Consider the following 57,671-nt stretch of genomic DNA (forward strand, 5'->3'; position numbering starts at 1 on the left):
ATATAGAACGTGCGCTAAACGCCAGACCTAGAAAGTGCCTAGGTTACAAACAGCCTGTCGTTGTGTTTAACGAATTACGCAATGCGGCCTAATTTAGCGAGTGGTGCACTTCGGGGTTGAATTCGCGGTCAATCAAGGCCGAAGAGTCATTGATCCCGAACTTGCTTTACTTGCATTATCTGACACTGATCCATTGACTAATAAAGAACGCAAAGCATTAAAATTAGCCGCTGATGGCTTAAAAACTCAAGATATTGCAAAAACATTGTTTTTATCAGAAGGGACGGTTAGAAATTATCTTTCAGAAGCAATGAGTAAACTAAATGCGGTAAACCGAGTAGATGCTGCTCGCATAGCAAGACAAAAAGGGTGGTTATAAGGTCCTTAATTTTGCTATTAAATTATTGAGCAATTTGAGTGCGAAAACAGGTTTAATCAATTTCTTAAAAGTTTCATAGCTTTTGCCTGTCTCATTGTTAGGTTATGGGTTAAAATAACAACATAACCAACTAACAAGATAGTGAATGTCAAAACAGGATCCCAATCTCAGTCGAGAACAAGAAAAGTACGAAAACCCCGTCCCTAGCCGTGAGTTTATACTTACTCACTTAGAATCTCGCGCCAAACCAGCAAACTTCACACAACTTTGTGACGAATTACATGTGAATGATACAGAGCGTCAAATTGCGTTCAAACGTCGTTTACGTGCTATGGAGCGCGATGGTCAATTGTATTTCAATAAGTTTAAATGCTACGCATTGATTGATGAATCTGGCCTGGTTAAAGGCAAGGTCATTGGTCATCGTGACGGATTCGGCTTTTTAGAAGTTGAAGGTGAGAGTAAAGATTGGTTTATCGCAAAGCACCAAATGAATATGGTGTTGCACGGTGACATTGTGCTTGCTAAAGGCAATCGCAAAGGCTCAAGTGGCAAATGCGATGCACGGATCATTAAGGTCTTAACCAATGAACGTGCACCGATAGTTGGCCGCTATTTTGTTGAGCATGGTATTGCAGTTGTTGTGGCTGAAGACCCACGCATAACGCAAGATATTATGATACTACCGGGTAGTGAAAATGGCGCGCGCCACAACCAAATGGTGCAGGTGCAAATTACCCAAAACCCAAGCCGACATATGAATGCGGTAGGTAAAGTCACTGAGGTACTTGGTGAGCACTTAGCACCGGGTATGGAAATTGAAGTTGCACTACGCAATCACGATATTCCCCACGTTTGGCCAGAAGCGGTTGAAAAGCAAGTTGCTCATTTAGGTGAGTTTGTAGATGAACAAGCAAAGCAAGGCCGCGTTGATTTACGTGACTTACCGCTAGTTACAATCGACGGTGAAGATGCCCGTGACTTTGATGATGCCGTTTATTGTGAGCGCAAACCATCAGGTGGTTGGCGTTTATGGGTGGCCATTGCCGATGTGTCGCACTACGTAGGAATGAACACGCCTCTGAATAAAGAAGCGATTGAACGTGGTAACTCAGTTTACTTCCCTGAGCAAGTTATTCCGATGCTGCCAAAAGTGCTATCGAATGGCTTGTGCTCATTGAACCCAAAAGTTGACCGTTTATGTATGGTTGCTGAGATGACGGTGTCAGAAGCGGGTAAGTTGTCTGGGTATAAATTTTACGAAGCGGTGATGAATTCACACGCTCGTTTTACTTACACTAAAGTGAATGCGATTTTACAAGGCGATGAAAAGCTGCGTGAAGAGTACGCCAAGATGGTGCCACATTTAACAGACTTACAGCAAATGTACATGGCACTTAAAGCTGCTCGCCAAGACCGTGGTGCGATTGAGTTTGAAACCTTAGAAACGCGCTTTGTATTTAATGCACATCGTAAGATTGAATCAATCGTACCTGTGGTTCGCAATGATGCACACAAACTTATCGAAGAGTGCATGATTTTAGCGAACGTATCGGCAGCCCGATTATTAGAAAAGCACGAGGCGAGTGCGCTTTATCGTGTGCATGATGAGCCTGATGCTGAAAAGCTTGGTTTCTTCAGAAACTTTTTATCAGAGCTTGGTATCGAAACCGCGATTTCTGATGAGCCAACACCAAAAGAAATAACCCAAGTGTTAGCTAAATTAGGCGACCGTCCAGAAGCTGAGCTTATTCAAACCATGTTGCTCCGTTCAATGAAGCAAGCGGTTTATCAGCCAGATAACATTGGCCACTTTGGTTTAGCTTTACCAGCCTATGCCCACTTTACATCGCCAATTCGTCGTTACCCTGATTTAGTGGTGCACCGTGCAATTAAAGCGGTACTTAAAGCGCAAGGTCAGCAAACATCGGGTGAGTATGCATACACTGATGACGAAGTTGATATTTTAGGTGAGCAGTGTTCAACCACTGAACGCCGTGCTGATGATGCGACTCGCGAAGTAGCAGATTGGCTGAAATGTGAATTTATGCAAGACCATGTTGGTGACGAATTTGGTGGGGTGATCTCATCGGTAACTAACTTTGGTTTATTTGTACGCTTAGATGATTTACAAATCGACGGCATGATCCATGTAACTAACCTAGGCAATGAGTATTTCCATTATGATGGTGCTAAGCATTGCTTGATCGGTGAACAAACTCACACCGTTTATCGTTTAGGCGATAAACTAACGGTTCAGGTGTCATCTGTCAGTCTTGATGAGCGACGCATAAACTTAGTGTTAGCAGGTGAAGCGCAACAAGACCGTTATGCGCGTCGTCGTGGCCGTAGTGCCCCTGCAAAACCAAGTGTTCGTGCCCAGCTCAAAGCAGGTAAAATTCCTGGTAAAAAAGCGCAGTCAGGCAGCTTTGAGGCAAAATCAGGTGACAAAGAGAATGAAAAACGTGGCAAGTCTTCACCTTCTAAAGGGCGTAAAAAGCCTAATAGTAAACAAGCTGATGCTGTAAAAGCCGGTAAAAAGAAGAGTAAGAAAAAAGCCACCAAAAAGGCAAAAAGACCGGGTAAGAATGCCCGTAAACGTAATGGCCGAGGAGCAAATAATACGTGAGTAATGAATTAATTTTTGGTTTTCACTCAGTTGAAGCAATATTAGCAAAAGAGCCTGAGCGCTTTTTAGAAATATACGCTTTAAAAGGGCGTGAAGATAAACGTTTAAACCCGGTTATTGACCAAGCACGTAAATTCGGTATTTCTGTACAATTTATGCAGCGTAAAGCGCTTGATAATAAAGCAAATGGTGAGCAGCACCAAGGCATTATCGCTAATGTAAAAGCGGCGCGCATATATAACGAAAAAGATCTTGATGAGATCATTGCCCGTGAAGAAACGCCTTTCTTACTGGTACTTGATGGTATTACTGATCCACATAACTTAGGTGCCTGTTTACGTAGTGCAGATGCTGCGGGCGTGCACGCGATTATCGTTCCTAAAGATAAATCTGCAAAACTAAACGGCACAGCGCGCAAGGTAGCGTGTGGTGCAGCAGAAACAGTGCCATTGGTACAAGTAACCAATCTTGCACGTACGCTACGTGAAATTAAAGATGCAGGCGTTTGGGTTGTTGGTACTGCCGGTGAAACAGATACTGAGTTATTTGATGCAAACCTAACAGGGCCAATGGCTGTTGTTATGGGTGCCGAAGGGGATGGTATGCGCCGCCTTACTCGTGAGCATTGTGATTTATTAGTTAAAATCCCAATGGCTGGTTCGGTATCTAGTTTAAATGTGTCAGTTGCGACCGGTATTTGTTTATTTGAAGTGTTACGCCAGCGTAATGCAACGCAAATCTAACTACCGCAAAATTCCAGACACAAAAAAGCCGATGTAACATCGGCTTTTTTTGTATCTATTTTGTAAGATTAGATCTTTGCGAAAGCGTCTTGTAGTGGTGGTACTACTTGCTTCTTACGGCTTAATACGCCATCTAACCATACGCGACCGTCTTCTGATTTAACATCATAGGCAGCTTCGATTACTGATACGTCATCAGACGCAATCAGCATTTCAGAGCCTTCTTTCATGATATCTGTTAACAGGAGTAATACTGAGTGGCGACCGCCTTCTTCTTTAAGCTTTGCGATGTCCGCTTCAAGGTCTGCTTTGATCTCATCAAATACAGCAAGGTCGATAACTTCTAGCTGGCCAATACCTACTAGCTTACCGTTCATGTTGAAGTCTTTGAAATCACGCATTACTAAATCGCGTGCAGGCGTGCCTTCAACTGCTGATTTAACCTTGAACATTTCCATGCCCAGTTCTTTGAAATCTTCGATGCCAGCGATTTCAGCCAGTGCTTCAACACATTTGATATCAGCTGTTGTACACGTTGGTGATTTAAAGATTACAGTGTCGCTTAAGATAGCGCATAACATGATGCCTGCGATATCTTTTGGAATCTCTACGTTGTAGAAGTCATACATCATTTTGATGATAGTGTTTGAACAACCCACTGGGCGGATCCAACACTCAAGTGGTGTTGATGATGTTAAATCGCCTAATTTGTGGTGATCAACAACACCTACAACACGTGCTTCATCGATGTCATCAGGTGCTTGTGTTTTTTCTGTGTGGTCAACGATATAAACGTCTTCGCCTGCGTAGCTAAGTTTTAGCTCAGGTGCTTCGAAACCGAATTTATCTAGGATAAATTGTGTTTCAGGTGATACTTCACCTAAACGCGCCGGGATCGCAGGTTCATTGATCTGGTTTTTTAAGTAAGCAAGCGCAATTGCACCGCAAATTGAATCTGAATCAGGGATCTTATGACCCACTACATACATTGACATTGACGGAACTCCTTTAAATTTGGCGGATATTTTAGCAAAGTATCGACAGATTGATACATAACAGACATGAAATTTTGTTGATCAATTACAACTGCCAATTAATGTCCTTTTTGGTTACACTTTAAGATATTGAAAACTGAGGAAGATACTGATGCGCTTGAGCCGAAAAGCATGGAATAATGTGGTGATTATTTCGATGCTATTGATGATTTTTTTCTTCAATGGCCTACATAAAAAGCTCAATACACAGCCCGTTGAAGAAGGAGTACAAGCATTACTCCCTGAGCAAAGCTTTATTTTGGCGATGGCATTTCCAGAATTAAAAATCGAGCGTATCGGCACCTCTTGGCGTAGCCAATCACTGCAAGAAACCACATGGCAAGGCGATGAGCAGCAGCTCGAACAACTTGTTGAACTTTGGCAACATCAAAAACTGACTATTGCCAGTCTCCCTGTGAGTAAAATTTCACAGACATCGGCTGATTATGTTGCCTCCGTGTGGCTAGCCGGGGAGCAGTTGCCAGCGGTGTATCAGTTGTACAACATAGATCAGCAATACTATTTATTAGATAAGCGGTTACAACGAGTATTTGAGCTTGAACAAGCTGATGCTGCTAAGTTATTTCCGTTATACCCGTTTTAAGAGAGTCACAGATGCCTGAATTACCAGAAGTTGAAGTTAGCCGTTTGGGAATAACGCCGCATGTGCTTAACCAAACAGTGACCAAAGTAAATATTCATAACGCCAGTATGCGTTGGCCTGTGCCTGATGATGTATATCAATTACAAGGACTTAAAGTTACTTCAGTGGAGCGTAGAGCAAAATATTTATTACTCGGTTGTGAGCTGGGTAGTGTTATTTTGCACTTAGGAATGTCGGGCAACTTACGAGTTGTGAGCGCAGATGAGCCATTAAAAAAGCACGACCATATCGAATTTATTTTAGCCTCAGGTAAAGCGTTAAGACTCAACGACGCGCGTCGCTTTGGTGCCTGCTTATGGCAAGCTCCAGGCGAATGTCATACCTTGCTAACCAAGCTTGGGCCGGAGCCACTTACCGATGAGTTTGCTGCAAAGCGTGTTTACGAACAGTCTAGAAATAAAAAAGTACCAATTAAACAGTTTATTATGGATAACGCTGTGGTAGTTGGTGTAGGTAATATCTATGCCAATGAGTCGTTATTTAAGGCCGGAATTCACCCGAAACGAGAAGCCGGCAAGGTGTCTTTAAAGCGTTATCAGCAATTAGTGCCTATTATTAAAGAAACACTCGCTGCGGCTATCACGCAAGGCGGCACAACATTAAAAGATTTTGCTCAAAGTGATGGTAAGCCCGGTTATTTTGCCCAGCAATTACTAGTTTATGGTCGCAAAGGTGAGCCATGTGTAACGTGTAAAGAGCCATTAAAAGAAATTAGATTAGGGCAAAGAAGCACTGTGTACTGCTCTAATTGTCAAAAATAACAATGAAGAAGCACGCCAAGGCGTGCTTTTTCATTACAGTTCAAATGGTGCTACACCAACGGCTTTCATCTTGTAGCCTACTTGAGCAATTTCACCAGACCAGGTTTCGGTGCTGATAACGCCTGTCACGACAATCGCATCGTAGAGGCTTTCGATTGGCACGCCATCTTTAATCGTGACATGCACAATTTGATTTGGTGGCGGTGGTGGCACGTGGATACATGCACCAAAATAAGGAACCAATAAAAACTCGGTGATCACTTCGCTGTCGCCTTCAAGCGGAACAACAAAACCAGGCAAACTTACTGATTGACCATTAAGTTCTTTTACCACGGGAGCATCAAGGTCTGGTTGCACCCAGTTTTGCTCAGAGCCTTCATGGTTTGCTTGCGCTTGGGTATCGATTTGCACATGACCTTTTGGAATTAAATCTTCCCAGAAGATTTCTTTAGGTGCGCCAGCATTAGCTCCAGCACACACAACTAATGCGACTAAAGCGATGAACTTTCGAAAAAACGGCATAACATTCCTTAAATTTTAATACTCATACCATCAGCAAGAGAGTAGAAATACGCGCGAGTTGCGGGAATTAACCCAACAATAAAGCCTGCGACCATTATCGCAGCTAAAAGCATGAGTTCATAGGATGACAATAAGGCTATATTTAGGCTTATTCCGGCATGGCTTTGCAAGTAATCTGCGCCGAGTAGCATTAAAGCATAGAATAATGCGATGCCAACAATGCAGCCTAGCCCTGTAATGAGTAATGATTCGACACTGACCAAGGTGAAAATATGCCAAGGTCTTGCGCCAACAGAGCGTAAAATAGCAAGCTCTCTGCGGCGTTGATTTAAGCTTGAAAGCAGGCTCGTTAACATGCCAAGTAAACTGATCAGCACCACGACGATAGAAAATAACAGTAAGATTTTTTCAACGATAGAGAGCATTTCCCAGAGTTCACGCAAAGTAACACCCGGCATGATGGCAAGCAGTGCCTCATCTTTGTATTGGTTAATATTACGACGCACTTGTAAGGTATAAAGTGGTGAATCGAAACCAAGTAAAAAAGCGGTTATTTGCTTTGGTGTGCCAACTAAATCAACATCATCATGCTGGTCGTGGTCGTGGTCGTGGTCGTGGTCGTGGTCATTTGCATCAGCCTGAGCGGGTTCATGCTGATGGGCATGACTGCCATGAATCGCGTCTATTGCTGCAAGTGGAATATGCAGGGTTTTATCAACAGGCGTGCCCGTTGGATTTAAAATACCGACCACTTTAAATGGGTTATCGTCATGATTATGAAAGCTGGTATTGCCCATGCCGTGCGCAATCACCACTTCATCACCAAGTTGATAGCCAAGGGTATTGGCAACCTCTGCACCTAAAACAACCTCAAATAAGTGATTAAATTCATGGCCTTGTGAAAAGCTCAACGACTGCTTTTTAGCAAAACGATAGTGCTCAAAATAGTCTTTATTTGTACCAAGTACAGCTAAACCTTTATGGCTGTCGCCAAGTGACATAGGAATAGCCCATTTCACACCCCGTTGCCCAGAGATGTATTGGTAACTTTTCCAACTCACACCATTATTAGCATGACCAATGCGAAATACCGAAGACAGCAGTAATTGGATATCGCCCGTTCGTGCACCGACAATTAAATCAGTGCCAGAAATTGTATTGCTAAAGCTACTTTTAGCATCAACTCGAACCCGCTCAATCGACATCAATAACATTACGCTGATAGCAATGGTAAACAGGGTGAGTAGGGCGCTGGCCTTTCGGTTTAATAAACTTTTTGCGGCGAGTTTAATGAGTAGCATCTGTGCCTCCTTGTAACTCAACAAGGCTGATACTGCGGGTAAATAGCGTTTGTAATGTTTCATCATGGCTAACAAAAATTAGCGTGCTATTTGCTGCGCTTGCCTGCTCAAATAACAATTTTACGAATGCTTGGCGATTTTGTGTGTCGAGTGCTGAGGTAGGTTCATCTGCAATAATAATTTCAGGGCTGCCAATAAAGGCTCGCGCTGCGGCAACTCTTTGTTGCTGACCTATACTCAGCTGTGCAACGGCTTGATGTTGCAAGGCGTCGTTTAATCCTAAAGCAGTGAGTAGGCGGCTTGCCTCCGCGGCTATTGTTGCACTATTTTTTAATGCGTTTTTTTGCCTTTGCTTTGAAAATTGGCAACCCAAAGTCACGTTTTCAATGGGCGATAAATAGGGCAGTAAATTAAAGTTTTGAAAAATATAGCCAATATGGTCGGCACGAAAACGGTCACGTTTACTATTACTCAGTTGGTTAATCGCTTTACCAAGAAGCTGGATATTGCCTTGTGTTGGCACTGTGACGCCAGCAAGCAGGGATAATAACGTTGATTTACCACAACCACTCGGACCGTGAAGAAAAACATGTTCGCCTTGATCAATATCTAGCTTAGTAATATTGATCGTCGGCTCAGGTTGTTTTGCGTGCCATTTAAAAAGCACATTTTCAAGCGTGATCATAACGACCTATGAATTGTTACCATCGCCAGTAATTTAACTCTTTGCGCATTTTAAAATTACGGATAAAATTACGTGGTTTCGGCTTAAGTGCAGGATTGCTCAATAGTAATTCATTGCTAGCAGCAAGTACACGTTGACTCGATAAGCCGTCTTGGTAAGGATGCAGTTGCTGGCAGAAGTGTTCGATTTTTGCCATTAATTCCGCAGGCTTACTCAATGCATAGTCAATTGCCTCGGCAACTTTATCTGCATCTGTAATATCAACTAAATGCTCACCAGCACCATGATTACAAAAAGTCACCACAGGTTTTCTTTGTAAGATAAACATAAGCAAAATAGACGAGGTATCACACAGCATAACATCCGCTGCTTGTAATAGTGGTAATACGTTATCAGTCTCGACAAAGGTTAGACTGTCGTTTTGTAGAGCCTTGTATTGTTCAACAATCTCGCTTGGCATTTTTGGGTGAAATTGCACCAAAATTCGCCACTTGCCTTGTTCACTGTATGCTTTTATTTGTTCGTATAATTTAGGTGCAAGAGAAAGGCGCCTTGAGAAAGTCGAGCAAATCAATAAGGTTTTTCTGTTGTCATCATGATTTTTGTATGGATTGTTTTCAATCTCACTAAAGTAAGGATCGAGCGTCGGCCAGCCCGTTTCTTTTACTTTAAAGAATCCATGTTGCTGGGCAAGCTCTAAAAAAGTAGTCGTGGTTGTTGGACCTTGAGTGCAATATAAGTCGAAGCACCCTCGAATATTAAAGTGATTATCAACACCTTTATTCATGCGCTTTCCTGAATTGAAACCATGGAAAACAGCCACTTTTTTACCAGGGATGAAATCCGGCACCACATTCCCTGGTACATACACGATATCTGGACGCCAGTCTTTGAGCTCATCTACTGATAATAATCGAATCTCATCTTGGTGAAGGAAGTTTGGATTTACTTCATCGCCGTACAAAAACCAGCGAACTTCGCCACCTCGGGCTAAAATCTCCCGTTGTAATGGGCGTAAGATCGCGTACGAATAGTTCTGCGAAATAAACATTAAGTATTTTTTGTTTGCGGTAGCTGCTAAGTAATCCAAGAAAACCTCCTATTGCGAGGTCGCTATTATAGCGAAATAATGTTTATGACAGCAAAATTACTGGAAGTTTAAATTTTTATGTTTTTTATCACGTCCGCAGGCTGCTGATGATAGTGCAATGATTGAGCTTTCAAGGCGTCTAGATTATTATAGGCGGCCATAACCCCAATCCCATACATGTGCTCACATGAGCATGCCAAATACTATCGGAGATAGCATGACTAGCTATAAAGTTTTAGACGTAAACGATGATTTACCGATCCGTACCAAAGGTGCGGTACACAGTGGTAAAGTGCGTTCAGTTTATTGGTTAACGGATGAAGACAGTGCTCGTTTAATTAATGAAAAAGGTTATCAAGTTCCAAAAGGAACTGAGCTAGCTATTATGGTTATTTCTGACCGTATTTCTGCGTTTGATTGTATTTGGCAAGGTGAAAACGGTTTAAATGGGGTGCCTGGTAAAGGCATCGCGCTAAACTCTGTTGCGTCTCATTGGTTTAAGTTATTTGATAAAGCAGGTCTTGCTGGTAACCATATTGTTGATATTCCACATCCATATGTATGGATTGTGCGTAAAGCAAGTACAGTAAAAGTTGAAGCCATTGCGCGCCAATATATTACTGGCAGTATGTGGCGTGACTACGCCAAAGGTACACGTAGTTTCTGTGGTATTGATTTACCAGAAGGCTTAGCTGCGAACCAAAAGTTAGATGAAGTGTTAATTACGCCATCAACGAAAGGCATTATTACCGGTGTTGCTGAGATCCCTGAAGTAGATGATGTAAATATTACCCGTGAAAATATTACGAATAACTTAGCTGTTTTTAACTTCAAATCTGAAGATGATGTCGCTAAATATGAGCAATTACTTGTTGAAGGCTTTAAGCTGATCAGTGATGAACTTGCACAGCTTGATCAAATCTTTGTCGATACTAAATTTGAATTTGGTTATGTTGAAGACATTGATGGTTCAGATAAGCTTATCTATATCGATGAAGTAGGCACACCAGACTCATCACGTATCTGGGATGGTCCAGCTTACCGTGACGGTAAAATCATTGAAAACTCAAAAGAGGGTTTCCGCCAGTTATTAATTAATAACGTGCCAGACAGCGACGTGTTATTAAATAAAGACCGTATGGGCGAGCGTGAGCAGCTTGCTAAAGACTACACCTTGCCAGAATCAGTGATGCTTGAAGTGTCTGATACCTACGTTGGCATTGCGAGTAAAATTATTGGTCAAGAAATCACTATTCCTAGTGACCCAAGAAATGAAGTAATCGCAATTTTAGATAGTGATTATGGCTTAATTAAGCACGATTAATAGGCATTTACTAATTTTATTCATAGCTAAAATGCTATTTTTAAAGCCAAGCTGTCACAAATAACATTGCTTGGCTTTTTATTACCTTCTGTACTCATTTCTGAATGATGTATAAGGTAATTAAACGGGATAAACATGATCCCAATAGTCTCCACCTTTCTGACATTACAGATTAATTGATAACGAAAGTAACACTAAGCAAAGTTATTACTGTAACTAATTCACTAAGTTTTAAGTTTTTCGTCAATACTTTCTTGCCTAAAACCGGTCTCTATCAATGAAATGATTAGGTATAACTTAACAATAGATTAATCTATACTGAATTGTGAACTAAGAGCGGAACTAATTAATTATGTTGATGTTTGCGAATTTTTTTAGCCGGGTATGTTACGTTGCTTTGTTATTAGGCTCAATGAATGTACTTTCAGCGGACTTTTCCTTTGTTGTACGCGATCAATTTGGAGAGCCATTAAAAGATGCTGTTATTGAGTTTAAGGATCAGCAGTTAAATCACCAAGATAACTTATCAGTTGCCGTCATGGACCAGGTTGATAAGCACTTTACTCCTAAAGTACTTGTTATTCAAAACGGGCAATTAGTTGACTTCCCAAATAGTGATAATATTCGCCATCATGTGTACTCATTCTCGACTGTAAAGCAATTTGACATCAAACTTTACTCTGGTCGGCCTGAAAAACCCGAAAAATTTGAATCACCCGGGATTGTTGTTCTCGGTTGTAATATCCATGATTCAATGGTCGGATACATTTATGTTGCAGATAGTTCAGAAGTGCTAAAAACGAGCGTAGATGGGAAGGTTCAATTAAATGTGAGTACATTTCCTGTTAGCTTTACGGTATGGCAACCAAACCAACAGAGTGATATCGATCAGAAAAAAACAATTACATTTGCTGATTCTTCGCAGGTTGCAGATATTGTCATTACTATAATAGAGCCGAAACCACGAAATACATTTGGAGAAATGTTTAAGGGTACTAATGATTAATAGTTTAAGAGGGCGAGTTATTGCCTTATGTGTTGGTCTTGTTCTGTTAACAAGCTTAGTCAGCCTAGTTAGTTCTTGGTGGTCTGCGAATCGTTTTAATGACCAAAAGCTTCTAGAAGATATTAATGTTGCTGAGAATGTTTTTAACCAGTATTTAAGTGCGAAAGAGAGCCTTCTTCTAACTGCTGCAAAAGTGTTAACAGCAGATTTCGGTTTTAAACAAGCTGTCGCAACTCAAGACGCCGATACTATCAGCAGTGTCTTAAATAATCATAGTAGGCGGATTAATGCTGATTTAATGATGCTCATAAACTTATCTGGGGAGCTTGTTTCTGCTAATACGGATTTCGCTCACATGCCAAATGAGTTTACGGCATTAATGAAGCAGTTATTAGATAACCCTGAGCAGTCAAATTTCATTGTTATCGAGCAGACTCTTTATCAAGTTATTATATTGCCAGTTCGAGCACCGAGAACAGTTGCATATAGTTTGGTTGGTTTTGAAATCACAGATCTAGTTGCCGAAGAGTTAAAAAAACTTACAACTATGGATGTAAGTTTTATCGGAGAGGATGATGATGTCGTTGAAACCTCTCTTGTTGATAAGCCAGAAGATAATGCAGTACTTAGGCATTTTGAAAATAAATCTACACAGCGAATTTTTGGGGAAAAGCCAGTTTATCGTAATCGCCTTGTTGAGCTACCTTCGGTTTCTGGGCATAAAGTATCAGTGCTACTAAGTGCCGATTTAACTCGAAGTTATCTTGAATTTGAGCAGCTCTTTTTTACTATTATTTCATTAGCAGCTATTACAGTTGTGATTGGTGTTTTAGCTAGTGGGATTTTGGCTAAAAACCTTACCACACCGCTTTCTAAACTTACTTTACTTGCTCAGCAATTCGCGCGGGGTAACTACAAAGCTGAATTTATAGGAAAAAAGCAAAGTACTGAAATTACGACGTTAGTTGATGCATTCAATAATATGGGTAATGACATTAAAGAACGTGAACGACAAATCAACTTTCAAGCAAGTCATGATACGTTAACAGGGTTTTTAACACGCAGTGCCATGTTGGAAATTATGGAATCGCTATTAGGGCAAGGCACTGAATATACTTTAGTTGCTATTGATATAAGAGGTTTGCGGCATATCAATGACAAACTTGGCCCTCGTATTGGAGATGATTGTTTAAGAGAAGTTGCTGAACGTATTAGTGAGTATTCTGAGCCGCTTGGTGGAGTTAATGCACGCATAGGTGGAGATGAGTTTTTAACCTTATTTCCAAGTGGAAAAGCAGAGCAATTAAAAAGTGGAGTCATGGATTTAATGGCTCAGCTACAAGTCGGTTACACTATTCAAGGCTTGAATATTACCTTGCGATTTAGCGCTGGTGTAGTTCATTGTACCTTTGAGGGAGTTAAGCCCGATGATCTAATGCGCCGAGTTTTAATCGCAATTGATACAGCTTCGTCAAAAAAGAAGAATGTTCATTATTATCAAAACGGCGAAGATGAAGAGTATCTGGAACGGTTGGCAATTATTGATGAATTAAAACATGCATTACAAGCAGACGATGGCCAATTGTTTATGACTTATCAACCAAAGCTAAATTTAAACACCTCTAAGATCGATAAAGTGGAAGCGCTGATCCGTTGGCAAAGAAAGGATGGGCAGTGGGTATCACCGGAGCTATTCATTGATTTAGCTGAGCAGTCAGGTGTTATTGTTGATTTGACTGCTTGGGTAGTTAAAACAGTTGTCACTCAAGTCGCAAGGTGGCAAGAACAAGGCATTATTATGCAAGCCGCTATCAATGTTTCGGCTCAAGATATTGCCTTCCCAAGCTTTTTCTCTCATTTGGCAAAACAATTAAAAGAGAATGATGTTAATGGACAGCTTATTACAATAGAGCTGACAGAACGCGACATGATAGAAAATGAAGAACAAGGTATTAAAGCATTAGAAAACCTAAAATCACTTGGGGTAAAAATATCGCTAGATGATTATGGTGTTGGGCAAACTTCATTGGGTCGCTTGAAATTACTACCTATCGATGAACTTAAGTTAGATAAATGCTTTATTCTTCAATTGGAGCAATCTAAACAAGATCAGTATATTGTTGAATCAACAATAAACTTAGGTCATCAGCTAGGTTTCTCTGTCGTTGCAGAAGGTGTTGAAAATAAAGCTTCTTTAGACTTTTTGAAACTAATGAAGTGCGATTATGCGCAAGGGTATTACTTGAGCAGGCCACTAAAATCAGAGCAGTTTTTACAATGGCTAGAGGTCTATAATGAAGCATCTTAATTGGCTATTTGGACTAACTTTCATTGTTTTTACAAGTTCAGGGTTTGCAGCTTCAGGTAAATTATTAGCAACGCCCGGAGTCTCTCAGGTTGAAGGCAGTGCGGGTGGTGGGATTGTTCCATGGGCTCAGCTCGCAGGCTATGCAAGTGATGATGAAATCGCTTTGAATGGCTTTTGCAGTCGTGCAAATGTAAGTGATTACCGCTTAGATGTTTGTGGTGCGCAGCTAAATGTTTATGATCGCGTGGAATTTAGTTATGCGGAGCAACGTTTCGAAGTTCCCGCATTAAATACCGATATTGAGCAATCAATTACCGGGGCAAAAGTACGCTTATATGGTGACATTGTTTACAGTAAATGGCCGCAATTAAGTTTAGGTGTGCAGCATAAGTCTTTAGATGATGGCAGTATTGCTAGTTTATTAGGTGCAAAAGATACCAGCGGTACCGATATTTACCTTGCTGCTAGTAAATTACATTTAGGGGCGCTTGCAGGGTATAATTGGTTTTGGAACACCACCTTTCGTTATAGCGATGCCAATCAGCTAGGTTTGTTAGGTTTTGGCGGTCCTGATAGTGATAAAAAATTGTTGTTTGAAGCATCTACAGCGGTGTTTTTAACCCATGAAATAGCTTTGGGCGTTGAGTATCGGGTAAAGTCCAATAACCTTGGTTTAGGAGAGCAAGATTGGCAGGATGTATTTGTGGCTTGGTTTCCTAATAAGTATGTTAGCATCACCGCTGCTTGGTTAGACTTAGGAAGTATTGCTGGTGCTGAAGACCAAACTGGTTGGTACTTATCAGTAACAGGGTATTGGTGATGATAAAAACACTTTTTACATTTGTATTTACCGTTATGCTTGTGGGTTGCGTAAGTAGCAATAATGGCACCTTGTACCAGCAACTTAATGGTAAACAAGGGGTTGAAAAATTGGTTGAAAGTTTTATCAATCAAATAGGCCATGACGAACAGATTTTAGCTTATTTTAAACAAAGCAATGTTGCGCATTTTCGCCAAGGCTTTATCACTCATTTGTGTAGTGTCACCGACGGTCCTTGTGAATACAAAGGCGATAACATGGTTGATATACACACTGGAATGAATATCTCAAAAAAAGACTTTAACCGTGTGGTAGAGCTTTTGATTAATGCTATGGACGAACAACAGATTCCACAAACAGTACAAAATAAAATTCTTAGTCGCTTAGCACCCCTTCGCCCTGAGATAATTGATATTTAGCTTGTACAAACTTCAATTGTGGGCTGAAACAAAAATGTAATTTATGTACAATGGCTATTGATTTAAGTTATTAAGTTGTAAATGATGCAGTTATATTTTGATGTTCAACATCTATATTATATTCCACAATACCTGCCTGTTTTAAAGGAGTTAAAAGAAAAAGGCCACAAAGTTTCGATGGTTTTCTATAAAGAACAAGATGAGTGTAGTCGTGCTGTATGTTGTGACTTTATAGATAAAAACGCAATAGTTGCAAAATGGTTAACGAGTGCGAGTGAAACCTTTGACTTTTATCAGAACTCAGATGCAGATTGGGTTGTATTTGGAAATACGTTCGTAGGTGCTGAGAATTTAAATAAAAAGACTGTACTGATGCAGCATGGAATCGGCCCAAAGCAATGCTATTACGACGTATCAAACAACAAGATGACAGTGCGGTTTGTTGAAGGTGAACACCGACTACAACGTTTAAAAATGCTCTATCCCGAAGGTAACTTTATTGATAGTGGCTACGCAAAATTAGACCCTATTATTAATCAGACTCTTGGTACTATTAACCTCAAAAACCTAGGCCTAGATCCAACAAAGAAAACCTTGCTGTATGCGCCTACTTTTTATCCAAGTTCTTTAGAATGTTTTAGCGATGATTTCCCTGAGCATTTTGATGAATTTAATATTATCGTTAAGCCTCATTTCTTTAGTTTGTTTAAGAAAAAATATAAAAAACAACGTCTAAAACTCGATAAGTGGGCCAACGCTAAGAATGTTTACCTTGCGAATGAGTACGATTTTGACCTTACTCCTTTTTTAGAACTTGCTGATATAATGATTTCTGATGCATCGTCAGCCATATTTGAGTTTGCAGCATTAGAAAAGCCTGTAATATGGTGTGATTTCTATAAGCTGCGCTGGTCTTACAGAGGTATTTTTTCTTATAGGCTAAAAGCTCGGCTTGATGAAGATATCAAGTACTTTAATGAGTTATGTGCTCGTGCAGGAAGTTATAAAGATTTAAAGTATTTATTAAGTTCAAGTTTTAATGAATCAGCTGAATTTAAAGAAAAAAGAAAAGAAATTGTTTATAAGCTGGCAGGTATTACCGATGGTCACTCTGCTAAGAGAATTGTATCTTATTTAGAGGAGCATCAATGAAGCGGGTAATTACATTTGGCACGTTCGATATTTTTCATGTGGGACACATCAATATATTAGAACGAGCTAAAGCGTTAGGAGATTATTTGATTGTTGGTGTATCTTCTGATGAACTAAACTTCTCTAAGAAAGGTCGAAAGCCCGTATATAGTGAAGCTGATAGGCTGAAAATTATTAGTTCATTGAAGTGTGTCGATGAGGTATTTGTAGAGCATTCTCTAGAATTAAAAGGTGAGTATATCAAAGATCATCAAGCTCACTTGCTAGTTATGGGGGATGATTGGGCTGGTCAATTTGATCAATTTAACCAAATTTGTGATGTAACTTATCTAGAGCGAACTCCCTCTATCTCTACAACAGAAATAATAGAAGTTGTAAGGCAACCTTCCAACTGTCATTTATAATTAATAAAATTGCTATATGCGCTAACGTTCAATCAAAAATAAGATGTGTAAATGGCTTTTTTATTTATCTCTCGCAATAATGTGCACGCCCGCTATTACAAAAAACTCACTAGGAAGCTGCCTTTAAAGAGTAAAGTGCATTGCATGGGCTTGCCTAGATTTACTGCTTTAAGATACTTGAGTCAGGCGAAAAAAGTTGATTTTAATAAAATAATTGCGGAACAACTCTTACGAAAACAAGCTCGAAACAAGCTATGGAAGAACCCACTGATAATCAAAAGTTACTCTGCTTTGATGTATTTAGTAGAGCGATGCCGGTTTGCCAAGTATTATGATTTATTGCAGTCAGAATCCCCACAAGCGCTAGTTATTTGGAATGGTAATAAATTACCTAATGTTACTGTTTGTATGGCTGCTAAGGCATTAGGAGTGACCACCTATTTCTATGAAAATGGGTTATTGCCCGGAACAACAAGCTTAGATCCTAAAGGTATTAACTTTGCGGCTTCTGTACCGCGAGATAGTCAATTTTATTTAAACTTTGATCCGCAAAGGAAGTTGCCATTTTCTGCGCCTGATTTAATTCCAAGAGCGGCTCATAAGAAGCGCTGTAAGTTTGACGCAATTGAGTTACCCAAAAAATACTTATTTGTGCCATTTCAAGTTCCACATGACACCCAAATAGCTTGTTATTCTCCTTGGCTTAAGTCCATGGAAGAATATTACGATGCTGTTGTTTCAGCCGTAAAAAAGTTAAATGATCCAGAACTTAAAGTTGTTTTTAAAGAGCACCCTTCATGGCATAAGCACTATGAACATTTGTACGACAAAGATGATGTTGCCGTTTTTGCTAACGGAAATTGTACTCGAGAACTTATTGATAATGCTGAGGCTGTGATCACCATTAACTCGACCGTTGGCTTAGAATCTTTATTACTTGATAAAAAAGTAATTACCTTAGGGCTTGCTTGTTACAACATTGATGAGCTTGTACTACACGCAAGTGAACAAGCTACTTTGGTTAAGTGCTTAGAAAAACTGCAGAATGGCTGGCAACCTAATAGTATTCTGAGAGATAAGTTTTTTACCTACTTAAAGCATGTGTATTGCTTGCCCGGTGTTTGGAAAGAATGTACAACGGAGCATGTTGAAGCGGTCGAAAAGCGTTTAACTCAGCAAGATACATTTGCACAGCTATCGCAAAAGGAAAGCAAATGAAGAACATCGTCTCGCCAGAATGGCTTAACGAGCACTTAAGTCACGATAATTTGGTTATTTTTGATGCAGGAATGGTACGCCCTGGTTTACCGGGAGAATATGCACCTAAGGCGATGCTTCCTAATGCACAGCGTTTTGATTTCAAAAAAACGCTAGCAGATAACAGCAATCCTGTACCAAGTATGATGTGCAGTAGTGAGCAGTTCACAGAGCATATGCAACTTGCTGGTGTTAACCAAGACTCTCTGGTTGTGATTTATGAAGACCAAGGCTTGTTCAGTTCTGCCCGTGCGTGGTGGATGTTTAAAGCAATGGGCTTTGATAATGTAAAAGTTTTAAGCGGTGGTTTGGCTAAGTGGCAAGCACTTGGCTTTGCAACACAAGCAAGTTACTCAGCTGCTTCTGGTCAAGGCAACTTTGTTGCCAGCCCGCGTGTTGATTACTTCATCAGTGCTGAGCAAGTACTTAACTCACTTGATGAACAAAGCACACTAACACTTGATGCTCGTCCTTATGAGCGCTTTACCGGTGAACACGCTGAGCCGCGTGAAGGCATGCGCAGTGGTCATATTCCAAATAGTCGCAGTTTATCTCTTGCAACAGTGCTAAATAACGGTGAGCTTAAATCGCTAAGCGAGTTGCAGGCATTATTTGAGCAACACATAGCGCCGCATCACACCCAGTTGCAGTTTAGCTGTGGTTCAGGTGTAACCGCTTGCGCAATTGCATTGTGTGCCGATGAATGCGGTTACGCTAACTTACGTGTTTACGATGGCTCATGGAGTGAGTGGGGCGCTCGTCACGAGCTACCTATTGAAATAGGCCCGCATCAATAAACTCAGCGTAATTTTGCCAGCTGCCGATACTGTTTTTATTCAGTGGCTGGCGAATTTGCTTTTTACTCGCCGTGGCTGATGCTGCATTGTTTTTATAAAAAGTCAGGCAGTTTTCCTGCCAGCTTAAATCACAAAACGCATAGAGCTTTTGAGTTTGTGGGGTAGGTTCTGCCACCAATTGCTCATAGCTTTGCAAAAAAACGTTCTCAGGATACTTGTTGGCAAAATGACTGACTAATGCCGAGTAATCTTGATGGAACGAGGCAATATCTTCAAGTGTAAAACTGTAGTGATGAAACACACTTTGCGGGTTATACATCTGCCTAAAATTGGCGATGCTGCAATCTTGCCAGCCCCGCTGCATACAAACGATTTTAGCATTAGGAAAAGCCGCTAAAATAAAATCAATATAGTAAAAGTTAAATGGCTGTTTATCACAACTTCTTAGGCCGCCACTTAGTAGCTCGGCTCTCTGTTGATAGCTAGCCAGTGCTGTCTTTATCGCCTCAGATTGATATGCCTTATCGAGCATTTCGCTGTCAATTACACGAGTTGATTGCGTGGCGTGCTGTATGAGTTGCGCAATATCGTTTAATTCCCCAACTCCTTGCAGTTTTGAACTTTGATTAAGGATTTTCTCAACTAAGGTTGTACCAGAGCGGGGCATGCCAACAACAAAAACGGGTGCGAACGCAGAGTCACTACTTTTAATTGCTTGCTGTTTGCTCTGAGTAATAAGTTTTTGACAAAAGTGGCGATGCTGTGTGGCTTGATAATTAAGTTTACCGGCTATGGCTTGCTTACTTAGTGCAAAGTATTTAAATGCATTTTTGTAGTCATTAAGGTGCTCATAATTAAGAGCAAGACTATGAAAATACACTTGTTGTTCAACAATGCTTTTTTCTTTATCCGCCAAGGCTTGTAGTTTTTGGATATGTTGCTCTGCATCTATAGCAGTATTGAGTTCAGCCTGTGAATAGTGGGCTTGATAAAAGCGAGGTTGCTTTTTGGTTAGTTGCAGCAGCAAGCTTTTAGCCTTATCGAACAGTCCGTGAATTTTATAACACACTGCCAAATTATAGCTAATTTGTGGGTTATCTTTATTGCGTTGGTAGGCTGCTTTTTGAAAGCTAAGGGCGTCGTTATAATACCCTAAACGGGTCGCGATATTGGCTAATGTATCAAAGTCAGTGGCACTAAAGTCAGCTGCTTGTTTAGCACTTTGATAGTGCACAGCTGCATTACTTACTTTGCCTAACAGTACATATAACTTGGCAAGTGCTAAATGATAAATCGCAAAAGGGGCTAGGCTTAGCGCTTTTTCAAGCAGCTTAATCGCTTTGTTGATATCGCCAGCTGCGGTGTTGACTTCGCTGAGTAAAAAGTAACAAACGTGGTCTTCAGGATTTTGTTTTAGGCGCTGCACAAGTAGGTGATGTGCATCGTTTAGTTGCTTGTTGTTTAACAACTGTTGGATATGAGCGCGAAGCGCTTGTTGGGTATCATTTAGCATAAGCGCATAGTATATCAATTAATTATTTTCAGGTATTAAAAAGCCCTGCCTAAAGGCGGCAAGGCTTTTATGGTGATGTTTAATTACAGCTCAAAGTTGTAGCTAAACTTCATACCGATAGTACGAGGCGCGGTGGTGTAGTGACCATAAACACGCTGTAGCTCAGGTAGCTCTTTGTTAAGCTCAGCATATTGTGACATACCTGCCCAAGACTTATCACGACGTACAGAAGTGAATGCGTACTTATCGAATAAGTTGTCTACGTAAAGCGTTGCAGACCACATATCACCGGTAATTTTTGCAGATAAGTTACTTAGTGCATAACCAGGTAATACTTCGCCGTCTGCTTTTAAACCTACTTTGGTGATCACATCGCTTTGCGCTGTGATACCGTAGTTTACGCTTAATAACTTATCGCCTAGGATATCTTGCTCGTAACGAAGACCAAACGAGAATTGATGCTCAGGAGCGCCCGGTAAACGGTTGCCCTTAGCGCCATCATAGTAGCTTTGGTACTCTATTACCTCTTCATCAACTAGAATCCCTAATAACTCAGGTGCATCTTCTGTCAATTCAGCCTTTGCATACGCGTATGTCGCATATGCAGCCCAGTTATCACCAATCATAGCGCGAGTAGAAAGCTCAACACCTTTTGAATTTGCAGTGCCCGCGTTCGAGGTAATTAATTCTTGACCATTTACAGTGCTACTACCCACTTGCGCATCTTTCCAATCAACATTAAATAGAGCCGCATTGAAATGTAGGCGGTTACGTAACCATGATGACTTAAAGCCTAGCTCGTAGTTGACTGTTGTATCTGGTTTGTAATCTTCTTCGTTTGGCAGGGCACAAACAATTTGTTGCTCAGGTAGTACATCAGGGCAAGGAGCAATACCGTTACCACCACCAATACGGAAGCCTTCACTCACTGTAAAGTAAGCAAGTACACCATTATCGAATGTATAGTTAGCATTAAATTTAAATAAGTTACCGTTATCACTAGCGCTCACATTTTCCATAACAAGGTTATCTAGTGAATCAAAATCACCAGAATAAAGCGGTGTTGCAGAGCCTGACGTTGTTGATACATCGTATTCGTAAAAACGAGCACCTAAAGTTACATCAAACTGATCTGTAATGCTGTAGCCGATTTCACCAAAAAGTGCTTTTTCAGTGGTTTCACTATCTGAAATTAGAATGTACTCAAGATCTTGTTCAACATTAGGAATACCACCACCCCAGTACTCAGTCAGACCCGGCGTGTACTCACGGTCATCTGAGTGACTTTCTACTTTGTTGTAGAAGCCTCCTATAATCCAGTTAAAAGCGCTATTGCTATTTGACACTAAACGAAGTTCTTGCGTGAAGGTATCGCGATCTGAGGTGTCGTGCGTGTAGCCAACAAATGCAGGGAAGTCGGCATAACCTGACCAAATATCGTAAAGTAGATCGGTTTGATCGCGTTGACCAGACTGCTCATAGCTAGACCAACCAGATGCAGATACCAGCTCAGCAAAACCAAGATCTGCTTTCACTTCTAAACTTAATAGATCGTTTTCTTCTTCACCAGGCTCAAGAACACGAGCTACGTTTTCGTATTTTCCAGGAATCCCTTGTAGCGCACTACTATCAGCAAGAGAGTCGTATTGCGATGTCGAGTTACCGCCATTTTCTTGCTTTTGATAGAAGTAGTTTAGCGTTGCATCAACATCTTCGGTTGCAAGCCAACGAAGTGATAAACGTGCAGTGGTGATTTGCTCATCGTTAACATCGCTTACGCTTTTTAAGTTGGCATTTACATCGCTGCTGTCTGAAAAGTCAGGATTTGGGTTTGATACACCCGGTTCTTGAACCACGTGCGTGTAGTCAATGTAACCAGGGTTATCGTAATAATTTAAGCTAGCACGAAGCGCTAATTTTTCTTCAATTAGCGGGGTGTTGAATACCACACCAAACTCACCACCTGTGCCGTCACTTTCGTTAATGCTAAATATATCGCCGGTAACCTTACCTTCGGTGATATCAAGCTCAGGTTGCTTTAGTAAGTAACGAATTGCACCACCTAAAGTACCTGCACCATACAGTGTACCTTGTGGGCCAATTAACACTTCAACACGGTCAACATCAGTTAAACGTAAGTCGATGCTCAGTGGAATTTCACCAACATAGGTTGCCACTGTGCCGCTATCAGAAATACGGTCAGAGGTATTTGTATTCAAACCACGAACGATAATCGGAGAACCTTCACGGCCACCTTGATCAGAAATTGTTAAGCCAGGTACCCAGCGTGCGACATCTTCTAGATCGCCAATGTTTTGGTCGCTAATTACATCGCCATTGAGCGCTGTGATATTAAGCGGTGCATCTTGCACAGAGCCTGCACGTCGTGTTGCAGTAATTTGAATAGTTTCAATTGATTTATCAACTTCGATAGCATCTTCTGCAGCAAACGCCATATTGTTATTGATTAAAACTGCAGAAATTGCACTTGCAAGTAGAGCAGGCTTAAAGGTGTTCATGATTGATTCCGACTTAGTTACAGTATATTTATGCTTAAAAAATAGACTTTACTAGTGATTTAAGCTTAAAAATTGATGATTTAGTGAATTTATATCCAATTATAATGTATTTTTATTCTTGTCGTCCATGTGTTATTTGCAATTAAATGCAAAATAATTGAATAAATACTCTTTAAGAGGTTAGCTGTCGGAATAAGGGCAATGAGTACAGCCATTACTACAGCAGTGGCCACGTTTTAAAAAGAACCAGCGGCTAAATACCATGTAGTTGTTTTGCATGGTGTAATCGAGATTTTCTATTAAGTTACCTTGAGTAAAATAAGGCTTAGCAAAGGCAAGCTGCTGTTCAAGAGGCTGTTGGTAAAGTTTAGATAAAAATGAATTGATCTTTTTTATAGTACAGTCTCGGCATAAACATTCTGTTGCTGCCTCATCGAGTGGTAAAATATTGGGCAGCTCACTACACCAACAGGCATTAATATTGTCGGCTTGGCAGTGAAGGGTTGCTTTGCATTGTGAGCAAGTAAGGGTTGTCATTAAGTAAAAAGATGCTTTGAAATTGAAAAGGTAAGCATAGCAAATGGATAAATTAGACGCATTAGATGAGTTTGCTCGTTTTGGTGATAACCGATTTGAGGCAATTTCAGTAATTACCAGTACTCCAGACACGCAAGGTGATGTGTATATTCTAACGCAAGACGTTTTCTGTCAGGTTTTACAGCGTGTTATCGACGGCGAAATCGATATCGATGAATTAGAACTTTGGGCAAACGTATTAGAGTCTAGGCAAGACATCGACGAAAGCGCCGTTGAAGGGGCTATTTATGCACTAAGTAATAACGAGCAAATGGGTGAGTTAAATAAAAGTACGCTAGAGAAGTTGTTAAGAATAATTCACTAGTATGAACGAGATTGAGAGTCGAAAGCTTTAAGCAAACCTTAAAGCTTTCGCTCATTAGCCAATGGGTTAGTGAGAAACGACAATTAAACGAATTGCATCCAGTTTAACTTGGGCTTTTTCGATGTAAGTAGTGAGTTCACTACGTTGCTTATCAAAAAAGCTAAGCTCTTCATCACGAATATTCGGGTTGATCTGCTTAAGTGCCGTTAAACGAGCTTGTTCTTCACCAAGGGCAGTTTGCATTTTCTCTAGTGATTCAGCACGCAGTGCTTCTAGCTTGGTTTGTGCCATGCCTTGTGCGCTGGTGATCATTGGGTGAATGGCACTTTGTAGCGCGCTGGCTAATTTACTTGCAGTTTGGCGACCAACCGCAGACAACTGCTGATTGAAAGCATCAAAAGCAACATTATCAGCCAGATTGTTACTGCCCTTATCTAATAAGATACGAATAGGCGTTGGTGGCAAGAAGCGGCCAACTTGAAGTGCTTTAGGCGCCATGGCTTCAGCAATGAAAATGAGCTCAACAAAGAAGGTACCAGCAGGTAGCTTTTTGTTTTTCAGTAACGCCACAGAGGCAGTACCAAAGTCATCATCACAAATCATGTCTAAGCTGCCTTGCACCATTGGGTGGTCCCAGCTGATGAAATGGGCGTCTTCTTGCGAAAGCGAGGTGCTGCGATCAAACGTTACTGTGATGCCATCATCTTTCAAACATGGGAAGGATGGGTTTAGCATGTGCTCAGTTGGTTTTAAGATAATGGTATTTTCACCTTTATCTTCTTGGCTTACACCAAAGGTGTCGAACACATTGATCATATAGCTTGGTAGCGTGAATTGGTCGTCTAATTCTTCGATATCAGCAACAAGGCTTTCTGCTCGGCCTTGGCCACTTGAATGCAGCTCTAGTAAGCGGTCACGACCACTTTCCATTTGCTTACGAAGCTTAGCATTTTGACCCGCCACTTGTTCTAGCAGTGGGTCTAGCTCTTCTTCGTCGCAATTGTGTGCACCAATAAACTCAAGCAATTCTTCGCCATACTCTTTATACAGCATTTGCCCTGTTGTCGATGTTGTTTCAAACGCATCTAGGCCCTCGTTGTACCAACGAAGTAACACTTCTTGTGCGGTGTTTTCAAAATACGGCACATGAATGTTTACGTCTTGAGTTTGACCAATACGGTCAAGACGACCAATGCGTTGCTCGAGTAAGTCTGGATTAAGTGGTAAATCAAACAGTACTAAGTGATGCGAGAATTGGAAGTTACGACCTTCAGAACCAATTTCAGAGCAAAGTAGAATTTGTGCGCTGTCGTACTCGTCGGCAAAGTAAGCCGCAGCACGGTCACGTTCAACAATCGACATACCTTCATGGAAAACTGAGGCTTTAATTGCTTCACGCTCGCGTAAAATCTGTTCTAGGCTAAGTGCGGTTTCGGCTTTAGCACAGATAAGCAATACTTTTTCGTGTTTAAGGGTTTTTAAGGTTTCGATTAACCAATCAACACGTGGGTCAAATGCGCCCCAGCTAGCATTTTCACCTTCAAACTCTTGGAAGATCTTTTCAGGGAATAGAGCGCGAAGTGCCGTTAGTTCAGCATTTTGAATGCCGCCCATGTTACCCAGTACCGACATCGCCGTTTTATATTGTTTAGGCATTGCCATAGGGTATGCATGAAGCTTACGGCTTGGGTAACCATCAATACCGCTGCGGCTATTTCTAAATAAAATACGACCCGTACCATGGCGGTCCAGCAGCATTGATAAAATTTCGTTGCGCGCCGTTTCATCACCTTGCTCAGCTTTCGTTAAAAGGTCAGTGATGTCGGTTTCTTTTAATAGCTCTTTTAATGTTGCACGAGATGCATCATCAAGACCTTTTTCACCCAGTAATTGATTAGCAGCTTCAGCAACTTCTTTGTAGTTGCTTTCTTCTTCAACAAACGCATCGTAGTCGTAGAAACGATCAGGGTCGAGTAATTGCAAGCGGGCAAAGTGACTGCGGTGACCAAGTTGATCTGGCGTCGCTGTTAATAAGATAAGACCTGGAATATCTTGGCTTAACTCTGCCATGCGTTGGTATTCAGTGCTTGGCTTACCATTATTGATACTTAAATGGTGCGCTTCATCAACCACTAATAAATCCCAATCAGCCAGAGTTGCTTGCTCAAACCAACGTTTTTTCTTGCTTAAGAATTCAAGGCTAGTAAGTACTAACTGTTCTGTTTCGAATACGTTTGGAGAGTCTGCAAATGCTTCATCACAACGTTCTTCATCAAAGATTGAAAAACGTAAGTTAAAGCGGCGTAGCATTTCTACTAACCACTGATGCTGTAAGTTTTCAGGCACAACAATCAATACGCGGCTAGCACGGCCACTGATGATTTGTTGATGTAAAATCATACCCGCTTCAATGGTTTTACCTAAACCCACTTCATCAGAAAGTAATACGCGTGGTGCAAAACGTTTACCCACTTCTTGTGCAATATAAAGCTGATGCGGAATAAGGTTTGCACGCTGGCCAATTAAACCTTTTAAAGGAGATTGTTGGCGCTCAAACTGGTGCTGCCAAGTTTGGTAGCGCAGGGTATAGCGGTCAAAGCGGTCCACTTGACCTGCAAATAAACGGTCTTGTGGTTTATTGAATTTGATAAAGTGATCTAAAAAGGTTTCTTTTAACTGCGCTTTTTCACCATTATCAACGCGAATGCCGTGATAGCATAGTAACTCGCCTTGCTCTTCAACAGACTCAACTTCTAATTCCCACTCTTCAACGCTGCGAATAATATCACCTGGATTAAATGCGACACGAGTAACAGGCGCTTCTGTTAAAGAATAAACTCTGTTTTCTCCACTGGCTGGAAATAAAATGCTGACCTGACGGCCTTCAAGGGCAACAACGGTGCCTAATCCTAAATCTGACTCAGTATCACTGATCCAACGCTGACCTAAGGAAAAATTCATGTATGTCTCGTCTATGAAGAAAAAAGGCGGCTATGTTACCTGTAACGCCATGCTACTTCAAGGCAGTAAACTCGCCGCACACAATTAAATTTAGTCAACCATTTTAAGCCATTATCAATGGTAAAAATTGTATTTATTTTAACCAGTTAAATAATTGTATATTTGTTTGTCATAAAAAGGACTTTTGTCGTAAATAGACTAAACTGAGTATATACCTGACGAATAAACTATAGCTTCATCCGCCGCTTGTTTAGTTTATTGGGTATAGCATAAAAATCATAAAACGTAAGGAAAGTGCTATGGAAAAAGCTTCGAACCTTGATAGTAAAATGTATGTGCTCGATACCAATGTATTACTCCACGAACCTCTCGCTTATTTATCTTTCCAAGAACATGATGTTGTTATCCCCATGACAGTATTAGAAGAGCTCGACCACATTAAAGATAGGAAACATGACGTTAGCCGTGACGCCCGTGTTGCTATTCGTGGTTTAGATGAAGTGCTAAAGGACGCTTCGCCAGAGCAAATGTTGCAGGGTGTCGCGCTCCCTAGTAACAAAAAGGCAAAATCAGAATCTCGTGGCCGCTTAATTATTGTTAATGACCATTTATTTGCAGACAGTATTTCGGGTTTACCTGGCAACGAAAACGACCATCGTATTATCAATTGCGCTGTACATCTGCAAAAACAGCACAGTGACAGCAAGGTGGTGCTTGTCACTAAAGACATCAATATGCGCCTTAAAGCGAAAGGGGCAGGGCTTAAATTTGTTGAAGACTACAGAACAGACCAATTAATTGACGACATAGCGTTGCTTACAAGCGGCTATAAAAAAATTGAAGGTGATTTTTGGCAACAGGTTGGAGAATGTGAAACAGAGCAGCAAGGCCGAGATACCTATCATCATGTTGCAAAAAGCACGATTAGCGATGTGTTCTGCAATGAATATATTTTAGATGAAAGTGACCACTTTGCGGCTCGAGTAACAAGCTACGATGATAAACAAATTACTTTAAAAGATATCAGTGTTGAGCGCTTGATGAGTCATACCGCGTGGGGCGTTAAGCCAAAAAATGTCTATCAAGGTATGGCACTTGATGCGCTACTTGACCCAAGTATTGAATTGGTAATTTTAACTGGCCCCGCTGGCTGTGGTAAAACCTTACTTGCTCTTGCTAGTGCCCTCGAAATGATTATTGAAAAAGGCATTTACGATAAAGTGATTGTTACGCGTAATACCCCAGAGATTGCTGAATCAATTGGCTTTTTACCTGGCACTGAAGAAGAGAAAATGGCGCCGTGGTTAGCTGCCATTACCGATACGTTAGAAGTGCTGCATAAAGGGGACGAAAATCCAATTTCGAGCCGTAATTACATTATGGAAAAAGCCAATGTACAGTTTAAATCGGTAAACTTTATGCGTGGTCGTAGTATTCAAAATGCGGTTGTCATTTTGGATGAAAGTCAAAACTTAACTGCTTCACAACTGAAAACCATTATCACTCGCTGCGGCGAAGGCACTAAACTCATTTGCTCAGGTAACCTAGCGCAAATTGATAGTAATTACCTCACGCCAGTCACCTCAGGCTTAACTTATATTGTTGAACGTTTTAAAGATTTTCAGGGCAGTGCCACCGTTAACTTAAACGGTGTGGTACGTAGTCGCTTAGCCAGCTTTGCTGAAGAAAATTTATAACTTGCCAGTATTCCTATGCCTCGTTAACCTAGCTTTATCGAGGTAAGGTACTTATAAGCCAGTGAATTTTTTACCGTTAAAGCATTACTATCGCTCTTTAGCAGTGGCACTTATTGTGCCGCTGTTAGTGGCGTTTTTTTTGTGTTTACACCTATATAATTTAAAACTTGAGCGGGCGATAGAAAGCAGGCAAAGCGGGTTTAATAATATATCCGCTCAGCTTAGCCATGCGATGAGTGCCGCAGATGGCCTTATAGACACCATGTTCAAGCTTTACGAGCAGCCACTTTCTTATGATTTTGATCCAAGTTGGGCACGCAATGTGAATCAATATGATCACTATTACTACCAAAGTGTTGGCGATGGAGTGGGGGAGATAGTCGGGCAAGGAAAGTTTGCCTCAACCGCTTATGCAATTAATCAATGGCGGCGAGTTATCGCCCTTGGCCCCTCTTTTAATACTACCCTGTCACTTGTTCAATCTTTAGAGGCGGTTGCTTATGTTAATGAGCAAGGTTTTGTTTATATTAAGCGCCGCAACACAGCAAAAAGTGAATTATTGACCAGTGTGTTAGATAACAAATTTAGACCTCAATTATTTAATAGTAATAAGCTTTCCTCAAGCTCTGTGTTGACAATTAATGGCCATGCTTATTTTGCAATTGGTAAGCAGCGAGCAGCCAATAGTCGTGATTACATCGTGCTGATTTATGATCTTAAAGCAATTTCTAGCTGGTTAAAGAAAATAGCGCCTAACTATGGTGAGTATATTTTTATCAACCAAGATAACCAAGTTATTGCCAGCTCAAAAACAGCGCTTAACACTGCCATCAGTGCCAGCGAACATTGGCCGAATGTTGCTGTCGATATGCGAAAGAATAACCACAGCCATTTAGTGCAAGAAGCAACAAATTTACCCATTTACACTCGTTTCTATGAATCAAAGCAGGCCCTGAGTGAACCTATTGGTTACGACATCTTTTTAGAATTCGCGTTTTTGAGTGTGTTTTTAGTGATGATGTTCAGCGCTGTTTTTTGGCTGAGTCAACGTATTTTTGTAAAACCAATGACGCACTTAATGAATTACCTTGAGCAGCATGATGAAGGTAAACAAGCGTTAGTTCATTATCGTATTCCTGTCGATTGGCAGCCTTGGTTCAGCCGTGTAAAACGAGTGTTTAGCCGCAATGAAGAGCTCGTCCAATCATTACAAGAGGCGAATAAAGCGCTTGATTCTCAGGTACAGGTAAAGTCAAAACAATTGCGTCGTAGTATTGATGCGAAAGAACGTCACTTAGCGTTATTAAATACCATGCTCAATAACGTGCCGGATCTTATTTATTTTAAGAATATTGATGGCTCGTTTTTAGGCTGTAATAAAGCGTATGAAGGCTATATTGGTTTGCCACAAGAGAAGTTAGTAGGCCAGCAATTATGTGATATTAGTGATGATAACGGCGAGTTAAATGAACTTGAGAAGCAGGTTTTAAGAGACAAAAAAACGTATCAAACTCGTCTTTCAAATTATGAGAAAACTTACCTTTTTAGCATTGTGCCATTTTACAACGAGCACCAGCAATTTCTTGGTACCATGGCGATTGGTCGTGATATTACCGAGCAGTATAATGCACTGAATGCACTACAAAGCTCCGAAGCGAAATTGCGCAGTGCAATGGAGTACGCAGCGAATGGGGTGCTTCTGGTATCACTTGAAGATCAAGTGCTGCAAGCAAATAAAGCGGCACGAAAAATCTTTGCAATTGAAAACGTTAATGGCCTCGAGTTGACAAACTTATTTGCTGAGCAGTCTTATCAGACGTTGAAAAATACTCTGACAGAGCTGCTGCATGAGAAGAAAAAAGTTTATCACTTTAGTCTTGAGCAGCAAGAACAGCAGCGCTGGCTGCAAATTAGTGTGTCCCTAGTTTGGAATGCCGAGCAAACACCAGATTATTATGTTGTTCATGTACAGGATGTGACGGATTTAGTGCAAGAAAAAGATGATGCAGAGCGGGCAACGCTCGCTAAAAGCCGCTTTATTGCTAATCTAAGTCATGAAATACGCACACCACTCAATGCAGTACTAGGCTTAATTGATGTTATTGCATTGCAAGGGCTAACTGAGCATCAGCGCACTCATGCAGAGCAGGCAAAAACAGCAGCTAATAGTTTACTGACGCTTTTAAATCGAATGCTTGATTTTGCACGTGCCGAAAGTGCTCAACTGGAAATGAATAAAGCGCCTATGAGTTTATCTGATCTAATTGATTTTAGTCGAGGCGTGATCACTCCCTTATGCACAAATAAAGGCATTGATTTTATCATTTACCGTGACGAGAACATCAACGAATTCTTAATTGGCGACCAAATTTGTTTGCAGCAAGTATTAGCCAATTTATTGACAAATGCAGCCAAGTTTACTGAACAAGGCACAATAACTCTGTGTTTAGAGCTGATTGAAGAGTCTTTAGAGCAGCAACTAATTTGTTTTACAGTTAAAGATACAGGTATAGGTATAAATAAGGCTGATCAAGGGCGGTTATTTGATGCTTTTACGCAAGGAGATGAGTCTTTAACACGCTCTCATCAGGGGGTCGGTTTAGGTTTAGCGATTGTTAAATATGAAGTCGCTTTAATGGGCGGAGAGATAAAACTTGATAGTGAAAAAGGCAAAGGCAGCAAATTTAGTTTTTGCTTACAGCTAGATAAAGCATCAGGACCTACAAAAAGAGAATTAGTTTGTTTGCCTTCGAGTACAGACTTATCTGGACTTTTAGTACTTGCAGTTGATGATAATCCGCTTAATTTGAGCATCATTAAGAGTATTTTGGAGCAAATAGATATTACTGTCATTTGTGCTCTAAATGGTAAAAAAGGTATAGAAATTGCTAAAGAGATCAAACCTGACGTAATTTTTATGGATATTCAAATGCCTGTGATGGATGGTTGCCAAGCGACGCGAATTATTCGTCAATTATACACCAAAGAGCAAATGCCGATATACGCGCTTACCGCTCATAGTGAGGCTGCAGATATTGAGCATTCAATTGCGGCAGGAATGAATAAACACCTAACTAAACCTATTGTTGCGAGTAAATTGTTTTTAGCAATGAGTGAGCTTAAAAACTCAAAAGAAGCTTTTTTTGATAAGGTTTTTATCTTATCTCAGTTTGGAAATGATAATAAGTTAGTATTAACTATGTTGTCGAAGTTTGCGACTATGGCAGCAGAGCAGTTAATACAAATTTCTACATTAAAGACTACCGACGAGTTGATCCGCGTGGTGCATAATGTGAAAGGATCGGCTGGTAACCTTGGGTTTAAACGATTGTCAGCGTGCGCTCAGCATTGCGAGGCTACACTAAAAGCTAAAGGTGAACTTTCCGAACAATTAATTGATGAGTTGCAATGCCTAATAAAACAGGTTATTGCCTTTATCATCGAACAAGGATCTACTGATGTTGAAAAGAGCCAAGGTACTGATTGTTGATGACGATCCGTTAAACCGCTTGGTATTAGAAAAAACATTACAGCAAGACTATGATGTTTTTTGTGTTGAGAGTGGCGAAAAAGCACTGACGTTTCTAAAAACACAAAGTGTGGATCTGTTGATCTTGGATATTGTAATGCCAGGAATCGACGGCTATGAAGTACTCAACAAATTAAAAGAAAACGCAACGACAAGCATGCTACCGGTAATCTTTATCTCGGCAAATACTAGCCATGATGATGAAGCTAAAGGGTTAGAATTAGGGGCGATGGATTACATCACCAAACCTTTTAGTGCAGCGATCGTTCGTGCACGTGTGCGCAATCAATTAATGATCAAACAAAAAAATGACTTGCTTGAAATGCTCGCCTCAATTGATGGCCTAACAGAGATCCCAAACCGACGTTATTTAGATGAAAACTTAGCGCGAGAGTGGCGTCGTTGTCGTCGTGATCAAACACCATTATCAGTATTATTAATGGATGTTGATCACTTTAAACGTTACAACGATTGTTATGGTCACCGAGCAGGCGATGATTGTTTAAAACAAATTGCTCATGCCTTAGTTGGAGCATGTGAGCGAGGTAGTGACTTTGTTGCTCGTTATGGCGGTGAAGAGTTTGCAGCAGTACTTCCAAATACCTCTGCAAAAGAAGCTATGTCGTTTGCAAACAAATTACGTAATGCCGTTAATGAGTTAAATATTCCGCATAAAGCGTCACTAAATGCCGACCATGTCACAATTAGTATTGGTATTGCGACCACGGAAAATGGCCAGGTGTATGCAGAGCAAACATTACTTGAAGAAGCTGATTTAGGTCTTTATCAGGCAAAAGATGCTGGGCGTGATCAGATAGTATCGAGAATGATAGCTATGAGTGAACATAAGTAGGCAATAGCTGCCTACTTACAGAATTTAAATATGCAAGCTAGCCATTGCTAAGTGATTTATAAATCGTATCACCCACACCGATTAACTTATCATTTTTAAAAACCAGTGGTGTACATTCGTCTTTAGTCATCTTGCCATCAGAATGAATACTATGGGTTGCATAGAATAATACTTGGTACACATCATCACCCTGCTTTAATAACTCGGTAAAGTTAGGAGTATTTAGTTTGTTTAATACAGTTTGATAGCTGGTATCTAATGCAAGATTAGAGATCACTTCACGGTTATTTTTATGCTGCTTTTGCCAGCTAGATGAGCTACCAGCCCAATGTGTGTCTGCTTCACCGTCAGAAACAGCAATGACACAACCAGTTAAAAATGGTGCAGTTAGCGCGGCAATTAGAAGTGCTTTTTTCATGTTCTTTTATCCCGTAGAAATTGTTTTATAGTTGTTCACTTAATTGCAAACTACTTGCCAAACTTCTAAATCATAACTAAATCAATTATTTATGCTGTTTTTAGTTAAAAGGCTAAGTTATAAATTACTAACTACTTAGCTCTATTGACTAATAAATTGCGATTTAGACCAACCTGTTACGCATCTCGCCTTGATTAAATGCTTGGATATTCAAAGCAATTTCGTTAACTAAACGCACGATAGATTCTTGGCTGGCCCAAGCAATATGCGGAGTAAGTAATAAGTTTGCGCCTTTATACTGTGCCAGCGGATTTGATTGCTCTGCAGGTTCTTTACTGAGTACATCAACACCAGCTCCGGCAATAACATTATTAGCTAATGCGTCAGCTAAATCGGCTTCATTGATAATCCCACCACGAGCAGTATTAATAATGATAGCTGACGGTTTCATCATGCTTAATTCTGTCGCGGCGATTTGGTTGCGTGTTTCATCAGTAAGCGGGCAGTGAACACTAATAATATCCGCTATGGTTAGGGCATCATTAAAACTAACACGACCTTCACGAGGTGCATGGCCTTTTCGTTCACTGATGATGACATTAGCACCAAAAGCACGCGCTACATCGGCAACGGCTTTACCTAGTGAACCGTAACCAATAATTGCCAATGTTTTGCCGGCAATTTCTTTAAAGCTGTAATCTAAACGGCAAAACATAGGACTTTGCTGCCATAAGCCTTGCTGGCAATCATTAATATATCTGTGAGTATTGCCCAGTAAGTTAGTGATGAGAGTAAAGGTGTGCTGCACCACGCTCGGTGTTGAATAGCCCGCGACATTGGTCACCGCAATGCTATGCTCTTTGGCTGCTATTAAATCAATGTTGTTAGTCCCAGTCGCTGCAACACATATTAATTTTAAATTAGGTAATTTGCTCATGGCGTGCTGATCAATCACCACTTTATTACTGATAACGATATCGGCATCTTGGCAGCGCTCAACAACCTGTTCTTTAGCAGTTAAATCGTAACAAGTAAGTTTTCCTAATTGCGCTAAAGCATCTAACGATGTGTTGGCTAATGTTGCTGCATCAAGGACAGTAATATTCATGTGCTTTCCTTTTTTAATTTATTGCTTGACCTTGGGGTGTACTCCAAGGTTTATAGTGAGCATAATAAATAAACGCTTCACAATGGAGACGGTGATGAAAATAGGTGAGTTTGCCCGTCAGTTGGGTGTCTCAACAGATACGCTAAGGTACTACGAAAAGCATGGTTTGTTAACGCCAAGTTCGCGTTCAGATGTGGGATATCGTTTTTATTCTGAGAATGACCAGAAACAAATGACGTTTATTCTCAGAGCAAAGAATGTTGGCTTTAGTTTGGCTGAGATCAAAGAGTTGCTGCAAATTAAGTTTCATAAAGATCAGCATTCTTGTCATGAAGTTAAAGAAATGACGTTACAAAAACGTGACCTCGTTGCACAAAGAATTGCAGAGCTTACTCGCTTTTATGACTCACTTTCATTGTTGGCAGATAAATGTTGTGGCGGTGAAGAGCCTGCTGAAAACTGCTCAATACTAACGACGCTGGAGGATATCGATGGACTTACTCAATAATTTTTGGCATCTGTTTTTACTCTCAGCACCTTGGTTAATGCTGGGCTTATTCATAGCAGGTCTTCTCAATGTATATTTGCCTGCTAACTTTCTTAACCGGCATTTAGGCAAAGAAGGGTTGTGGACCACAGTTAAAGCAGCCTTTATAGGTGCTCCAATGCCCTTGTGCTCATGTGGTGTGATCCCAGCAGCCATTGGTTTAAGAAGAGCGGGGGCATCGAAAAGTGCCACCACCGCATTTTTAGTTTCAACCCCTGAAACTGGGGTCGATTCGGTTTCGGTATCTTATGTGTTGCTAGGCCCATTTATGGCGATAATACGTCCTATTGCCGCCGTGTGCAGCGCCATTGTGGCCGGCGTCTTAGTGGGGAAAGACAGTGAACTCCAACAAGTACAAAGTACAGAATCAGATAAAGAAAGTACTAAAGCAGACTCTTGTTGTAGTAGTAAACAGCCAAAGCCTGTGACCACAACGAGCTGTTGCAGTAAAGAGGCGCCAGCAAAGCCCGCACAAAGTTGTTGTAGTAGCAAGGAATCGCAACCAATACAGGGGCAGCAACAAAGTTGCTCAACAGAAAAAGCAGCGCCTATACAGAAAAGCTGTTGTAGCAGTGAGCAGCCAACCAAAGCCGTTGAAAGTCGTTTTAGCAAACTGAAACGCGCGGTGAGCTTTAGTTGCAATAAGCTGCTTGAAGACACCATGATTTGGCTAATGATCGGTTTATTCTTTGCAGCGCTTGTGCAAACTTATGTACCAGAATCTTTTTTAAGCCAGTGGGGGAATGGCATCCTTGCTATGCTGGTGGTTATTTTAATCAGTATTCCTATGTATATTTGTGCAACTGCATCGACACCTATAGCGGCAGGTTTATTACTCAGTGGTGTATCTCCGGGGGCGGTGCTTGTGTTTATGTTGGCAGGGCCGGCAACCAATATCGCAACGCTTGGTGTCGTTGGTAAAGAGCTTGGCAAGCGAGCGGTATTTGCCTACCTAATAGGTGTGATTGGCACGGCACTGGCTTTTGGCTTTTTAACCGATTATTTAGTGGCGCAATATGGTTTTGTGGTAGCGCCGATGATGGGTGAAGAGCACGAGGTTCTACCTCATTGGTTAAGCCTTGCTGCAGGTATTGTGTTGGCAATTTTAATACTCCGATTGCTGTTAAAAATGGTATTAAAAAAATCCTCGCAAACTGGTAAGAGCATTGCTTAATTATTTGTTATAGATAAATATTTTATACATTAATTGGCATTTAATTTGGTTAACTATCGCGTCTCGGTTCGCATTTAAAATTGCCTGAGTTATAATCCGTCAATTATTTTTAACGGTACGCTTTGCGTGCCGTTTTTTAACTTAAGTAGTTTTTAATGAGTGAAAGTGTGGATAAATACGCCGACATAAGACCTTACAATGATGATGAAGTAGCTGACTCAGTAGCGCGTTTGATTGCTGATAATGCCTTTGTAGATGTAATCGCTAAGTATAACTTACCGCGCTTTTTATCGAACTTCCCATTTATTACTCGCCCATTAGTGCGCAGCCAGCTGCGTAAAAAGTGGGGTAACACCGCATCGGTTGAGCAAGTTCAGCACGAAGTGGCTGATTATTTGAACAAACTAATCACCCGCACTACTTCAGAGGTAACGTTTTCGGGCATTGATAAACTAGACCCAAAACAAGCTTACTTATTTATCTCTAATCACCGCGATATAGTGCTTGATCCTGCGCTCGTTAATTGGGGCTTGTTTAAGCACAACATGCCGACAGTTCGTATCGCCATTGGTGATAACTTACTGCAAATTCCTTATATCACTGAGTTAATGCGTTTAAACAAGAGCTTTATTGTGAAGCGCTCAGCGAAAGCACCGAAAGAGATGCTAAAAGCGCTGTCGCAGCTGTCTGCTTATATTTATGACTCACTTGCTGAAGGCCACTCAATTTGGATAGCGCAAAAAGAAGGCCGAGCAAAAGACGGTTTTGACCAAACAGATCCTGCCCTGCTTAAAATGTTGCAGTTACAAGGCCGCAAGCAGAAGAAAGAGTTTGCTGAATACGTACGCGAATTAAAAATTGTACCTGTGTCTATCTCTTATCAATACGAGCCATGTGCGATTGCTAAAGCGAAAGAGCTTTATCATAAACAGCAACATGGCCAGTATGTGAAACAGCAGGGTGAAGACATAGCAAGTATTGTTGAAGGTTTTAGCACCGCTAAAGGGCATGTACATTTAGCGTTTGGCGAGCCAATTGAGTCGGGCTGTGAATCGCCTGAAGAGCTGGCAAAAACTATCGATCAGCAAATTGTTGATTCATTTTTCTTACACCCAGGCAATTATATTGCAGGTGGTTGTACGCAAGCTGTGATTAATGAAAAAGATGCCGCTGCATTTAATGAGCGTATCGCAAAAGTGCCAGAGGAGTTAAAGCCTTTGGTATTAGCTATGTACGCTAAGCCTTTTCATCGTAAAGCAGAACTTGCAACAAGCGAGTCTAAGTAAGCGAAACAAATAGTTTAAGAAGCCACTTTTTAAAGTGGCTTTTTTTATGGTTAATTTTCAGGCTATACTTTTACTATTACTTATTAACCGGCATTTGTGATGCAACAGATTGAAATATTTGAAATTCCAAGCCCTTGCAAAGGGATATGCCAAGTTAATAACCGGGGTTATTGTAAAGGCTGCTATCGTAGTCGTGATGAGCGATTTTATTGGAATAAGTTTACCAATGCAGAAAAACGTAAAGTGATCAGTCTATGCCAACAGCGTTACAAACGTTACCTTCAGAAAAAGCAACAAACTGAAAATCAACAATCAACGCCTGAGCAAGGAGGGTTTGATTTCTAAAATTCGGTGAGATTGTACTTTGATTTTAAAAATTGCACCGTGCCATTTTCATCAAATTTCTCTAGTACTCTAGTTAGTTTGGGTATTAGTTTCTCATGACGTTTATGAACAAAGTGATAGCTTTGCATTGGCATCAGCACTTGTTTGTGAAATGCATCTTGATCAAAGTCAGGGTGTTTAGTTGATAACATAAAATCGAGTAAAATTGCGCCTTCAACACGATTTTGCGTAAGTAGATTCAATTGAGCCGTGACATTTCTAACTTTTATTACATCACCTTTAAAAGGGTGTCGTTCAATGTAACTCTGTGCTGCAGGGTAACTTGATTGGATTGCGAGCGATTTTAGTTTTGGGTAATAGCATGTTTTGCAGTTTTTTAGCAGGATTAAATTAAAATCAAATAAAGGGTAGTTCACTTTTATTAAGTTTGGATAGCCTTCTTTGACATCAGCAATGCGACCAAGCTGACCATCTAATACACCTTGATTTGCGGCCTCCAGCGCATTTTGATGGCTAAAATCAATGATACTCATTTCGTAGCCAATTTCTTTATAGGCCATTTTAAGTAAATCAATAACAAAGCGAGCTTGTGGAGTATCAGCAGGGCGATTAAAAAAGAGAGTGTGGGTATTGGCTAAACTTGAAAAGCAAAAGAATAATAAAAAAAAGGCGAATCTGTGGCTCAGATATTTTGACAACATGCGTTCCTTGCGTACATAAATTGCTCGTTAATTTACTGGCAAGTGTTGCTAAAATCAAGTTTCGTCAGAGGCTTTTTTGGGCTAATTTATCGGATTAAACGATTTGAATTTTGTTATACTAGAAAAATCAAATTATTAAAGCTGAGAAAGTATGAGTTTCAATTTATGTAAATTGCCAAGAGAGCAAAAATATCAAATTCAATTGGACTACGAAGCATCATTTTGGGCTTATCAAATAAAGCGCGGTAAAAATACGCGTGAAGGTGTTTATACTGCAATAAATAATCGTCCTATGTCTGAGCAGGCTTTTCTTAAGCAACAATTTGAGCATTACCTTTCGTTAATGAGCTAGTCATGGCAGCGTTTAGATTTTGTTTACTTGAGCCAATTAAAACGCCGTTAGTAAATAAATTTTATGATAAACACAATGCACGTGGCCGAGCAACCAAGGCTGACCAAGTATGGGTTGCCTATAAAGATTCTGAGATAATCGCGGCGTGTAGAGTACAAGACCAATCAGGGTTATTATTTTTGTCTACTCTTTATGTAGATGAATTATGGCGTGGTCAAAGGGTTGCTTCGCAGCTACTTGCGGCCGTAACCGCTCGGCAAAAGAAGGTTGTTTTTACCTTCGTGTACCAAAATCTGATTGATTTTTATCTACAAAATGGGTTTAACTATATATTAACATTACCTAACTCCTTGCAATCACTATTTGAACTTTATGCACACCGAAAAATTGTTGCGATGCACTTTACGCGTGACACAGTGCCAAGTTAGCAATTTGGAACGTCAATGACTAAGTTCTTTTCCAGTATAACCATTTTTTTATTTTTGAGCTTTGTCTTGTTTAGCCACTGCGCTTATTCACAGGTTAAACGGTTATCAACCAGCGAAGGCTTATCGCAAAGTTATGTAAACACCATGCTCATTGATAACAGTGGCTATCTTTGGCTATCGACTGAGGGTGGGCTTAATCGCTACGACGGTTATCAGGTTGTTCATATCAAAGGACCTAATGGTGAGCTTGAAGATGCCATCATTGACCGTATTTACCAAGATCCTCAAGGCTATATTTGGATAGCTTCGCTACAAGCGGGTTTATTCCGTTATGATCCCACTTCCGATACTTATCAGCAGTTTATTGCTAAACCCACCACAGAAGAGCAAATTTTTATTGAGTCGGTGTTTAGTATGGTGGCTGTTGATGACAAAACACTATGGCTTGGTCGGGGTTGGGACTTTGCCAAGTTGGATTTAGAAACAAAACAAGTCACTTCAATTTTTGAAATCCCTGAGCGTGTAAAAAGCAGTGTTATAAGAGAGCTGTATGCTTATAACGGATTCATTTTTATGGGCACAAGTAATGGCGCTTATGTATATCAAATTGCTAGCGGTGAGGTTCGTAAGCTTGAGCACTTACAGCAAAAACCAAGTCATATTTATCAAAATTATGTGAAATCATTTGCAGTAATCGATCAAACAACTCTACTAGTCGGTGCTGTCAGAGGTTTGTATCAAGTTGATATCAGTAATTTAGAAGCGATGTTTGAGAATCCAAATAAGCCTTTCTCTAATAAAACCTTAATAAAAGATTTGAATATTTGGACCATCATTCAAGAAAAAGATGCGATTACTTTAGGTACGGATAAAGGGTTGTTTGAATATGACCTAGTAACAGCAGAGCTTAATAAAAATAAGCGTTTACGGGAAGGCGGCTATACGTTAGCTGATAACAGTATTATTGATATTGTAAAAGATAAATCGGGTGGCATGTGGCTGGCGACAAAAAATGATGGGGCCTTTTATTTATCTTATGATAATTACAACTTTATTAATGTGACTGCTAACTCACTGAAAGGTGATGGTTTATCACATCACTCGATTTGGAGTATTGCGGAGTTTAAAAATAGGCTTTGGCTGGCCACACACAACGGTTTAACAGCGGTTGACTTACAGACTAACGAAAGTGAAGTGTTCTTAAAAGACTACCAAGTTGACTTAATAACGACAGAGTTCAGCGTTTACCAAATAATGCCCTATAAAGATAAGTTGTGGTTACACACTAACAGGGGAATTTTGAGTTTTGATCCAGACACAAAACAAGCGTCACCTGTTAAGGCTGCAAATCCTGAAAATCAGGTTTTAATAAACGACTGGGTGCATGGCATATTATTAATGCCCTCGGGTGATCTTTACTATGTCCACCCTGATTACGGCATGTTTGTATACAATATTGATAGCCAAAAAGTGACCCGACTTGGTGGGAAATTTGATGAATTTGAGCCATTTTTAGCTTATGGGTTCTTACCCGCCTTATCTTCTAAGCCCGATGCGCCTTTATTTTATAATGCAGGTATTTTATATCAGGTTGATCCGCAGTCTTTCGAGTTGACAACGATTTATACTGTTCCCGAGCAACACGAAAATGTAGCCGTTAATGTGATGTCATACATCATAGATAATAACAATGTACTGTGGTTATCGCTTTCTAACTTTGGCTTAATCGGCCTAGATGCTAGCACCTATGAGCATATCTATACCATTGACCTTGAAAAAAATAAATTAGGAACCTTGTTATACGACATGGTACTTGATGAAGCGGGTATGATTTGGATGAGCAGCCATAAAGGGCTTTGGCGGCTTAATCCTAATAATCTTCACTTTCAACAATTTACAGGCTCAGAGGGGCTATTCTCTACAGAGTTTAATAGTGGGGCTTTCACAAAGCTTGAGTCAGGGCAAATTGTATATGGAACGCTCAAAGGGTTTACTTACTTTTCTCCTATGGATAACCACTACCAGCAAGCTTTAATTGATCACGTTAATATTACTAATCTTGATTTAATGTCTCGTGATCTACCTGCCGAGCTAAAGCAGCCTATTGATAGTGTCGTTCTTGAGCATGATGACATAGGTCTAGAAGTTGCCTTTTCGGCAATGGCATTTAATTATCAAGAACGTATCATTTATGAGTATCAACTCGGTGATGGTCAAAAAACCTATACCCGTAATAACAACCGGGTGTTATTCCCAAAACTTAGTGCGGGTAAGTATCAACTCAAAGTATGGGCAAAAGATCCATTAACAGGGGAGTTAACGCCACCCGCTATATTAAATATTGAAGTAAAGTACCCACTTTGGCGTGCTCCGCAATTCATTGTTTTGTATGTTTTATTAGTTGCACTTTTTGTCGCTGCTTGGGTTTTTAGACGAAATCGTATGCAACAAATTTTGCTTGCCGCCCATAAAGAAAGTAAAGAAAGTGAAGCACGCTTAAAGTTAGCGCTTGAAGGGAGTCATTCAGGTGTGTGGGATTGGTCTTCACAAAGTCCAATTATATATCAACCGCGCCTTAAGAATGAGCTAGGCTATGAAACAGACAGTGTTAATTTAGATGATTACTTAGCAAGAATTCACCCTCACGATAAGCAAACTTTCCGCTTAGAGTGGTTAGAGTTTTTATCAACACAAAAAGGTTATTTTAATTGCACCTACCGATTACGCCATGCTGATGGCAATTGGCGCTGGTATAAAGATTTTGGCAAAGTAGTTGAGTGGCAAGATAATGCGCCAGAAAAAGTAGCCGGTACCTATACCAATATGACACGAGAGCTCGTATTTGAAGAAAACGCGCGCTTGTTTGGTGCAGCGTTTGAGCAAACTCGCGATTGGGTGTTTATCTTAGATAAAAATCTGCGAATTCGAGCTACTAACAAATCATTTCAAGATGCATTTGGTTTTCCGGCTGAACCTCGTTCTAGTCGCTCGCTAACACTCGGTTTGTCTATTGCTGCCCGCATACATTATTTAAGAGTGATGCAAAAGCTGCAGTCTGGCGAGCATTTCTCAGCTGAAGACGTTGTAGAGGTAGCAACTGGTGAAAAGCGCCAAGTATTAATTAAAATTAGTGCCGTTGCAGGAAGTAATCGTCAGCTAGATAGTTACGTCATAATCGTGACTGATATTAGCGCGCAAAAATTGGCAGAGAGTGAATTACACTTATTGGCTAACTATGACGCCTTAACAGGTTTGCCAAATAAAACCTTATTTAATGACCGAGTTAATCACGCAATTGAGCAAGCTGCTTATCATCAAAATAAAGTCGCTTTGCTAAATATTAATATTAAACGCTTTAAATATTTTAATGATTCACTCGGTCGGGAAGAGTCAGACGAGTTACTGAAACGTGTTGCTAAACGTCTAAAGCAAGTTCTCAGACCGCAAGATAGTCTTGCACGTTTTGATGGTGATGAGTTTGTTATTTTAGCTGAAGACTTTAAACAAGTAGATGAGCTTTTATCATTGTGTGGACGAGTGATGGATAGTGTTGAAACGCATATCGAGCTCAGCCAACAAGCAGTAAAAGTAAACTTCAGTGTGGGAGTTGCTGTTTATCCTGATGATGCGCAAACCACCAAAGAATTATTAAAAGCATCTAATGTGGCTCTGTATCACGCCAAACAACTGGTCGAAGGTGGTTATCAGTTTTATAAGCAAGAAATGAACTTACAAGTGCAACGTACTTTGCATTTAGAATCGCAGTTAAGTAAAGCTTACCAAGAGCATGAGTTTTGTAATTTTTATCAACCAATAGTCAGTGCTGAGTCACGCCAAGTCGCGGGGCTAGAAGTACTTTTACGTTGGCCAAATAAAGATGAATATAAGCCTGAAGATTTTGCGAACGCGGCAGAAAGCTCAGGGTTAATTACCAAAATAATGCTGCAGACTTTATCACGAGCTTTGATTGAGCTTCGTCAATGGCGCACGACGCATCCTGATTTATATATTTCGATTAATTTATCTGCTCTTGATTTTGAAAGTGTAAACTTAGTTGAAAATATTCATAAGGCGCTTGAAGCTAGTAAAGTGCCTGCCAGTGCGGTGGTTTTTGAAATTACTGAATCAGTCATGATGCATGATTCAGATAAAGCACAGCAGAGCATGGATAAACTCAAGGCCCTTGGTTGTCGGATTTATATGGATGACTTTGGAACTGGCTATGCGTCACTGACCTACTTAAAACGCTTTCCGGTTGATGTGCTAAAAATTGATAAAAGCTTTGTTAATGATATTGGTATTGATAAAGGTGATGAAGCGATTATCAACTCAACGCTTACGCTGGCAAAAAGCTTGGGTAAAGAATGTGTTGCCGAAGGCGTTGAAAACCGCACTCAATTGCAGTTCTTACGCTCTTTAGGCTGTGAGTACTTTCAAGGTTATCTATTTAGTAAACCTGTAGCAGGTGATGAAGTAAAAGCGCTTTTAGACACCCTGTGGGATGATGAGTTTTTAGGGTAAAGCCAAAGCTTTACCCTTTATTTAATCTTGGCGTTTACCGCAGTGGCGGCAATATAAATTACGATTGCGGTTTTTAAGTTCGTTATGAATCGCTTTGTTCGCCTCTTGCTGACTTAAGCCTAGTTTATAGCGTAAGTTCTCTAAATGTTCTTCTTCAACTGGCGATAAGTGGCCGTCTTCAATGGCTTCATGTACTGCATCGGTAAACACTTGTCTGCGTTTACGTAGCTGTTCAGAAAAGCTTGAAGCTAGCAAACCAGTTGGAATTGCCACCATGCCCATACTCACTAGTGTGATAGCACCACCAAATAAGCGGCCTAGAGGAGTCACAGGCACCACATCGCCATAACCAACGGTTGTAAGTGTCACCATGGCCCACCACATTGCAGCAGGTATAGAGCCAAATTTATCGGGCTGCACATCATGTTCAATTAAATAAATACCGCATGAGGCGATGATCAAGACCACGGCCATTATAAAAAATGCAGCAAGCAGTGAACTGCTTTCTTCTTTAAACGAGTTTAGTAATAGCTGCATCGCTCTTGAATAACGAGTGAGCTTAAAAATACGCATTAACCTAAGTACTCGTAAGAAACGTAAATCAACACTCACAAACATCATTAGAATGGTGGGTAAAATCGCAATGAGATCAATCAGCGCCATGGGCGAGAAGAAATACCTAATACGAATCTTTGAGTTTGTCAGCGTGCTTTCTTTGTGCACGCTTTTATCTACACATGACCAAAGCCTGAGCACATATTCTAGGCTGAAAATAGCAACAGAAATCAGCTCAATCATTAAAAATTCATAATGATACTGCTTTGCTAAAGGGCCAACCGACTCCAAAACAATTGCCACTACATTGATCATGATCAGCGACATCAAAAACACGTCAAGTGCGCGTCCTACACGTCGATATTTACCATTACCTTCAAAAACTCGTGCAGTGTAATTTCTTAAACGATGCAAAATAATGATCCAGTTTTAGTTAAGTTTTAGCACCATATTAATGCTGCCTTCTTCAAAGTCGCGGGTGATCTTAAACCCGAGTTTTCTTGCCAGCTCAATCATGCCAGTATTTTCAGGTAAAGTGATCCCTGAAATTTGTTTAACGCCTTGGTTTTTACAATGCTCAATCGCCGCATTCATTAATATTGTACCAAGCCCTAAACCTTGGCAATCAGAGCGCACCACAATTGCAAACTCAGCATCGAGCTTGTCTGGATCCATCAACACTCGAGATACCCCTAATGTACAGGCTGAACCATTTTGCTCTTGGCTGACAATAAACGCCATTTCTCGGTCATAATCAATTTGCGTCATTTTCGCGAGCTGATCATGATTAAATTGCGGTAATTCACCGAAGAAGCGCTTATATCTGTCTTCTTTGCTCAATGATTGATCAAACTCTAAGTGTGCTTGCTCATCTTCCGGTTTGATAGGTCTTAACTGTGCTTGGGTATTATTTTTAAGGGTTACTTCTTTAACTAATTCAATTGGGTAGGGACGAATACACAAGCGTTTACGGTTCGCTTTTGCTTTATAACGGCTAAGACCAATGGTCGCATCAAGGACCAAAAACTGCCCGTTACTGGCTAAAATTGGATTAAGTTCAACACTGGTGATATCAGGTTGATCGATAACCAGCTGCGAAATACGGGTGAGTAGGGCGCATAAACGGTATTTATCGACTTTTTCTGGTAGCACGCGGTCTTTAAGTACGCCTTTATCGTGCGCCGCAGCTATTAGGTATTTTGCCAAGTTCATATTAAGTGGCGGTAATGCCACTGCAGCTTGTGCGAACTCAAGTCCGGTGCCAGCTTCACCTAGTAAAATCACCGGACCAAAGTTAGGCTCTGTTTTGATGGCGATACGTAGCTCATTAGCACCCGCTCGCGGCGCCATTTTTTGCAGTGAGAAACCTTCAATATGGGCATCAGGGTAGGTGTTTTTGATTCGTAGCAGCATGGCAAAGGCTGTTTGCTCAACTTCTTGCGCATCATTTAAATTAAGGACAACACCACCGACTTCTGATTTAGAAGGAATACTTGGGCTAATTAGTTTTAACGCTACCGGAAAACCCAGCTCAATAGCTTGTTCTTTGGCTTCTGTTGGCGTGTAAGCAACCTCAGTTTGAATACAATCAATACCATAATGAGTGAGAATTTGACTAGCTTCATGGGTTGATAAATAGCTCTGCTCTTCGGCTAAAAACTCGCTCACCACAGAGCGTGCAGCGTCTTTATTTATTTTTGCATCATCGGTGTTTGATTCTGGTGTTTGTGTTAAATGCTTTTGGTTACGACGATAACTTACTAAGTGCATAAAGGCACCCACCGCACCTTCAGGTGTACGGTAGGTTGGAATAGCGTTATTGGTACAGACTTTACGTGCAGCATAGGCGGCATCTTCACCCATAAAGTTAGTCATAACATAAGGGCGAGCCATTTTTGGGATTTTTTCCAAGGTTTCAACAATGATCTCTGCATAATCTTCACTCGGTGCAAGTGCTGAAGGAGTATGGATGATCAGCAAGTTTTTGACTTCTTTGGCTTGTAGTAAGATTTCTAAGGCTTGTTGATAGCGTCTTGGCGCTGAGTCACCAAAAATATCCACCGGATTTGAGGTCATTTCTGATTGCGGGATGACTTTATTAAGCGCAGCTCTAGTCTCATCGCTGAGCTCCGCCAGCTTTCCTGAGCTTTGCAAGAGCGTATCCACAGCCATGACACCTGGGCCGCCGCCATTGGTTAAAATGGTTAGCTGCTCGACTTTAAGAAGTTTTGGGTGCATTGCCAGCGTTTGTGTCGCAGCGAAAAGCTCTCGTAAGTCGTTTACCCTAAGCATACCTGCTCGCTGAAATAGCGCATCATAGACTGCATCTGAGCTTTGTTTGCCACCAGTGTGTATTTCTGCAGCGAGGGCACCAGCACTGGTTTTACCGGTTTTAATGGCGATTACGGGTTTGCTAAACGCAGCGGCTCGCGCTGCGGAAATAAAGCTGCGAATATCTTCGATATTATCGATATATAACAAAATAGCTTTAGTTTTTGCATCTCGGCCTAAAAAGTCGAGTAACTCATCAAAGTCGATATCTAGGCAATCACCCACAGATACAAAATATGAAAAGCCAATTTCTTTGTTTTTCGCCCAATCTAGAATGGTTGAGCAAACAGCCGCAGATTGCGATACAAAAGCAAGCTTTCCTGGGCTTGCAACCGTATGTGAAAAGCTGGCATTTAAACCAATATGAGGAATAAGTAAGCCCAAACAATTAGGCCCAAGTAAAGAGACATTTGCCTCAGCAGCTGCTTCTTTTAATGCGTGCTTTTGGTCGACGTTTAAACCCGCTGCAATTACCACCGCATGTTTACAACCAAGTTCTCCAAGCTCATTAATGATGTTAATTAAAGTATTTTTATTAGTACAAATAACCGCAAGGTCGGGCACTTTAGGTAGTGCAGCAATGCTTGGGTAGGCTAATACCCCGTGTACAGCGCTGTGATTTAAACTAACAGGCATGATTGGGCCTTTAAAGCCCCCCTGTAGTAAATTACGCATCACCACAAAGCCCGCTCGGTTAGGGGAATTTGAGGCGCCAATCACCGCGACCGATTTAGGATTAAAAAATTGGCTAATACGTTTAACGCTCATGCTGTTTCCTTCGCTTGCGATGTTTGTTAAAACTTCAGGGTCTGTTAAGTTTAATACACTCAAACTAGAACCGACACGCTTCCAAAGTATTAAAAGTTATACTCATAAGATAACCTGTTTATAACTACTTTTCGAGTCAAAAACAGTGACCTACATCAAGGAGAAAAGCATGAATAAAGCGCAACCATTTAATATCGTTATTGCAGCGTGTGCATTGGCGGTCGGTTTGCTCGGATTAGGTTTTATATTGAAAAGTGCAGCCCTTGATGTAAAGGGCATGGAGCGCACAGTTCATGTTAAAGGGCTAGCAGAAATGGAAGTGCCAGCCGACACCGTTATCTGGCCGTTACAGTTTTCTGATGCCGATAACAACCTTGAAAAACTAGTGGGTCGAGTTGAAGAGAAAAGTGATGCGGTTGTGGCTTTTTTAAAACTACATGGTTTTAGTGATGAAGAAATCAGCCTTGGTAGCCAATCGATTATTGATAAACAAGCTCGCGAATATGGCGGCGAGAATCAGCAGTTTCGTTATATTGCTCGTAATAATGTCATTGTTTATTCAAATGATATTGAAAAAGTGCAAAATGCCTTAGGCGCAGTAAGCCAATTAGCCAAACAAGGCATTGCGATAGTACAAGATAATTACGAAACGCGGATTCAATATTTATTTAATGGCTTAAATGAAATTAAGCCAAATATGATTCAAGAAGCAACCGAAAAAGCCCGCGAAGTAGCAATGAAATTTGCCAAAGATTCACAGTCTAAATTAGGTAAAATTAAAACAGCGCGTCAGGGGCAGTTTTCAATTTCTGATAGAGATTCAAACACACCTCAGCTGAAAAAAGTGCGTGTAGTTACCAGTGTTGAATATTATCTATCTGACTAAACCCAATACCACAGATAAAGGTAGCCGCATGCGTGTGCACACAATCACCATGCGGCAAATCGCTCCAAGCATAAAGCCGCCACTAAACGCCACAGCCACCCCCAATAAGCCAAACTGATCTTTTAATAGTACTGCCATTAAAACCGTGACACTGGTTGCACCAAGTAAGACATACAAGTTGATAAGCGGGTTGCCTTTTAACTTGATCATGCTACTGGCTAAGATTCTTGCTGGTAATAACAGCTGCCCGAGTAACAGCAGCATTAAAATCCAAAATCCTTCTTGTAATTGGCTTTCGCCATAGAGAGTGAGTAGTGGCTTTGCGAGCAGGGCAAGTAGCAAAATAGCGGCAAAGTTAAAACGCCATACCACTTTCATTAACTCGCTAAGTTGCTGCTCGGTCGTCTCATCGGCCATTAAAATGGGTTTTAAATATTGGTTGGCGGCATTGCCTAAAATAGTCAGTAAGCCAGCAATCACTACTGCAGGAAAGAAGATACTCACGCCTTGTGCACCAAACCATTGATGCACCAGTAAGACATCGAGTTTTGCTACCAACACGGTGCCTGCACCACTGGCGAGCATGATCAATGAGTCTTTACACCATTGCTTGGTTTGGTAGCGGGCAGTGCTTGCAACGATCATTTTTTTGATTAACCAATATTGATAAATGACTACGCACAAGATGCTACAAAACAACAAGATACAAATCTCGACTAACGATAAGTCGCCACGTATCAAGTACACGAAAAAGCAAAACCCCGCTGTTAGCAATTCAAAAATACACTGCTGCGTTATCAAGCCAATTTTTGGTTTATTCAAAGCCACTAAAAAAGCCGATTGGCTTTGCATAATGGCGCCAATCGGCACCAGTAATAGTAAGTAGGCCACATGCTCTTGAGCGCTTTGGTGCGGTGAAATAGCCTGAAAGCTAATCACCACAGCAGCGACAAAAATCACCCCGAATAAACACGATGCCGCTAAATAAACATGTTTTAAGCCGCGTAGTAAGTCATGTTGCTGAGCTTTGTAGAGCGGGTAGCTAATACGCATTAAAGATGATGCAAAGCCCATACTCGCAGGTAATAACAAAATTTCACACAGTGCGAGTAACGCCGCGAAAGTACCAAACTCATCAGTACTTAATAACCTTGCAAGGCACAAGGTAAGCACAATACGGCTACCATGGTTAAGGGCGGTAAAACTACTGAGCGATAAAAACGCTTTAACAACATCCTTATTCATGGAGTTATTGATTGAGCGCGTTTAATAACTGTGCCGTTGGCACTTGCAAATAGGCCGCGCAAAGCAGCACTTTACTGTCGCTACTCGTTGCTTGATTGGCACCATAAAATTGCTTAAGGGTATTTACCAAGGCGCTGACTGCGCTCGGGCTGTGACTTTGGTCGACTTCCATCATGGCTAATAATGCAGAGAATTCATGTTTGGCTAGCATCTGAGTCGTGCTGTTTAGCGCTATAAAGCAACCTATAGGAGTGAGCTGCTGCTTATTTAATGTTTTTAACGCAACACCCAAGCTTTCGTTGCTTTCAAATAACATTAACGAACGCAAGTAATTAAAGGGTAGGTTATTAGCCTGACACTGCGTAAATAAGTGATGTAGTAGGGTATTGCCTTGGTTGTCGGTAATACAAAAAGCATTTTGAAACTTAAGACCAGGCGTGAAAAAGCTCAGTTTATCGATATCATCAATTAAGGCTACAGCTTCACTTGGCAGCGGGCTTGCTTCGAGTAAATGCGCTGCCACATTTTGTAAAAACAAGTATTTAACTTCACTACTGCACGCTAATTGATAGATATGCTGTAATTGTGCCGCTTGCAAAACTCCCGATAAACTTTGGTAATCGGCAATGAGTTCTTTTAACTGATGATGTTGAAGTCGGCTGTTCAATTGCTCAATCGCGCTTTGCATGGAGATACTCGTTTTTTATTATTTATACATTTATAGCTCAACTACTTGTTTAAATAAATAAAAAAGGCCGCTGAGCGGCCTTTTTCAAGTCTTTATTGGTTAAGCTGCTTGTTTCTTAGCAACCCATTGGTCAACAAACTTCTCTAGTACATTTAATGGTACTGCACCATTTTTAAGTACTACATCGTGGAATTCACGAATATCGAATTTATCGCCTAGTTTTTCTTTAGCCGCTTCACGAAGCTCTAAAATTTTCAACATACCTACTTTGTATGCCGTTGCTTGTGAAGGCATTACAATGTGACGCTCAACCATTTTAACGCCATCAGACGTCGCATTTGGTGTGTTATTTACGTAGTAGTCGATACCTTCTTGACGTGTCCACTTCATTGCGTGGATACCTGTATCTACTACTAGGCGACATGCGCGCCATAATTCCATCGCAAGACGACCAAAGTCTGAATAAGGGTCTTCGTATAAGCCCATTTCTTTTGGTACTAGCTCAGAGTATAAACCCCAACCTTCAACATACGCTGTGTAGCCGCCAAACTTACGGAACTTAGGTACACCTTCAAGCTCTTGCGCGATAGCAATTTGCATGTGGTGACCTGGAATACCTTCGTGGTATGCAAGTGCTTCCATTTGGTATGTTGGCATTGCTTCCATGTCGTAAAGGTTTGCGTAATAAATACCTGGGCGTGAGCCATCTGGCGCAGGTTGTTGGTAGAACGCTTTACCTGCTGCTTTTTCACGGAATGCTTCAACTGCTTTAACTTTAAGGTCAGCTTTTGGCTTAACAATGAATAGCTCGTCTAGACGAGATTTCATGTTATCGATAAGCGCTGTTGCTTCATCAAGGTAGCGTTGTTTACCTTCAGCGGTGTTAGGGTAGTAGAACTGCTTATCAGTTTTCATGAATTGCATGAATGCTTTAAGGTCACCTTTAAAGCCTACTTTATCTTTGATTGCACGCATTTCGTCGTGAATGCGCGCGACTTCAGCTAAACCGATTGTGTGGATTTCTTTCGCTGTTAAATCAGTTGTTGTGGTACGTGCTAAAGCGTTGTTGTAGAACGCTTCGCCGTCAGGGAATTTCCAAGCACCATCACGGTCATCAGCGCGCTTTTCTAACTGAGCTAAGAAGTTAATTAGCTTAGTGTAAGAAGGTTTTACTGCTGCTTTTAGGGCTTTTTCAGCGTCGCTGATAAGTGCAGATTTTTCGCTGTCAGCAATCTCTAATGCGTTAACTTTACGTTTAAAGTCAGCAAGTAACGTTGAGTCTTCACCATCATGGAATGGTGCGCCGCGTAAGATATTATTGCTTGAATCAATCACGTGTGGGAAAACAAACTTGGGCGCGATAATGCCTTTATCTGCACGTACTTCAAGGTCTTTGATTAGTTGATCAATAACCGTTGTAACACCGTTTAAACGTGAGATATACGCTTTAGCATCAGATACATCGGCAATTTGATGTTGGTTGATTAAAAACGCAGGGATCATCGAGTGAACACCAAACATTTGGTTCACAGGGTAGTTGTAATGGCGCCATTTGAAATCAGCAATTTCGTTTTCTAAGTCTTGCTTTTTAAGGTCATAGCTTACTTTTGTTGCGTCATCTAATAGGTCGCGGTTAATTGCGTTAAGCGCAACTAGGTCAGCTTTAGTTTGTTCAAAGTCTTCTAAAACGCGCTCTTCGCTGCCATCATCCCATTTATCGTAATCTTTTTTGATGCCCATGTATGTTTGATAAATAGGGCTTTTCATTACATCACGGTTAAAAGTATCTTCGAAGAAGGCGTTAGCTTTATCGATTTCACTTTGTACAGGTTGGCTTTGTACACTTGGTGCAGGCTTCGGTTGCTCTTGCATTTGTTGGCAGCCGCCAAGCAATGCAACACTTACCGCCGCAGCGATGAAGGTCAGTTTACGCATTATCGTTCCTTTGTAGTTGTTAGAAATTTAATTATAATTCTTAAACGAATAATTCTAGCAGGTCATTTAAAAAGCGATGGCCTTTTTGGCTTACCTGCCAGTTATCTTTATCATCAATTAGTAAGCCTTTTGCAATTGCCTCAGTCAAGGCTTGTTCCTGACTTTGCAGTGACAAACTTGTAAGCAAAGGTAAATCAGCTTTGGGGCAGGGTTCGACTAAACGAAAACGATTCATAAAGAATTCAAAAGCTAAGTCGTCTTCTGCTACTTGCCATTGCTGATATAAATACGGTTTGGCAAGATCCATATAACCTCGTGGGTGTTTTACTTTCACCGTACGGGTGATGACTTTATTTTCATCAGTAATTTTACCATGGGCACCGCAGCCGATACCGAGATAATCGCCAAATCGCCAATAATTCAAGTTATGACGGCATTGGTAACCGGGCTTCGCGTAGCCTGAGATCTCGTATTGCTCATAACCTGCTGCTGCGAGTAACGCTTGACCTTGTTCTTGAATATCCCAAAGGGTGTCGTCATGAGGTAAGGTCGGTGGCTTAGAAGCAAACTGCGTATTTGGCTCAATGGTTAGTTGATACCAAGAGATATGAGGAGGATTAAGGGCAATAATTTTTTCAAGGTCGCTCAAGGCATCTTCAACAGATTGCCCTGGCAAGCCATGCATTAAATCAAGATTAAAACTGTTTAGCCCCGCTTGGTGTGCTTGTTTAGCCGCATAACTTGCTTCATCAGCACCATGAATACGACCAAGGGCTTTTAGCTTGTCATTTTGCATGCTTTGCACACCAATTGAAATACGATTGATGCCAGCGGCAACATATTCTTTAAAGCGACCTGTTTCGACAGTACCTGGGTTTGCCTCTAGGGTAATTTCACAGTCATCAGTTAGACCAATTAATTTATCTACTTCAACAAGTAGGCGAGTATAAGCGTCACCGGTTAATAAGCTCGGCGTGCCGCCGCCAATAAAAATGCTGTGGATTTTACGTCCTTGCACCAAGTGCAAATCGGCCTTGAGATCATCAATAAGATGCTGAACGTATTCTTTTTCGGGGATTGTGCCTTTTTGACCATGGCTATTAAAGTCACAGTATGGGCACTTTTGCACGCACCAAGGCACGTGCACATATAAACTTAAAGGCGGTAAACTCACAGGCCGCCTTTTTGCTGCAATTGCGCAAGTAGTTGTTTTAAAGCCTGGCCGCGATGGCTAAGGGCATTTTTTTGCTCTTTAGTTAACTGAGCGCTAGTGCATTGCTCAGATGGTACGTAAAAAACAGGATCATAGCCAAAACCACCCTGACCATCTTGGCTATGGGTGATTTCGCCTTCCCAACAGGCACTACAAATAAGCGGTGTTGGGTCGTCGGCGTGACGCATTAATACTAACACACACCAAAAACGCGCACTGCGAACAGGGTTATCAGCAAGCTCTTTTAGTAACTTATCGATATTATCTTGATCGCTAGCAGCTGCTCCGGCAAAGCGTGCAGAGTACACACCTGGCGCACCATTTAGGCCGTCTACTTCAAGGCCTGAGTCATCAGCAATCGCAGGCATGCCTGTGATCTTTGCTGCATGGCGCGCTTTAATAATGGCGTTTTCAACAAATGTGGTGCCTGTTTCTGGCACGTCTGGCACTTGAAAATCGCTTTGTGGAACCACGTTAATATTAAGTGGGCTGAGCATGCTTGCCAGCTCTTTTACTTTGCCAGGGTTACCCGTGGCTAAAACCAAGGTGTTGTTCATAGGTCTATTAATCTACGTAAAATTTTTGCTGAAATTTCAGCGTTTGTAGTTTGCCGTTTTGATTAATTTCGATATCAAAACGGTAAATTTCTTCGTTGCTGTAATCGATTTGCGCGAGGTAATAAATCGCATCGCCTTCAACAACTTCTTTAAATGTAAGCTGCTTTTTATTACCAAGTAGGTTACGTGCAGTGCCAGTTAAAGTTGCTGTCTGCGCTGTTTTATCGCTGTTTTTTAATACCGAAATATTAATAATCCCTTTGCTAGGGCTACGCTCTAAATCATAGTTTTTAGCAATGTTTGGCTGAATAAAAGTCGATGGAAATGCAATGTAATGAACTTCCCAAGGGCCAAGAACCTTGAACTGGGCGCCTGCTTGTTCATCAGCTTTGGCAAAGGTTGTAAATAAACTCAATACAATCAAAGAAAAATAAATAAATTGCTTCATGGTATATCTCACTTAACAAAAGAGGCCTTTCGGCCCCTTACTGCTTCACGTTAAACGCTTAGCCAATTAAATCCATTACTAAAAACTGTAAAAACTGTAGACCAATAATCAACACTAAGATTGATAGGTCTAGACCACCTAGTGGTGGGATAATCTTACGAATAGGGCGCAACATTGGCTCAGTTAGCTGGTGGAATACAGCCTCAATAGGGTTGTAGCCTTGGCTTACCCAGCTAAGTAAAGCACGAATAATTAATACCCAAAATAGCAAGTTTAAACCTTCTTTAATTACTGTAATTAACGCTTGAATAAATACCGGACCTGGCGCCCAAGCGTTATAAAACATCAGAAAAATAACACTGAGTTTGGCTACAGCAACTAAATAAGCAAGCACTAACGAAGCAATATCAAAGCCACCCACTCCTGGGATGATTTTACGAAGTGGGTTCACTGCGAACGAAGTGGCTTTCACCACAAACTTGCTCATAGGATTGTAAAAGTCAGCTTTTGCCGCTTGTAACCAAAAGCGTAAAAGGACCACCATTAAAAAGAGATCAAAAATAATCCCAACTAAAAAGTGCATGGCTTGCATAGTTTTACCTTCAAAAAGTAAGCTTAAAGTTCTTTTTCCATCGCTTCAGCGCGAGCGATACAGGCATCCATTGCATCTGCAACAGTACCGACTAAACCTTGTGATTTAAGATGCTCAACAGCTTCGTGAGTCGTACCACCTTTAGAGGTTACGTTTGCACGTAGCTGAGAAATACTGATGTCTGGTTGCGAAAGAGCCATTTCGGCAGCACCCAGTGCTGTTTGTTGTACTAAACGGCGTGCATCTTCATCGCTAAAACCAAGTGCTTTCGCTTTTTCTTCGATAGCTTCCATAAATAAGAAGAAGTAAGCAGGAGATGAGCCTGTAACAGCAATGATGTCGTTGATTTGTGACTCTTGCTCAACCCACACAACAATGCCTGTACACTCAAAAACTTGTTGTACAAACTCGTGCTCTTCAGTGGTTTCATCCGCGCCATAAAGGCCAGAAACACCACGGCCTAGTAATGATGGTGTATTTGGCATACAACGCACCATTTTCACATCTTGACCCAGCATTTCACGTAAACGGTTTACGGTAAGACCTGCTGCTACTGAAATAAATAGCTTGTCGCTAAAATCAACGCCTGAATCTTGGAATGATTGGCAAAGATCGCCCATCATTTGTGGTTTAACAGATAAGACAATCACATCAGCATCGCGAAGTGCCGCGTTGTTATCCGCGGTAGTCTGCACCCCGAAATCAGCAGCAACCTTAGCTAATTTTTCTTGGTTGCGATTGGTTGCAATGATGTTTTTTGCTGCAAAACCGTTCTTTACCATGCCGCCAATGATGGCGTAGCTCATGTTACCCGTGCCTATAAATGCGATTTTTTTGTCTGACATATGTCTGTTATCACCTTTTAATTTCGTTGGCCAAATATATCCGTGCCAATGCGTACCATGGTTGAACCCGCTGCAATCGCCGCTTCAACATCGTTACTCATACCCATCGACAAGGTGTCTACTTGGGGATATTGGGCCTTTAGTTTATCAAAGCAAGCGCTTAATTGCTCAAAATATTGTAATTGTAGCTGGGCATCGTCGGTTTTGGCAGGAATCGCCATCACACCGCGCAGGCATAAATTAGGGCATTGACTGATAAATTCGGCCAATGCCATTAGCTCGTCTGGGTGGCAGCCTGACTTAGCCTCTTCTAAACTAATATTAACTTGAATTAATACATTGAGTGGGACTTTGTCGGCTGGTCGTTGCTCATTAAGACGTTTTGCAATTTTAGTGCGGTCAACACTTTGTACCCAATCAAAATGTGAGGCAACTTGGGCACTTTTATTTGATTGAATAGGGCCGATAAAGTGCCAAATAATGTCTTTATAATCAGCCAATGCTGTGACTTTTGTTACCGCTTCTTGAACGTATGATTCGCCAAACTGGCGTTGACCATGCTTATAGGCAGCAATAATATCGTCGGCAGGTTTTGTTTTTGAAACAGCCAATAGGTTGATTGATTGCTCATCGCGGTGATTATTTTTTGCAGCTTGAGCAATTCTTGCGTAGGCGGATGTAAGTCGTTCTGCTATTGTAACCATATAATTATCAGTTGGTTGTGGAGTCATAAATGGATATTACCGAATTATTGGCCTTTAGTGTGCAACACAAAGCCTCGGATTTACACTTGTCATCAGGCGTATCACCTATGATACGTGTTGATGGTGATGTGCGTCGTATTAATATTCCAGCATTAGAACAAAAAGATGTAAATAGTCTGGTATACGATATTATGAACGATAATCAGCGTAAGGACTATGAACAAAATCTCGAAGTGGATTTTTCTTTCGAAGTGCCAAACCTTGCGCGTTTTCGTGTTAACGCATTTAATTCAAACCGTGGTCCTGCGGCGGTGTTTCGTACTATCCCAAGTGATGTTTTAACGCTGGATGATTTAGGTGCCCCAGATATTTTTAAAACCATTGCCGACAATCCACGTGGTTTGGTGCTAGTCACCGGCCCTACTGGTTCTGGTAAATCAACGACTTTGGCGGCGATGGTCGATTATATTAATCAAACTAAACATCACCATATTTTAACTATCGAAGATCCAATCGAATTCGTACATGAAAATAAGCTAAGCCTTATTAACCAACGTGAAGTTCACCGTGATACGCATAGCTTCTCTAATGCACTTAGAAGTGCACTACGTGAAGACCCTGATGTTATTTTAGTGGGTGAGCTGCGTGACCTTGAAACAATTCGCTTAGCGATGACTGCGGCAGAAACAGGTCACTTAGTGTTTGGTACCTTGCATACTACCTCTGCACCAAAAACCATTGACCGTATTATTGACG

The 57,671-nt window shown here is 40.9% G+C and carries 49 protein-coding genes and 1 pseudogene (1 of these 50 running past the window's edge); 27 read left to right on the plus strand and 23 right to left on the minus strand.

The window, feature by feature from the left end:
* Positions 1-127 precede the first annotated feature (127 nt).
* From L1272_RS08680 to rlmB, 3 genes and pseudogenes are all read left to right on the plus strand, one after another.
* Positions 128-379 (plus strand): annotated as a pseudogene (locus tag L1272_RS08680) (response regulator transcription factor); the annotation flags it as partial.
* A 145-nt stretch (positions 380-524) separates the two neighbouring features.
* Positions 525-3,008 (plus strand): ribonuclease R, encoded by a 2,484-nt coding sequence (rnr, locus tag L1272_RS08685; protein ID WP_235373215.1) that lies wholly within the window; start codon positions 525-527, stop codon positions 3,006-3,008.
* On the plus strand, positions 3,005-3,751 hold the full coding sequence (rlmB, locus tag L1272_RS08690) for a 23S rRNA (guanosine(2251)-2'-O)-methyltransferase RlmB (protein WP_235373216.1): 747 nt from the start codon (positions 3,005-3,007) through the stop codon (positions 3,749-3,751). The genes rnr and rlmB overlap by 4 nt, the downstream gene beginning before the upstream one ends.
* 68 nt (positions 3,752-3,819) lie before the next feature.
* Here rlmB and L1272_RS08695 read toward each other — a convergent pair whose 3' ends face one another.
* Positions 3,820-4,746 carry a manganese-dependent inorganic pyrophosphatase gene (locus L1272_RS08695; RefSeq protein ID WP_235373217.1) on the minus strand — a complete coding sequence of 309 codons (927 nt, stop codon included), beginning with the start codon at positions 4,744-4,746 and terminating at the stop codon, positions 3,820-3,822.
* A 151-nt stretch (positions 4,747-4,897) separates the two neighbouring features.
* On the opposite strand from L1272_RS08695, the gene L1272_RS08700 reads away from it, so the two are divergent.
* Both L1272_RS08700 and mutM read left to right on the plus strand, forming a co-directional pair.
* A complete protein-coding gene (locus L1272_RS08700) occupies positions 4,898-5,389 on the plus strand; it encodes a hypothetical protein (RefSeq protein ID WP_054552702.1) in 492 nt (163 codons plus the stop codon).
* 11 nt (positions 5,390-5,400) lie between these two features.
* A complete protein-coding gene (gene mutM / locus L1272_RS08705) occupies positions 5,401-6,210 on the plus strand; it encodes a bifunctional DNA-formamidopyrimidine glycosylase/DNA-(apurinic or apyrimidinic site) lyase (protein ID WP_054552701.1) in 810 nt (269 codons plus the stop codon).
* A 33-nt stretch (positions 6,211-6,243) separates the two neighbouring features.
* Here mutM and L1272_RS08710 read toward each other — a convergent pair whose 3' ends face one another.
* From L1272_RS08710 to L1272_RS08725, 4 genes are read right to left on the minus strand one after another with little or no spacing between them, the layout of a single operon-like run.
* On the minus strand, positions 6,244-6,732 hold the full coding sequence (locus L1272_RS08710) for a DUF3299 domain-containing protein (protein ID WP_199530240.1): 489 nt from the start codon (positions 6,730-6,732) through the stop codon (positions 6,244-6,246).
* Between the two features lie 8 nt (positions 6,733-6,740).
* Complete coding sequence (locus L1272_RS08715) at positions 6,741-8,033, minus strand: ABC transporter permease (RefSeq protein WP_235373218.1); 1,293 nt, start codon at positions 8,031-8,033, stop codon at positions 6,741-6,743.
* Complete coding sequence (locus L1272_RS08720; RefSeq protein WP_194441947.1) at positions 8,020-8,718, minus strand: ABC transporter ATP-binding protein; 699 nt, start codon at positions 8,716-8,718, stop codon at positions 8,020-8,022. The genes L1272_RS08715 and L1272_RS08720 overlap by 14 nt, the downstream gene beginning before the upstream one ends.
* A gap of 16 nt (positions 8,719-8,734) precedes the next feature.
* Positions 8,735-9,808: a CDP-glycerol glycerophosphotransferase family protein gene (locus L1272_RS08725; RefSeq protein ID WP_235373219.1), complete on the minus strand. Its 1,074-nt coding sequence runs from the start codon at positions 9,806-9,808 to the stop codon at positions 8,735-8,737.
* 217 nt (positions 9,809-10,025) lie between these two features.
* Here L1272_RS08725 and L1272_RS08730 point away from each other — a divergent pair, with 217 nt between their 5' ends.
* The 9 genes from L1272_RS08730 (at position 10,026) to L1272_RS08770 (ending at position 19,295) form a co-directional block, all read left to right on the plus strand.
* Positions 10,026-11,132 carry a phosphoribosylaminoimidazolesuccinocarboxamide synthase gene (locus L1272_RS08730; protein WP_138598860.1) on the plus strand — a complete coding sequence of 369 codons (1,107 nt, stop codon included), beginning with the start codon at positions 10,026-10,028 and terminating at the stop codon, positions 11,130-11,132.
* Positions 11,133-11,484: 352 nt separating this feature from the next.
* Positions 11,485-12,138 carry a methylamine utilization protein gene (locus L1272_RS08735; RefSeq protein WP_235373220.1) on the plus strand — a complete coding sequence of 218 codons (654 nt, stop codon included), beginning with the start codon at positions 11,485-11,487 and terminating at the stop codon, positions 12,136-12,138.
* The gene (locus L1272_RS08740; protein WP_138598862.1) at positions 12,131-14,446 is read left to right on the plus strand and encodes an EAL domain-containing protein; all 2,316 of its coding nucleotides are present in this window, start codon (positions 12,131-12,133) and stop codon (positions 14,444-14,446) included. Before L1272_RS08735 ends, L1272_RS08740 begins: the two co-directional genes overlap by 8 nt.
* Positions 14,433-15,266 carry a DUF3034 family protein gene (locus tag L1272_RS08745; protein WP_194441945.1) on the plus strand — a complete coding sequence of 278 codons (834 nt, stop codon included), beginning with the start codon at positions 14,433-14,435 and terminating at the stop codon, positions 15,264-15,266. The genes L1272_RS08740 and L1272_RS08745 overlap by 14 nt, the downstream gene beginning before the upstream one ends.
* Entirely contained in the window at positions 15,266-15,685 is a 420-nt protein-coding gene (locus L1272_RS08750; protein WP_194441943.1) for a group I truncated hemoglobin, read from the plus strand. Before L1272_RS08745 ends, L1272_RS08750 begins: the two co-directional genes overlap by 1 nt.
* 81 nt (positions 15,686-15,766) lie before the next feature.
* Positions 15,767-16,837, plus strand: coding sequence for a CDP-glycerol glycerophosphotransferase family protein (locus L1272_RS08755; RefSeq protein ID WP_228482589.1), 1,071 nt, complete (start codon positions 15,767-15,769; stop codon positions 16,835-16,837).
* A complete protein-coding gene (locus L1272_RS08760) occupies positions 16,834-17,241 on the plus strand; it encodes an adenylyltransferase/cytidyltransferase family protein (RefSeq protein WP_054552692.1) in 408 nt (135 codons plus the stop codon). The genes L1272_RS08755 and L1272_RS08760 overlap by 4 nt, the downstream gene beginning before the upstream one ends.
* Positions 17,242-17,535: 294 nt before the next feature.
* Complete coding sequence (locus tag L1272_RS08765; RefSeq protein WP_235373239.1) at positions 17,536-18,459, plus strand: capsular polysaccharide export protein, LipB/KpsS family; 924 nt, start codon at positions 17,536-17,538, stop codon at positions 18,457-18,459.
* On the plus strand, positions 18,456-19,295 hold the full coding sequence (locus L1272_RS08770) for a sulfurtransferase (protein WP_199530236.1): 840 nt from the start codon (positions 18,456-18,458) through the stop codon (positions 19,293-19,295). Before L1272_RS08765 ends, L1272_RS08770 begins: the two co-directional genes overlap by 4 nt.
* Here the strand turns inward: L1272_RS08770 and L1272_RS08775 are convergent.
* The 3 genes from L1272_RS08775 to L1272_RS08785 all read right to left on the minus strand — a co-directional run bounded on the left by L1272_RS08775 (position 19,270) and on the right by L1272_RS08785 (position 23,864).
* Positions 19,270-20,808 (minus strand): tetratricopeptide repeat-containing sulfotransferase family protein, encoded by a 1,539-nt coding sequence (locus L1272_RS08775; protein ID WP_235373221.1) that lies wholly within the window; start codon positions 20,806-20,808, stop codon positions 19,270-19,272. The genes L1272_RS08770 and L1272_RS08775 overlap by 26 nt on opposite strands.
* Positions 20,809-20,891: 83 nt before the next feature.
* The gene (locus L1272_RS08780; protein WP_138616250.1) at positions 20,892-23,327 is read right to left on the minus strand and encodes a TonB-dependent receptor; all 2,436 of its coding nucleotides are present in this window, start codon (positions 23,325-23,327) and stop codon (positions 20,892-20,894) included.
* A 180-nt stretch (positions 23,328-23,507) separates the two neighbouring features.
* The gene (locus L1272_RS08785; RefSeq protein WP_138598869.1) at positions 23,508-23,864 is read right to left on the minus strand and encodes a DUF5522 domain-containing protein; all 357 of its coding nucleotides are present in this window, start codon (positions 23,862-23,864) and stop codon (positions 23,508-23,510) included.
* Positions 23,865-23,907: 43 nt separating this feature from the next.
* Here L1272_RS08785 and L1272_RS08790 point away from each other — a divergent pair, with 43 nt between their 5' ends.
* Positions 23,908-24,228: a hypothetical protein gene (locus tag L1272_RS08790; RefSeq protein ID WP_054552688.1), complete on the plus strand. Its 321-nt coding sequence runs from the start codon at positions 23,908-23,910 to the stop codon at positions 24,226-24,228.
* 66 nt (positions 24,229-24,294) lie between these two features.
* Here L1272_RS08790 and rapA read toward each other — a convergent pair whose 3' ends face one another.
* Entirely contained in the window at positions 24,295-27,189 is a 2,895-nt protein-coding gene (rapA, locus tag L1272_RS08795; protein ID WP_138598870.1) for an RNA polymerase-associated protein RapA, read from the minus strand.
* Positions 27,190-27,488: 299 nt separating this feature from the next.
* Here rapA and L1272_RS08800 point away from each other — a divergent pair, with 299 nt between their 5' ends.
* The 3 genes from L1272_RS08800 (at position 27,489) to L1272_RS08810 (ending at position 33,268) form a co-directional block, all read left to right on the plus strand.
* Entirely contained in the window at positions 27,489-28,886 is a 1,398-nt protein-coding gene (locus L1272_RS08800; protein WP_055197676.1) for a PhoH family protein, read from the plus strand.
* Positions 28,887-28,947: 61 nt separating this feature from the next.
* Positions 28,948-32,376 (plus strand): ATP-binding protein, encoded by a 3,429-nt coding sequence (locus L1272_RS08805; RefSeq protein ID WP_235373222.1) that lies wholly within the window; start codon positions 28,948-28,950, stop codon positions 32,374-32,376.
* Positions 32,345-33,268, plus strand: a complete 924-nt coding sequence (locus tag L1272_RS08810) for a GGDEF domain-containing response regulator (protein ID WP_054552684.1) — start codon at positions 32,345-32,347, stop codon at positions 33,266-33,268. The genes L1272_RS08805 and L1272_RS08810 overlap by 32 nt, the downstream gene beginning before the upstream one ends.
* Positions 33,269-33,305: 37 nt before the next feature.
* Here the strand turns inward: L1272_RS08810 and L1272_RS08815 are convergent, their stop codons facing one another.
* Together L1272_RS08815 and L1272_RS08820 are read right to left on the minus strand one after the other, a co-directional pair.
* Positions 33,306-33,686 carry a DUF3192 domain-containing protein gene (locus tag L1272_RS08815; RefSeq protein ID WP_054552683.1) on the minus strand — a complete coding sequence of 127 codons (381 nt, stop codon included), beginning with the start codon at positions 33,684-33,686 and terminating at the stop codon, positions 33,306-33,308.
* 163 nt (positions 33,687-33,849) lie between these two features.
* Positions 33,850-34,794: a D-2-hydroxyacid dehydrogenase gene (locus tag L1272_RS08820; RefSeq protein ID WP_138598877.1), complete on the minus strand. Its 945-nt coding sequence runs from the start codon at positions 34,792-34,794 to the stop codon at positions 33,850-33,852.
* Positions 34,795-34,888: 94 nt separating this feature from the next.
* Here L1272_RS08820 and zntR point away from each other — a divergent pair, with 94 nt between their 5' ends.
* From zntR to L1272_RS08840, 4 genes are all read left to right on the plus strand, one after another.
* Positions 34,889-35,302: a Zn(2+)-responsive transcriptional regulator gene (gene zntR / locus L1272_RS08825; protein WP_138598924.1), complete on the plus strand. Its 414-nt coding sequence runs from the start codon at positions 34,889-34,891 to the stop codon at positions 35,300-35,302.
* A complete protein-coding gene (locus L1272_RS08830; RefSeq protein WP_138598878.1) occupies positions 35,286-36,515 on the plus strand; it encodes an SO_0444 family Cu/Zn efflux transporter in 1,230 nt (409 codons plus the stop codon). Before zntR ends, L1272_RS08830 begins: the two co-directional genes overlap by 17 nt.
* 155 nt (positions 36,516-36,670) lie before the next feature.
* Positions 36,671-37,801 (plus strand): 1-acyl-sn-glycerol-3-phosphate acyltransferase, encoded by a 1,131-nt coding sequence (locus L1272_RS08835; RefSeq protein ID WP_138598879.1) that lies wholly within the window; start codon positions 36,671-36,673, stop codon positions 37,799-37,801.
* A 99-nt stretch (positions 37,802-37,900) separates the two neighbouring features.
* Positions 37,901-38,146 (plus strand): DUF1289 domain-containing protein, encoded by a 246-nt coding sequence (locus L1272_RS08840; RefSeq protein WP_138598880.1) that lies wholly within the window; start codon positions 37,901-37,903, stop codon positions 38,144-38,146.
* On the opposite strand, the gene L1272_RS08845 is transcribed toward L1272_RS08840, so the two are convergent.
* Positions 38,143-38,847, minus strand: coding sequence for a transporter substrate-binding domain-containing protein (locus L1272_RS08845; RefSeq protein WP_138598881.1), 705 nt, complete (start codon positions 38,845-38,847; stop codon positions 38,143-38,145). The genes L1272_RS08840 and L1272_RS08845 overlap by 4 nt on opposite strands.
* A gap of 151 nt (positions 38,848-38,998) precedes the next feature.
* Between L1272_RS08845 and L1272_RS08850 the strand changes: the two genes are divergently transcribed.
* Genes L1272_RS08850 through L1272_RS08860 form a run of 3 tightly spaced genes read left to right on the plus strand, consistent with a single transcriptional unit; the run spans position 38,999 to position 44,148 of the window.
* Positions 38,999-39,199: a DUF3283 family protein gene (locus L1272_RS08850; protein WP_036966037.1), complete on the plus strand. Its 201-nt coding sequence runs from the start codon at positions 38,999-39,001 to the stop codon at positions 39,197-39,199.
* Positions 39,200-39,201: 2 nt separating this feature from the next.
* Positions 39,202-39,627, plus strand: a complete 426-nt coding sequence (locus L1272_RS08855; RefSeq protein WP_054552678.1) for a GNAT family N-acetyltransferase — start codon at positions 39,202-39,204, stop codon at positions 39,625-39,627.
* Positions 39,628-39,642: 15 nt separating this feature from the next.
* The gene (locus L1272_RS08860; RefSeq protein WP_138598882.1) at positions 39,643-44,148 is read left to right on the plus strand and encodes an EAL domain-containing protein; all 4,506 of its coding nucleotides are present in this window, start codon (positions 39,643-39,645) and stop codon (positions 44,146-44,148) included.
* Between the two features lie 21 nt (positions 44,149-44,169).
* Here the strand turns inward: L1272_RS08860 and L1272_RS08865 are convergent, their stop codons facing one another.
* Entirely contained in the window at positions 44,170-45,123 is a 954-nt protein-coding gene (locus tag L1272_RS08865) for an ion transporter (protein ID WP_054552676.1), read from the minus strand.
* Between the two features lie 9 nt (positions 45,124-45,132).
* Positions 45,133-47,802 carry a bifunctional acetate--CoA ligase family protein/GNAT family N-acetyltransferase gene (locus L1272_RS08870; RefSeq protein ID WP_054552675.1) on the minus strand — a complete coding sequence of 890 codons (2,670 nt, stop codon included), beginning with the start codon at positions 47,800-47,802 and terminating at the stop codon, positions 45,133-45,135.
* A gap of 169 nt (positions 47,803-47,971) precedes the next feature.
* Here L1272_RS08870 and L1272_RS08875 point away from each other — a divergent pair, with 169 nt between their 5' ends.
* On the plus strand, positions 47,972-48,688 hold the full coding sequence (locus tag L1272_RS08875; protein ID WP_054552674.1) for an SIMPL domain-containing protein: 717 nt from the start codon (positions 47,972-47,974) through the stop codon (positions 48,686-48,688).
* Here the strand turns inward: L1272_RS08875 and L1272_RS08880 are convergent.
* From L1272_RS08880 to L1272_RS08920, 9 genes are all read right to left on the minus strand, one after another.
* Positions 48,677-49,933: a lipopolysaccharide biosynthesis protein gene (locus L1272_RS08880; RefSeq protein ID WP_138616268.1), complete on the minus strand. Its 1,257-nt coding sequence runs from the start codon at positions 49,931-49,933 to the stop codon at positions 48,677-48,679. The two genes, L1272_RS08875 and L1272_RS08880, sit on opposite strands and share 12 nt — an antisense overlap.
* Before the next feature lie 4 nt (positions 49,934-49,937).
* A complete protein-coding gene (locus L1272_RS08885; protein WP_054552672.1) occupies positions 49,938-50,621 on the minus strand; it encodes a hypothetical protein in 684 nt (227 codons plus the stop codon).
* 99 nt (positions 50,622-50,720) lie between these two features.
* Positions 50,721-52,556: a DUF885 domain-containing protein gene (locus tag L1272_RS08890; RefSeq protein ID WP_138598887.1), complete on the minus strand. Its 1,836-nt coding sequence runs from the start codon at positions 52,554-52,556 to the stop codon at positions 50,721-50,723.
* Between the two features lie 40 nt (positions 52,557-52,596).
* Complete coding sequence (gene hemW, locus L1272_RS08895) at positions 52,597-53,730, minus strand: radical SAM family heme chaperone HemW (RefSeq protein WP_235373223.1); 1,134 nt, start codon at positions 53,728-53,730, stop codon at positions 52,597-52,599.
* Positions 53,727-54,326: an XTP/dITP diphosphatase gene (locus L1272_RS08900; protein ID WP_054552669.1), complete on the minus strand. Its 600-nt coding sequence runs from the start codon at positions 54,324-54,326 to the stop codon at positions 53,727-53,729. The genes hemW and L1272_RS08900 overlap by 4 nt, the downstream gene beginning before the upstream one ends.
* Before the next feature lie 7 nt (positions 54,327-54,333).
* Positions 54,334-54,774 carry a DUF4426 domain-containing protein gene (locus L1272_RS08905; RefSeq protein ID WP_235373224.1) on the minus strand — a complete coding sequence of 147 codons (441 nt, stop codon included), beginning with the start codon at positions 54,772-54,774 and terminating at the stop codon, positions 54,334-54,336.
* A 58-nt stretch (positions 54,775-54,832) separates the two neighbouring features.
* Complete coding sequence (locus L1272_RS08910) at positions 54,833-55,366, minus strand: YggT family protein (RefSeq protein ID WP_235373225.1); 534 nt, start codon at positions 55,364-55,366, stop codon at positions 54,833-54,835.
* Positions 55,367-55,389: 23 nt separating this feature from the next.
* Positions 55,390-56,211, minus strand: coding sequence for a pyrroline-5-carboxylate reductase (gene proC / locus L1272_RS08915; RefSeq protein ID WP_138598890.1), 822 nt, complete (start codon positions 56,209-56,211; stop codon positions 55,390-55,392).
* Positions 56,212-56,228: 17 nt separating this feature from the next.
* Positions 56,229-56,942, minus strand: coding sequence for a YggS family pyridoxal phosphate-dependent enzyme (locus tag L1272_RS08920; RefSeq protein ID WP_235373226.1), 714 nt, complete (start codon positions 56,940-56,942; stop codon positions 56,229-56,231).
* A 2-nt stretch (positions 56,943-56,944) separates the two neighbouring features.
* Between L1272_RS08920 and L1272_RS08925 the strand changes: the two genes are divergently transcribed.
* Positions 56,945-57,671 carry the 5' portion of a type IV pilus twitching motility protein PilT gene (locus L1272_RS08925; RefSeq protein WP_054552664.1) on the plus strand. The gene runs 314 nt beyond the window's last position, so only the first 727 of its 1,041 coding nucleotides appear in the window; its start codon is at positions 56,945-56,947; the stop codon falls past the right edge of the window.

Origin of the sequence: Pseudoalteromonas sp. PAST1 (genome assembly GCF_021532515.1) — a bacterium.
Classification (GTDB): Bacteria; Pseudomonadota; Gammaproteobacteria; order Enterobacterales; family Alteromonadaceae; genus Pseudoalteromonas; species Pseudoalteromonas simplex.

What these genes read in the sequence shown, in the direction of transcription:
- L1272_RS08710 (WP_199530240.1), bottom strand. Translation starts at nt 6,732, where the DNA reads ATGCCGTTTTTTCGAAAGTTCATCGCTTTAGTCGCATTAGTTGTGTGT.
- L1272_RS08845 (WP_138598881.1), bottom strand. Translation starts at nt 38,847, where the DNA reads ATGTTGTCAAAATATCTGAGCCACAGATTCGCCTTTTTTTTATTATTC.
- L1272_RS08835 (WP_138598879.1), top strand. Translation starts at nt 36,671, where the DNA reads ATGAGTGAAAGTGTGGATAAATACGCCGACATAAGACCTTACAATGAT.
- L1272_RS08920 (WP_235373226.1), bottom strand. Translation starts at nt 56,942, where the DNA reads ATGACTCCACAACCAACTGATAATTATATGGTTACAATAGCAGAACGA.
- L1272_RS08785 (WP_138598869.1), bottom strand. Translation starts at nt 23,864, where the DNA reads ATGACAACCCTTACTTGCTCACAATGCAAAGCAACCCTTCACTGCCAA.
- L1272_RS08770 (WP_199530236.1), top strand. Translation starts at nt 18,456, where the DNA reads ATGAAGAACATCGTCTCGCCAGAATGGCTTAACGAGCACTTAAGTCAC.
- L1272_RS08745 (WP_194441945.1), top strand. Translation starts at nt 14,433, where the DNA reads ATGAAGCATCTTAATTGGCTATTTGGACTAACTTTCATTGTTTTTACA.
- L1272_RS08715 (WP_235373218.1), bottom strand. Translation starts at nt 8,033, where the DNA reads ATGCTACTCATTAAACTCGCCGCAAAAAGTTTATTAAACCGAAAGGCC.
- L1272_RS08755 (WP_228482589.1), top strand. Translation starts at nt 15,767, where the DNA reads ATGATGCAGTTATATTTTGATGTTCAACATCTATATTATATTCCACAA.
- L1272_RS08780 (WP_138616250.1), bottom strand. Translation starts at nt 23,327, where the DNA reads ATGAACACCTTTAAGCCTGCTCTACTTGCAAGTGCAATTTCTGCAGTT.
- L1272_RS08870 (WP_054552675.1), bottom strand. Translation starts at nt 47,802, where the DNA reads ATGAGCGTTAAACGTATTAGCCAATTTTTTAATCCTAAATCGGTCGCG.
- L1272_RS08750 (WP_194441943.1), top strand. Translation starts at nt 15,266, where the DNA reads ATGATAAAAACACTTTTTACATTTGTATTTACCGTTATGCTTGTGGGT.
- L1272_RS08900 (WP_054552669.1), bottom strand. Translation starts at nt 54,326, where the DNA reads ATGAACAACACCTTGGTTTTAGCCACGGGTAACCCTGGCAAAGTAAAA.
- L1272_RS08840 (WP_138598880.1), top strand. Translation starts at nt 37,901, where the DNA reads ATGCAACAGATTGAAATATTTGAAATTCCAAGCCCTTGCAAAGGGATA.
- L1272_RS08905 (WP_235373224.1), bottom strand. Translation starts at nt 54,774, where the DNA reads ATGAAGCAATTTATTTATTTTTCTTTGATTGTATTGAGTTTATTTACA.
- L1272_RS08760 (WP_054552692.1), top strand. Translation starts at nt 16,834, where the DNA reads ATGAAGCGGGTAATTACATTTGGCACGTTCGATATTTTTCATGTGGGA.
- L1272_RS08910 (WP_235373225.1), bottom strand. Translation starts at nt 55,366, where the DNA reads ATGCAAGCCATGCACTTTTTAGTTGGGATTATTTTTGATCTCTTTTTA.
- L1272_RS08695 (WP_235373217.1), bottom strand. Translation starts at nt 4,746, where the DNA reads ATGTCAATGTATGTAGTGGGTCATAAGATCCCTGATTCAGATTCAATT.
- L1272_RS08800 (WP_055197676.1), top strand. Translation starts at nt 27,489, where the DNA reads ATGGAAAAAGCTTCGAACCTTGATAGTAAAATGTATGTGCTCGATACC.
- L1272_RS08810 (WP_054552684.1), top strand. Translation starts at nt 32,345, where the DNA reads ATGTTGAAAAGAGCCAAGGTACTGATTGTTGATGACGATCCGTTAAAC.
- L1272_RS08860 (WP_138598882.1), top strand. Translation starts at nt 39,643, where the DNA reads ATGACTAAGTTCTTTTCCAGTATAACCATTTTTTTATTTTTGAGCTTT.
- L1272_RS08855 (WP_054552678.1), top strand. Translation starts at nt 39,202, where the DNA reads ATGGCAGCGTTTAGATTTTGTTTACTTGAGCCAATTAAAACGCCGTTA.
- L1272_RS08765 (WP_235373239.1), top strand. Translation starts at nt 17,536, where the DNA reads ATGTATTTAGTAGAGCGATGCCGGTTTGCCAAGTATTATGATTTATTG.
- proC (WP_138598890.1), bottom strand. Translation starts at nt 56,211, where the DNA reads ATGTCAGACAAAAAAATCGCATTTATAGGCACGGGTAACATGAGCTAC.
- L1272_RS08885 (WP_054552672.1), bottom strand. Translation starts at nt 50,621, where the DNA reads ATGCAAAGCGCGATTGAGCAATTGAACAGCCGACTTCAACATCATCAG.
- rapA (WP_138598870.1), bottom strand. Translation starts at nt 27,189, where the DNA reads ATGAATTTTTCCTTAGGTCAGCGTTGGATCAGTGATACTGAGTCAGAT.
- L1272_RS08830 (WP_138598878.1), top strand. Translation starts at nt 35,286, where the DNA reads ATGGACTTACTCAATAATTTTTGGCATCTGTTTTTACTCTCAGCACCT.
- L1272_RS08790 (WP_054552688.1), top strand. Translation starts at nt 23,908, where the DNA reads ATGGATAAATTAGACGCATTAGATGAGTTTGCTCGTTTTGGTGATAAC.
- mutM (WP_054552701.1), top strand. Translation starts at nt 5,401, where the DNA reads ATGCCTGAATTACCAGAAGTTGAAGTTAGCCGTTTGGGAATAACGCCG.
- zntR (WP_138598924.1), top strand. Translation starts at nt 34,889, where the DNA reads ATGAAAATAGGTGAGTTTGCCCGTCAGTTGGGTGTCTCAACAGATACG.
- L1272_RS08820 (WP_138598877.1), bottom strand. Translation starts at nt 34,794, where the DNA reads ATGAATATTACTGTCCTTGATGCAGCAACATTAGCCAACACATCGTTA.
- L1272_RS08730 (WP_138598860.1), top strand. Translation starts at nt 10,026, where the DNA reads ATGACTAGCTATAAAGTTTTAGACGTAAACGATGATTTACCGATCCGT.
- L1272_RS08700 (WP_054552702.1), top strand. Translation starts at nt 4,898, where the DNA reads ATGCGCTTGAGCCGAAAAGCATGGAATAATGTGGTGATTATTTCGATG.
- L1272_RS08815 (WP_054552683.1), bottom strand. Translation starts at nt 33,686, where the DNA reads ATGAAAAAAGCACTTCTAATTGCCGCGCTAACTGCACCATTTTTAACT.
- L1272_RS08775 (WP_235373221.1), bottom strand. Translation starts at nt 20,808, where the DNA reads ATGCTAAATGATACCCAACAAGCGCTTCGCGCTCATATCCAACAGTTG.
- L1272_RS08740 (WP_138598862.1), top strand. Translation starts at nt 12,131, where the DNA reads ATGATTAATAGTTTAAGAGGGCGAGTTATTGCCTTATGTGTTGGTCTT.
- L1272_RS08875 (WP_054552674.1), top strand. Translation starts at nt 47,972, where the DNA reads ATGAATAAAGCGCAACCATTTAATATCGTTATTGCAGCGTGTGCATTG.
- rnr (WP_235373215.1), top strand. Translation starts at nt 525, where the DNA reads ATGTCAAAACAGGATCCCAATCTCAGTCGAGAACAAGAAAAGTACGAA.
- L1272_RS08880 (WP_138616268.1), bottom strand. Translation starts at nt 49,933, where the DNA reads ATGAATAAGGATGTTGTTAAAGCGTTTTTATCGCTCAGTAGTTTTACC.
- L1272_RS08735 (WP_235373220.1), top strand. Translation starts at nt 11,485, where the DNA reads ATGTTGATGTTTGCGAATTTTTTTAGCCGGGTATGTTACGTTGCTTTG.
- L1272_RS08720 (WP_194441947.1), bottom strand. Translation starts at nt 8,718, where the DNA reads ATGATCACGCTTGAAAATGTGCTTTTTAAATGGCACGCAAAACAACCT.
- L1272_RS08890 (WP_138598887.1), bottom strand. Translation starts at nt 52,556, where the DNA reads ATGCGTAAACTGACCTTCATCGCTGCGGCGGTAAGTGTTGCATTGCTT.
- L1272_RS08850 (WP_036966037.1), top strand. Translation starts at nt 38,999, where the DNA reads ATGAGTTTCAATTTATGTAAATTGCCAAGAGAGCAAAAATATCAAATT.